Annotated in this window: 63 protein-coding genes (2 of these 63 running past the window's edge); 24 read left to right on the top strand and 39 right to left on the bottom strand. The window is 57.9% G+C overall.

Annotated features, from left to right (window positions below; translation table 11 throughout):
• The 3 genes from NXC24_RS05290 to NXC24_RS05280 form a co-directional block, all read right to left on the bottom strand.
• A protein-coding gene (locus NXC24_RS05290) for an EAL domain-containing protein (RefSeq protein ID WP_104822352.1) crosses the window boundary here: on the bottom strand, window positions 1-1,387 show its 5' portion. Its footprint begins 419 nt before the window's first position; 1,387 of the gene's 1,806 nt are visible here — the first part of the coding sequence; its start codon is at window positions 1,385-1,387; the stop codon falls past the left edge of the window.
• Window positions 1,388-1,596: 209 nt separating this feature from the next.
• The gene (locus NXC24_RS05285) at window positions 1,597-1,848 is read right to left on the bottom strand and encodes an amino acid ABC transporter (RefSeq protein ID WP_104822351.1); all 252 of its coding nucleotides are present in this window, start codon (window positions 1,846-1,848) and stop codon (window positions 1,597-1,599) included.
• A gap of 231 nt (window positions 1,849-2,079) precedes the next feature.
• Window positions 2,080-2,628: an HdeD family acid-resistance protein gene (locus tag NXC24_RS05280; protein WP_104822350.1), complete on the bottom strand. Its 549-nt coding sequence runs from the start codon at window positions 2,626-2,628 to the stop codon at window positions 2,080-2,082.
• A gap of 144 nt (window positions 2,629-2,772) precedes the next feature.
• On the opposite strand from NXC24_RS05280, the gene betI reads away from it, so the two are divergent.
• The 4 genes from betI (at window position 2,773) to NXC24_RS05260 (ending at window position 8,225) form a co-directional block, all read left to right on the top strand.
• Window positions 2,773-3,384, top strand: coding sequence for a transcriptional regulator BetI (gene betI, locus NXC24_RS05275; RefSeq protein WP_104822349.1), 612 nt, complete (start codon window positions 2,773-2,775; stop codon window positions 3,382-3,384).
• Window position 3,385: 1 nt separating this feature from the next.
• Window positions 3,386-4,855 (top strand): betaine-aldehyde dehydrogenase, encoded by a 1,470-nt coding sequence (gene betB / locus NXC24_RS05270; RefSeq protein WP_104822348.1) that lies wholly within the window; start codon window positions 3,386-3,388, stop codon window positions 4,853-4,855.
• 163 nt (window positions 4,856-5,018) lie between these two features.
• The gene (gene betA, locus NXC24_RS05265) at window positions 5,019-6,668 is read left to right on the top strand and encodes a choline dehydrogenase (protein WP_104822347.1); all 1,650 of its coding nucleotides are present in this window, start codon (window positions 5,019-5,021) and stop codon (window positions 6,666-6,668) included.
• A gap of 195 nt (window positions 6,669-6,863) precedes the next feature.
• The gene (locus tag NXC24_RS05260) at window positions 6,864-8,225 is read left to right on the top strand and encodes a chloride channel protein (RefSeq protein ID WP_104822346.1); all 1,362 of its coding nucleotides are present in this window, start codon (window positions 6,864-6,866) and stop codon (window positions 8,223-8,225) included.
• 10 nt (window positions 8,226-8,235) lie between these two features.
• On the opposite strand, the gene NXC24_RS05255 is transcribed toward NXC24_RS05260, so the two are convergent.
• Window positions 8,236-8,682, bottom strand: a complete 447-nt coding sequence (locus NXC24_RS05255; RefSeq protein WP_104822345.1) for an Rrf2 family transcriptional regulator — start codon at window positions 8,680-8,682, stop codon at window positions 8,236-8,238.
• A gap of 489 nt (window positions 8,683-9,171) precedes the next feature.
• On the opposite strand from NXC24_RS05255, the gene NXC24_RS05250 reads away from it, so the two are divergent.
• The 5 genes from NXC24_RS05250 to NXC24_RS05225 all read left to right on the top strand — a co-directional run bounded on the left by NXC24_RS05250 (window position 9,172) and on the right by NXC24_RS05225 (window position 14,595).
• Entirely contained in the window at window positions 9,172-9,909 is a 738-nt protein-coding gene (locus tag NXC24_RS05250) for a phosphoadenylyl-sulfate reductase (RefSeq protein ID WP_104822344.1), read from the top strand.
• A gap of 130 nt (window positions 9,910-10,039) precedes the next feature.
• Complete coding sequence (gene cysD / locus NXC24_RS05245; RefSeq protein ID WP_104822343.1) at window positions 10,040-10,993, top strand: sulfate adenylyltransferase subunit CysD; 954 nt, start codon at window positions 10,040-10,042, stop codon at window positions 10,991-10,993.
• 1 nt (window position 10,994) lies between these two features.
• The gene (cysN, locus tag NXC24_RS05240) at window positions 10,995-12,479 is read left to right on the top strand and encodes a sulfate adenylyltransferase subunit CysN (protein ID WP_104822342.1); all 1,485 of its coding nucleotides are present in this window, start codon (window positions 10,995-10,997) and stop codon (window positions 12,477-12,479) included.
• A gap of 267 nt (window positions 12,480-12,746) precedes the next feature.
• The gene (locus tag NXC24_RS05230; protein WP_104825016.1) at window positions 12,747-13,094 is read left to right on the top strand and encodes a hypothetical protein; all 348 of its coding nucleotides are present in this window, start codon (window positions 12,747-12,749) and stop codon (window positions 13,092-13,094) included.
• A gap of 439 nt (window positions 13,095-13,533) precedes the next feature.
• On the top strand, window positions 13,534-14,595 hold the full coding sequence (locus NXC24_RS05225) for a porin (protein ID WP_104822340.1): 1,062 nt from the start codon (window positions 13,534-13,536) through the stop codon (window positions 14,593-14,595).
• 193 nt (window positions 14,596-14,788) lie between these two features.
• Here the strand turns inward: NXC24_RS05225 and NXC24_RS05220 are convergent, their stop codons facing one another.
• A complete protein-coding gene (locus NXC24_RS05220) occupies window positions 14,789-14,995 on the bottom strand; it encodes a hypothetical protein (protein WP_158704425.1) in 207 nt (68 codons plus the stop codon).
• A gap of 159 nt (window positions 14,996-15,154) precedes the next feature.
• Between NXC24_RS05220 and NXC24_RS05215 the strand changes: the two genes are divergently transcribed.
• Window positions 15,155-16,219 carry a 3-deoxy-7-phosphoheptulonate synthase gene (locus tag NXC24_RS05215; protein WP_104822338.1) on the top strand — a complete coding sequence of 355 codons (1,065 nt, stop codon included), beginning with the start codon at window positions 15,155-15,157 and terminating at the stop codon, window positions 16,217-16,219.
• A 107-nt stretch (window positions 16,220-16,326) separates the two neighbouring features.
• Here the strand turns inward: NXC24_RS05215 and NXC24_RS05210 are convergent, their stop codons facing one another.
• Window positions 16,327-17,118, bottom strand: coding sequence for a class I SAM-dependent methyltransferase (locus tag NXC24_RS05210; protein WP_104825015.1), 792 nt, complete (start codon window positions 17,116-17,118; stop codon window positions 16,327-16,329).
• A gap of 191 nt (window positions 17,119-17,309) precedes the next feature.
• On the opposite strand from NXC24_RS05210, the gene NXC24_RS05205 reads away from it, so the two are divergent.
• A complete protein-coding gene (locus NXC24_RS05205; protein ID WP_104822337.1) occupies window positions 17,310-18,200 on the top strand; it encodes a LysR family transcriptional regulator in 891 nt (296 codons plus the stop codon).
• Here NXC24_RS05205 and NXC24_RS05200 read toward each other — a convergent pair.
• From NXC24_RS05200 to NXC24_RS35025, 6 genes are all read right to left on the bottom strand, one after another.
• Window positions 18,197-18,595 (bottom strand): DUF6314 family protein, encoded by a 399-nt coding sequence (locus NXC24_RS05200; RefSeq protein ID WP_104822336.1) that lies wholly within the window; start codon window positions 18,593-18,595, stop codon window positions 18,197-18,199. The genes NXC24_RS05205 and NXC24_RS05200 overlap by 4 nt on opposite strands.
• Window positions 18,596-18,626: 31 nt before the next feature.
• Window positions 18,627-19,160 (bottom strand): peptide-methionine (S)-S-oxide reductase MsrA, encoded by a 534-nt coding sequence (msrA, locus tag NXC24_RS05195; RefSeq protein WP_104822335.1) that lies wholly within the window; start codon window positions 19,158-19,160, stop codon window positions 18,627-18,629.
• Window positions 19,157-19,606 (bottom strand): peptide-methionine (R)-S-oxide reductase MsrB, encoded by a 450-nt coding sequence (msrB, locus tag NXC24_RS05190; protein ID WP_104822334.1) that lies wholly within the window; start codon window positions 19,604-19,606, stop codon window positions 19,157-19,159. Before msrB ends, msrA begins: the two co-directional genes overlap by 4 nt.
• A 188-nt stretch (window positions 19,607-19,794) precedes the next feature.
• Window positions 19,795-20,292: a GAF domain-containing protein gene (locus NXC24_RS05185; protein ID WP_104822333.1), complete on the bottom strand. Its 498-nt coding sequence runs from the start codon at window positions 20,290-20,292 to the stop codon at window positions 19,795-19,797.
• A 44-nt stretch (window positions 20,293-20,336) separates the two neighbouring features.
• Window positions 20,337-21,005 (bottom strand): pentapeptide repeat-containing protein, encoded by a 669-nt coding sequence (locus NXC24_RS05180; protein WP_245463967.1) that lies wholly within the window; start codon window positions 21,003-21,005, stop codon window positions 20,337-20,339.
• 1,053 nt (window positions 21,006-22,058) lie between these two features.
• Window positions 22,059-22,856 carry a hypothetical protein gene (locus tag NXC24_RS35025; RefSeq protein WP_158704424.1) on the bottom strand — a complete coding sequence of 266 codons (798 nt, stop codon included), beginning with the start codon at window positions 22,854-22,856 and terminating at the stop codon, window positions 22,059-22,061.
• On the opposite strand from NXC24_RS35025, the gene NXC24_RS05170 reads away from it, so the two are divergent.
• Complete coding sequence (locus tag NXC24_RS05170) at window positions 22,815-24,068, top strand: hypothetical protein (RefSeq protein WP_158704423.1); 1,254 nt, start codon at window positions 22,815-22,817, stop codon at window positions 24,066-24,068. The genes NXC24_RS35025 and NXC24_RS05170 overlap by 42 nt on opposite strands.
• Window positions 24,068-24,745, top strand: a complete 678-nt coding sequence (locus NXC24_RS35425; RefSeq protein ID WP_199773526.1) for a hypothetical protein — start codon at window positions 24,068-24,070, stop codon at window positions 24,743-24,745. The genes NXC24_RS05170 and NXC24_RS35425 overlap by 1 nt, the downstream gene beginning before the upstream one ends.
• A 561-nt stretch (window positions 24,746-25,306) precedes the next feature.
• Here the strand turns inward: NXC24_RS35425 and NXC24_RS05155 are convergent.
• Together NXC24_RS05155 and NXC24_RS05150 are read right to left on the bottom strand one after the other, a co-directional pair.
• The gene (locus NXC24_RS05155; protein ID WP_104822328.1) at window positions 25,307-25,876 is read right to left on the bottom strand and encodes a hypothetical protein; all 570 of its coding nucleotides are present in this window, start codon (window positions 25,874-25,876) and stop codon (window positions 25,307-25,309) included.
• 107 nt (window positions 25,877-25,983) lie between these two features.
• On the bottom strand, window positions 25,984-26,508 hold the full coding sequence (locus NXC24_RS05150; protein ID WP_104822327.1) for a phospholipase D family protein: 525 nt from the start codon (window positions 26,506-26,508) through the stop codon (window positions 25,984-25,986).
• A 108-nt stretch (window positions 26,509-26,616) separates the two neighbouring features.
• Between NXC24_RS05150 and NXC24_RS05145 the strand changes: the two genes are divergently transcribed.
• Together NXC24_RS05145 and NXC24_RS05140 are read left to right on the top strand one after the other, a co-directional pair.
• Complete coding sequence (locus tag NXC24_RS05145; protein ID WP_104822326.1) at window positions 26,617-27,342, top strand: hypothetical protein; 726 nt, start codon at window positions 26,617-26,619, stop codon at window positions 27,340-27,342.
• Window positions 27,343-27,352: 10 nt separating this feature from the next.
• A complete protein-coding gene (locus NXC24_RS05140) occupies window positions 27,353-28,084 on the top strand; it encodes an SOS response-associated peptidase (protein WP_104822325.1) in 732 nt (243 codons plus the stop codon).
• A gap of 95 nt (window positions 28,085-28,179) precedes the next feature.
• On the opposite strand, the gene NXC24_RS05135 is transcribed toward NXC24_RS05140, so the two are convergent.
• Window positions 28,180-28,539, bottom strand: coding sequence for a hypothetical protein (locus NXC24_RS05135; RefSeq protein WP_104822324.1), 360 nt, complete (start codon window positions 28,537-28,539; stop codon window positions 28,180-28,182).
• 304 nt (window positions 28,540-28,843) lie between these two features.
• Here NXC24_RS05135 and NXC24_RS05130 point away from each other — a divergent pair, with 304 nt between their 5' ends.
• From NXC24_RS05130 to NXC24_RS05115, 4 genes are all read left to right on the top strand, one after another.
• Window positions 28,844-29,182, top strand: a complete 339-nt coding sequence (locus NXC24_RS05130; RefSeq protein ID WP_158704422.1) for a hypothetical protein — start codon at window positions 28,844-28,846, stop codon at window positions 29,180-29,182.
• Window positions 29,183-29,543: 361 nt separating this feature from the next.
• A complete protein-coding gene (locus NXC24_RS05125; protein WP_158704421.1) occupies window positions 29,544-29,897 on the top strand; it encodes a hypothetical protein in 354 nt (117 codons plus the stop codon).
• Entirely contained in the window at window positions 29,878-30,381 is a 504-nt protein-coding gene (locus tag NXC24_RS05120) for a helix-turn-helix domain-containing protein (protein ID WP_104822321.1), read from the top strand. Before NXC24_RS05125 ends, NXC24_RS05120 begins: the two co-directional genes overlap by 20 nt.
• A gap of 1 nt (window position 30,382) precedes the next feature.
• Window positions 30,383-30,790: a hypothetical protein gene (locus tag NXC24_RS05115; protein WP_104822320.1), complete on the top strand. Its 408-nt coding sequence runs from the start codon at window positions 30,383-30,385 to the stop codon at window positions 30,788-30,790.
• Window positions 30,791-30,885: 95 nt separating this feature from the next.
• Here NXC24_RS05115 and NXC24_RS05110 read toward each other — a convergent pair whose 3' ends face one another.
• The 4 genes from NXC24_RS05110 to NXC24_RS05095 form a co-directional block, all read right to left on the bottom strand.
• Window positions 30,886-31,281 (bottom strand): hypothetical protein, encoded by a 396-nt coding sequence (locus NXC24_RS05110; RefSeq protein ID WP_245463934.1) that lies wholly within the window; start codon window positions 31,279-31,281, stop codon window positions 30,886-30,888.
• Window positions 31,282-31,418: 137 nt separating this feature from the next.
• Window positions 31,419-31,670, bottom strand: a complete 252-nt coding sequence (locus NXC24_RS05105; protein ID WP_104822319.1) for a hypothetical protein — start codon at window positions 31,668-31,670, stop codon at window positions 31,419-31,421.
• A 12-nt stretch (window positions 31,671-31,682) separates the two neighbouring features.
• A complete protein-coding gene (locus tag NXC24_RS05100; protein WP_199773525.1) occupies window positions 31,683-32,018 on the bottom strand; it encodes a cell wall anchor protein in 336 nt (111 codons plus the stop codon).
• 30 nt (window positions 32,019-32,048) lie between these two features.
• Entirely contained in the window at window positions 32,049-32,540 is a 492-nt protein-coding gene (locus NXC24_RS05095) for a TIGR02594 family protein (RefSeq protein ID WP_104822318.1), read from the bottom strand.
• 157 nt (window positions 32,541-32,697) lie between these two features.
• On the opposite strand from NXC24_RS05095, the gene NXC24_RS05090 reads away from it, so the two are divergent.
• Window positions 32,698-33,192: a hypothetical protein gene (locus NXC24_RS05090; protein WP_104822317.1), complete on the top strand. Its 495-nt coding sequence runs from the start codon at window positions 32,698-32,700 to the stop codon at window positions 33,190-33,192.
• A 9-nt stretch (window positions 33,193-33,201) separates the two neighbouring features.
• Window positions 33,202-33,702 carry a hypothetical protein gene (locus NXC24_RS05085; protein WP_104822316.1) on the top strand — a complete coding sequence of 167 codons (501 nt, stop codon included), beginning with the start codon at window positions 33,202-33,204 and terminating at the stop codon, window positions 33,700-33,702.
• A gap of 319 nt (window positions 33,703-34,021) precedes the next feature.
• On the opposite strand, the gene NXC24_RS05080 is transcribed toward NXC24_RS05085, so the two are convergent.
• Genes NXC24_RS05080 through NXC24_RS05065 form a run of 4 tightly spaced genes read right to left on the bottom strand, consistent with a single transcriptional unit; the run spans window position 34,022 to window position 37,582 of the window.
• A complete protein-coding gene (locus tag NXC24_RS05080) occupies window positions 34,022-34,204 on the bottom strand; it encodes a hypothetical protein (RefSeq protein ID WP_104822315.1) in 183 nt (60 codons plus the stop codon).
• Window positions 34,204-36,297, bottom strand: coding sequence for a hypothetical protein (locus NXC24_RS05075; protein ID WP_104822314.1), 2,094 nt, complete (start codon window positions 36,295-36,297; stop codon window positions 34,204-34,206). Before NXC24_RS05075 ends, NXC24_RS05080 begins: the two co-directional genes overlap by 1 nt.
• The gene (locus NXC24_RS05070) at window positions 36,294-36,641 is read right to left on the bottom strand and encodes a hypothetical protein (protein WP_104822313.1); all 348 of its coding nucleotides are present in this window, start codon (window positions 36,639-36,641) and stop codon (window positions 36,294-36,296) included. The genes NXC24_RS05075 and NXC24_RS05070 overlap by 4 nt, the downstream gene beginning before the upstream one ends.
• 2 nt (window positions 36,642-36,643) lie before the next feature.
• On the bottom strand, window positions 36,644-37,582 hold the full coding sequence (locus tag NXC24_RS05065; protein ID WP_104822312.1) for a hypothetical protein: 939 nt from the start codon (window positions 37,580-37,582) through the stop codon (window positions 36,644-36,646).
• Between the two features lie 37 nt (window positions 37,583-37,619).
• Between NXC24_RS05065 and NXC24_RS05060 the strand changes: the two genes are divergently transcribed.
• On the top strand, window positions 37,620-37,862 hold the full coding sequence (locus NXC24_RS05060; protein WP_104822311.1) for a hypothetical protein: 243 nt from the start codon (window positions 37,620-37,622) through the stop codon (window positions 37,860-37,862).
• Here the strand turns inward: NXC24_RS05060 and NXC24_RS05055 are convergent.
• The 13 genes from NXC24_RS05055 to NXC24_RS05000 form a co-directional block, all read right to left on the bottom strand.
• On the bottom strand, window positions 37,859-40,021 hold the full coding sequence (locus NXC24_RS05055) for a hypothetical protein (protein WP_104822310.1): 2,163 nt from the start codon (window positions 40,019-40,021) through the stop codon (window positions 37,859-37,861). The genes NXC24_RS05060 and NXC24_RS05055 overlap by 4 nt on opposite strands.
• Window positions 40,018-42,165, bottom strand: a complete 2,148-nt coding sequence (locus tag NXC24_RS05050) for a phage tail tip lysozyme (protein ID WP_104822309.1) — start codon at window positions 42,163-42,165, stop codon at window positions 40,018-40,020. Before NXC24_RS05050 ends, NXC24_RS05055 begins: the two co-directional genes overlap by 4 nt.
• On the bottom strand, window positions 42,165-42,854 hold the full coding sequence (locus NXC24_RS05045) for a hypothetical protein (protein ID WP_104822308.1): 690 nt from the start codon (window positions 42,852-42,854) through the stop codon (window positions 42,165-42,167). Before NXC24_RS05045 ends, NXC24_RS05050 begins: the two co-directional genes overlap by 1 nt.
• A gap of 2 nt (window positions 42,855-42,856) precedes the next feature.
• A complete protein-coding gene (locus tag NXC24_RS35020; RefSeq protein ID WP_158704420.1) occupies window positions 42,857-43,018 on the bottom strand; it encodes a hypothetical protein in 162 nt (53 codons plus the stop codon).
• On the bottom strand, window positions 43,018-44,442 hold the full coding sequence (locus NXC24_RS05040; protein WP_104822307.1) for a packaged DNA stabilization protein: 1,425 nt from the start codon (window positions 44,440-44,442) through the stop codon (window positions 43,018-43,020). The genes NXC24_RS35020 and NXC24_RS05040 overlap by 1 nt, the downstream gene beginning before the upstream one ends.
• A complete protein-coding gene (locus tag NXC24_RS05035) occupies window positions 44,442-44,783 on the bottom strand; it encodes a hypothetical protein (RefSeq protein WP_104822306.1) in 342 nt (113 codons plus the stop codon). Before NXC24_RS05035 ends, NXC24_RS05040 begins: the two co-directional genes overlap by 1 nt.
• 21 nt (window positions 44,784-44,804) lie before the next feature.
• On the bottom strand, window positions 44,805-45,164 hold the full coding sequence (locus tag NXC24_RS05030; protein ID WP_104822305.1) for a hypothetical protein: 360 nt from the start codon (window positions 45,162-45,164) through the stop codon (window positions 44,805-44,807).
• An 11-nt stretch (window positions 45,165-45,175) separates the two neighbouring features.
• Window positions 45,176-45,595 (bottom strand): hypothetical protein, encoded by a 420-nt coding sequence (locus NXC24_RS05025; protein WP_104822304.1) that lies wholly within the window; start codon window positions 45,593-45,595, stop codon window positions 45,176-45,178.
• Window positions 45,596-45,658: 63 nt separating this feature from the next.
• On the bottom strand, window positions 45,659-46,858 hold the full coding sequence (locus NXC24_RS05020; protein ID WP_104822303.1) for a DUF4043 family protein: 1,200 nt from the start codon (window positions 46,856-46,858) through the stop codon (window positions 45,659-45,661).
• 33 nt (window positions 46,859-46,891) lie between these two features.
• On the bottom strand, window positions 46,892-47,782 hold the full coding sequence (locus tag NXC24_RS05015) for a hypothetical protein (RefSeq protein WP_104822302.1): 891 nt from the start codon (window positions 47,780-47,782) through the stop codon (window positions 46,892-46,894).
• A 135-nt stretch (window positions 47,783-47,917) separates the two neighbouring features.
• The gene (locus NXC24_RS05010) at window positions 47,918-49,864 is read right to left on the bottom strand and encodes a hypothetical protein (RefSeq protein ID WP_104822301.1); all 1,947 of its coding nucleotides are present in this window, start codon (window positions 49,862-49,864) and stop codon (window positions 47,918-47,920) included.
• Window positions 49,864-51,417: a phage terminase large subunit gene (gene terL / locus NXC24_RS05005; protein WP_104822300.1), complete on the bottom strand. Its 1,554-nt coding sequence runs from the start codon at window positions 51,415-51,417 to the stop codon at window positions 49,864-49,866. Before terL ends, NXC24_RS05010 begins: the two co-directional genes overlap by 1 nt.
• Complete coding sequence (locus NXC24_RS05000; RefSeq protein ID WP_104822299.1) at window positions 51,377-51,700, bottom strand: hypothetical protein; 324 nt, start codon at window positions 51,698-51,700, stop codon at window positions 51,377-51,379. The genes terL and NXC24_RS05000 overlap by 41 nt, the downstream gene beginning before the upstream one ends.
• 113 nt (window positions 51,701-51,813) lie before the next feature.
• Between NXC24_RS05000 and NXC24_RS04995 the strand changes: the two genes are divergently transcribed.
• The gene (locus NXC24_RS04995) at window positions 51,814-52,524 is read left to right on the top strand and encodes a hypothetical protein (RefSeq protein ID WP_158704419.1); all 711 of its coding nucleotides are present in this window, start codon (window positions 51,814-51,816) and stop codon (window positions 52,522-52,524) included.
• Window positions 52,525-52,695: 171 nt separating this feature from the next.
• Window positions 52,696-53,529, top strand: a complete 834-nt coding sequence (locus tag NXC24_RS04990; RefSeq protein ID WP_104822297.1) for a serine protease — start codon at window positions 52,696-52,698, stop codon at window positions 53,527-53,529.
• 21 nt (window positions 53,530-53,550) lie between these two features.
• Here the strand turns inward: NXC24_RS04990 and NXC24_RS04985 are convergent, their stop codons facing one another.
• The 3 genes from NXC24_RS04985 to NXC24_RS04975 form a co-directional block, all read right to left on the bottom strand.
• Entirely contained in the window at window positions 53,551-54,069 is a 519-nt protein-coding gene (locus NXC24_RS04985) for a hypothetical protein (RefSeq protein WP_104822296.1), read from the bottom strand.
• A gap of 111 nt (window positions 54,070-54,180) precedes the next feature.
• A complete protein-coding gene (locus tag NXC24_RS04980) occupies window positions 54,181-54,774 on the bottom strand; it encodes a hypothetical protein (protein ID WP_245463933.1) in 594 nt (197 codons plus the stop codon).
• Window positions 54,771-54,999, bottom strand: the 3' portion of a protein-coding gene (locus NXC24_RS04975; protein WP_104822295.1) for a hypothetical protein. Its footprint extends 197 nt past the window's final position; 229 of the gene's 426 nt are visible here — the last part of the coding sequence; its start codon lies beyond the right edge, outside the window — the gene reads right to left on this strand; the stop codon is at window positions 54,771-54,773. The genes NXC24_RS04980 and NXC24_RS04975 overlap by 4 nt, the downstream gene beginning before the upstream one ends.

Raw genomic sequence — 54,999 nt, 5'->3', positions numbered from 1 at the left:
CGTAGGCATCGTTGAACGGCTTGAAATTGTCGAAATCGCAATAGCAGAAGTGCCTGATCTCGTCGCCGTCGCGACCGGCATTCTGCATGAAATTATGAATGGCGCGATTGCCCGGCAGGCCGGTCAGCGGATTCTGATCCTGGGCAATTTTGAGCTGCTTCTCATTGATGACCTTGATCAGCGACGCGGCCGAGACAATGCCGGCATAATGCGTACCCTCGGTGACGATCAGGCAGTTGCTGCTTTCCATATTGGCAAAGATCGTCATCAGGGTATCGGCGTCGGAATCCAGACCGACGATCGGTGCCATCTCGACGAAATGCGAGATCGAACGTTCATAGACTTTGTTCTTCAGCAGGTCGCGGCCGAAGGGCTGATAGATATATTCCTTGAGCCGGTATTCGTGAATGATGCCGCGCGGCTCGCCGTTGGCATTGACGACCGGAAAATAGGCTCGCCGTGGATTTCGGCGGAAGAGTTCGAAAACGCTGTCGATGCTGTCATTCTCGCGGATGGTCGGCAACACTTCGATCTGTTTGCGGATGAGAATTTCGTCCAGCGATTGGCTGTTGCGGACCATTTTGCCGAGATCCTGTAGATGCGGGAAGCTGGGTTTCAGCTCGTTGATCAGCGTCGTCGGCCGGGCAATGAACCAGCCCTGGACGAGATCGACACCGAATTCGCGGCAAACCAGGAACTCCGCTTCGGTCTCGATGCCTTCGGCGATGACGCGCGTGCCAAGGACATGTGCGATATGGACGAGGTTTCTGAGAATGTGACGCTTGCGGGCGTTGCGATCGATATTGGCGACGAAGTGCCGATCGATCTTGAGATAGTCGACGGGATAGTCCGATAACAGCTTCATCTCGCCGTGACCGACCCCGAAATCGTCGATCGCAAGCTTGAAGCCGGCGTCGCGCATTTTGGCGACCAGATCGCAAAATTCCGGCACGCTGGTATTGTCGAAGCGCTCGGAGAATTCGAAGCAGACAGAGGACGGCGCGATGCCGGCCTTCTTCATGTGCTGCAGCAAACCGTCGACCAGCATTTCGCCCTGCGGGATCAGCCGGACATCGAGATTGAGGAAGAGGGTTGCGGTTCTGGCATTGGCAAGGGTCGCAAATTTCGCCAGTGCCCGGCTCGTCACCATCTGTTCCAGGCCCAGGAGCTGGCCGGTGCGCTCGGCCTCGTCAAGGATTTCGATCGGGCTGTCGAAGCCGATGCGCTCCTGCCCGCGCATCAAGGATTCATAGCCGAAAACCGCGCCTGTGCCTGTCTCGACGATCGGCTGGAAAGCATTTTCGATAACGAGCTTGGCGAGCGTAACAATCTGGTCACTAGCATACCGGCGCAATGCACCCGGCTCGATGGCGGCAGTCAGGGACATGCCCCTCTCCACTTAAGAATTTTAGATCTAAGTTTTGCGTAAAACTTTGGATTTCGTCGGATTTTCGGCTCAAGATGCGTCACAACGGTCAACGAAACCTTTCCCCCATATGAAAGTTTCGTGAATGGTAAAAGGGTGTTAACCCATGGCCAAGCCGCCTCGATCCAGGGGCGGCCGGTCATCTCCTGGCGGATGTTGTGGTTCTCCGCTCAGTTATGCCGGCGTCGTTCCGCCTCGTAATCAGCGAACATGTCGGCAACGCAGCGGCTGCTCTTCGCGACGCTATCGGGATCATTGGCTGCGTGGGGCACATCGCAGATCTCGCCACGCTTGCGCGCCGCATCCCACATGCGCAGAGCCTCGCGCACGACCTCGCTACTCGAAGCATACGTTCCGGTGTCAACAGCCGCGCGGATGCCGGCAGCCTGAAGCGGAGAGATGGAAACCGTTACCATCGGCATGATATTTCTCCCTTTTTAGTTCTTTAGAAAAACTCTTTGCTGGAGATATATTCCAATGCATATTGTCGGAGCTTCGAAGGCACATCTCAATAGATATGCATGCTCAGATAACTGCGCCTGCCGTAACGTCAGCTAAGCGCCACTCCGCTCCTCCACGGAAGCCTTCAAAGAGTAACGCCGCTCACACTTCTTGTCAAAAGTAGTAGTTCGTTACCCTCTCGTCACCCGCCGCTACTGCCTAAGAGCGAAGCCGAAGGCCATCAACGTCCAACCTTGAAATATAAGGTCGACCGCGAGGAACAGGCCGAGAACCCAGAGGCTGTTGAGCGGCCAGCCAACAGCGATGGCAATGCCGGCGAGTGCCGTCACCACCCCGCCGATGACAATCCATATCCAACCCGGTTCCGGCTTCACCTTGCGGCCGACCCAAACGCGAAAGGTGCCGGCTATGAGCAACGCGACGGCAAGAAACAGCGTCAGCGCTTCGGAGGCGAGCAAGGGATTGGCGAAGGCAAGAAGACCAGCGAGCGTATAGAGCAGGCCGCTGAGCACCCAGAACAGAATATGCTCCCATCCTCGGACCTGAAAGGCGTGCGCCAGGTGAATGACGCCTCCGATCAGCATCAGCATGCCGACGTAATAGACCGATACGACAGTCGCGATGAAAAGATTGCCAAATGCGATCCCGCCGCAAATGAGCAGAAACACACCCAGCGCAACGAACCATCCCCATTTGCCGCGCACAGCGGATGGCGGAACTTCCTCCAGAACATTGACCATGACTGCACCTCCTCGTTCCCGGGGGTATGATACAGGATGTATCTCGGAAAGCAGCAGATTCTGTTGTCGGTCAAATCGGCTCTAATTTTTTGTTGATTGATCAGTCAATCAAAAATATAATCACCGCCAGCTCAGGGGTGATATATGCCGAAAGTCGGGATGGAACCGGTGCGCCGCAAGGCGCTTGTGGATGCGGCGATGCGCGTGATCGGCGATCACGGCTCGCTGACCGTCACCATGTCCGAAATCGCCAAGCAGGCAGGAGTATCTCCCGCCCTCGCCCATCACTATTTCGGCAGCAAAGAACAGCTTTTGATCGAGACCGTCAGGAGTCACTTACAGCGCCTGCGCGACAGCGTGGTGACAGCGCTGAGCTCGGCAAAGACGCCCCGAGACAAACTGTCCGCCATCATCCGCGTCAGTTTCCAGGCCGATCAATTCGCGCCGGAGACGATTGCCGCCTGGCTCGCCTTCTATGCCGAGGCTCAGCGTTCCGAGGAGACGCGCCGCTTCCTCGTCATCTACGCAAGGCGGCTGCGCTCCAACCTGCTTGCCAACCTCAAGGCGCTGTGTTCGGGCGAAGACGCAGAACGCATCGCCGAGGGCGCTGCTGCGATGATCGATGGTCTCTATATCCGTCAAAGTCTGAGATCGGCGCCGATCAGCATCGAAGCGTCGATTGCGCTTACCGAAGATTACATCAACGCTCTGCTTGCGCCGCTTTCCCAAAAGGCCGCCCTTCAAAAGGACCGATAAAATGACCCTCAAAGCCCAGCCGAAAGCCTCGCATTTCATCGATGGGGAATATGTCGAGGACACCGACGGCACCGCCATTGAAAGCATCTATCCCGCGACCGGTGAAGTTATTGCCCGGCTACATGCGGCAACTCCCGCCATCGTCGAAAAAGCGATCGCCAGCGCCAAACGCGCGCAGCCGGAATGGGCGGCGATGAGCCCGACGGCGCGTGGTCGCATCCTGAAACGCGCCGCCGAGATCATGCGCGAGCGCAACCGCGAGCTTTCCGAACTGGAAACGCTCGACACCGGCAAGCCGATCCAGGAGACGATCGTCGCGGACCCGACCTCGGGCGCCGACAGTTTCGAATTCTTCGGCGGCGTGGCCGCTGCCGGCCTCAACGGTTCCTACATCCCGCTCGGCGGCGATTTCGCCTATACCAAGCGTGTGCCGCTCGGCGTCTGCGTCGGCATCGGCGCCTGGAACTATCCGCAGCAGATCGCCTGCTGGAAGGGCGCGCCGGCGCTGGTCGCCGGCAACGCCATGGTGTTCAAGCCCTCCGAAAACACGCCGCTCGGCGCGCTGAAGATTGCCGAGATCCTGATTGAGGCCGGCCTGCCGAAGGGGCTCTATAACGTTATCCAGGGCGACCGCGAAACCGGGCCTCTACTGATCAACCATCCCGACGTTGCCAAGGTGTCGCTGACAGGCTCCGTGCCGACCGGCCGCAAGGTCGCCGCATCGGCTGCGGGAAGCCTGAAGCACGTCACCATGGAGCTCGGTGGCAAGTCGCCTCTGATCGTCTTTGACGACGCCGATCTCGACAGCGCCATCGGCGGGGCCATGCTCGGCAATTTCTATTCGACCGGCCAGGTCTGCTCGAACGGCACGCGCGTCTTCGTCAGCCGGAAGATCAAGTCCGAATTCCTGAAGCGCCTGAAGGCCCGCACCGAGGCCATGGTGATCGGCGACCCCATGGACGAGGCAACGCAAATCGGCCCGATGGTGTCCTGGGCGCAGCGCGAGAAGGTGCTGTCCTATATCGAGAAGGGCAAGGCGGAAGGCGCGACGCTGGTCGCCGGCGGCGGCATTCCCAACAATGTCGCCGGCGAAGGCTATTACGTACAGCCGACCGTTTTCGCAGATGTCACCGACGACATGACGATCGCCCGCGAAGAGATTTTCGGCCCGGTGATGTGCGTGCTGGATTTCGATGACGAGGCAGAGGTGATCGCTCGCGCCAACGCCACCGAATTCGGCCTTTCCGGCGGCGTCTTTACCGCCGATCTCACTCGCGCGCACCGCATCGTCGACCAGCTCGAAGCCGGCACGCTATGGATCAACACCTACAACCTTGCCCCGGTGGAAATCCCCTTCGGCGGCTCCAAGCAATCCGGCTTCGGCCGCGAAAACTCGCTGGCGGCGCTGGAGCATTATTCCGAGCTGAAGACGGTCTATGTCGGCATGGGGCCGGTGCAGGCGCCTTATTAACGCAACATCGCGGCTCAACCCCGCCCTTCGAGGCCGCCTGCGGCGGCACCTTAGGGTGAGGTCGAGAACAACCAATCGCAAACGCAGACGATGATCCGCCTCGTCCTGAGGTGCTCGCCAAAGGCGAGCCTCGAAGGATCGGGGCGGCCACACGGAGACAAAAATGCAGGCAGATTTCGTCATCATCGGCTCAGGTTCCGCCGGCTCCGCCATGGCCTATCGGCTGTCGGAAGACGGTAAGCATTCGGTCATCGTATTGGAATTTGGCGGCAGCGATGTTGGACCCTTCATCCAGATGCCGGCGGCGCTTGCCTGGCCGATGAGCATGAGCCGCTACAATTGGGGTTATCTCTCCGAGCCGGAGCCGCAGCTCAACAACCGGCGCATCACGGCGCCGCGCGGCAAGGTCATTGGTGGCTCGTCCTCGATCAACGGCATGGTCTATGTCCGCGGTCACGCGGAGGATTTCAACCGCTGGGAGGAGCTTGGCGCTAATGGCTGGGCCTATGCCGATGTGCTCCCCTATTTCAAGCGGATGGAACATTCGCATGGCGGCGAAGAGGGCTGGCGCGGGACCGACGGCCCCTTGCATGTGCGGCGCGGCGATGCCCGCAATCCGCTGTTCCATGCCTTCATCGAAGCCGGCAAGCAGGCGGGCTTCGAGGCGACCGAAGATTATAACGGCGGCAAGCAGGAAGGCTTCGGCCTGATGGAACAGACCACCTGGGCCGGCCGGCGCTGGTCGGCGGCGACCGCCTATCTGAAGCCGGCGCTGAAGCGGCCGAATGTCCAACTGATCCGTTGCCTCGCCCGCAGGGTGGTGATCGAAAACGGCCGTGCGACAGGCGTCGAAATCGAACGCAGTGGCAAGATCGAGATCGTCAAGGCGAACCGCGAGGTCATCGTCTCGGCCTCCTCCTTCAACTCACCGAAGCTGCTGATGCTCTCCGGCATCGGCCCTGCGGCGCATCTACAGGAGATGGGCATCGAGGTGAAAGTGAACCGGCCGGGCGTCGGCGCCAATCTGCAGGACCACATGGAATTCTATTTCCAGCAGACCAGCCTGAAGCCGGTTTCGCTCTATTCCTGGCTGCCCTGGTACATGCAGGGCATCGCCGGCGCGCAGTGGATGTTCTTCAAATCCGGCCTCGGCACTTCCAACCAGTTCGAAGCCTGTGCCTTCGTGCGATCTGCGCCGGGGGTCAAGCAGCCCGATATCCAATATCACTTCCTGCCGGTCGCCATCAGCTATGACGGCAAGGCGGCGGCGAAGAGCCACGGATTCCAGGCGCATGTCGGCTATAACCTGTCGAAATCGCGGGGTGCCGTGACGTTGCGCTCCTCTGACCCCAAGGCCGATCCCGTCATCCGCTTCAACTATATGAGCCATCCGGAGGATTGGGAAAAATTCCGCCATTGCGTGCGCCTCACACGCGAAATCTTCGGGCAAGAGGCCTTCAACGAATATCGCGGCCCGGAAATCCAGCCAGGCCCAGACGTCCAGACCGATGACCAGATCGACGCCTTTTTGCGCCACCATCTGGAGAGCGCCTATCACCCTTGCGGCACCTGCAAGATGGGCTCGAAGGACGACCCCATGGCCGTGGTCGACCCGGACACCCGCGTCATCGGCGTCGATGGCCTGCGCGTCGCCGACAGCTCGATCTTTCCGCACATCACCTACGGCAATCTCAACGGTCCTTCGATCATGACCGGCGAAAAAGCTGCCGACCATATTCTCGGCAAGCCAAGGCTGGCGCGATCGAATCAGGAGCCGTGGATCAACCCGCGATGGGCGGTGAGCGATCGGTAACCGTCGATGGGCTTCAGTGATAATCCTCTTCCCGCTGATGCCGGACGGCAAGGACGGTCACCGTCGTGTCAGTCAATGCGGGTCTGAGGTGAACGACCGTAACACAGTTTGACTATCGCGATCTTTATCCTGCGGTTAAACGTTCGGACCTAAAGTGCAGCGTCACGATTTGATAGTCCGTCCGGCTCGAAATCCATGCCCCCTATCTACCGCAAATCCAAACTCCTCCGCCGTTCTCGTGTTTTCTGGGGTTCGATCCATCTCTGGCGGCCGCGGCTGGTGTTTTGGACTGGGGCTCTGGCGATCGGAGTAATCAGCGTCGGTTTCGCCAAGCTGGCCGACCTGGCGCAGCGCGCCTTTGCCGGAGTGATAAGTTCCGGAGAATGGACCTCTCTGTTGCCGCTCGTCATGACGCCGCTCGGCTTCGTGCTCTCAGCCTGGCTTGCGGCGACACTGTTTCCGAATTCTCAAGGCAGCGGCATTCCGCAGGCGATCGCGGCGCGGCATCTGCATCATGACGAAGACCGCACGAAGCTGCTGTCGCTTCGGCTTGCCTTTGGAAAGATCGTGCTGACCATTCTCGGGCTGTTCTGCGGCGCCTCGATCGGCCGCGAGGGACCGACGGTGCAGGTGGGCGCCTCCTTCATGCTGGCGGTTGCCCGCTTCGGCGGCATGGCGCAGGCCAAAGGCTTGATCTTGGCGGGTTCGGCCGCCGGCATTGCCGCCGCCTTCAACACACCGCTCGCCGGCATCGTCTTCGCCATCGAAGAGATGAGCAGGACCTATGAATCGCGTGCCAATGGTCTGGTACTCACTGCAGTTATCCTCTCCGGCCTTGCCGCCCTCGGTCTCTCCGGCAGCTATAATTATTTCGGCACAGCCAATGCCGCTCCGGCCGCACTTGCGGATTGGGCGCTCGTCCTGATCTGCGGCATCGGCGGCGGCGCGCTTGGGGCAGCTTTCAGCGGTTTTGCGCTATATGCCGGCATACGCGTTCGCCGGTGGGCACAACCGCAGCCTCTCAAGCGCATGCTGATGCTTGCCGGTTGCTGTGGCCTGGTGGTTGCCGCGATCGGCGTCACGTCCGGCGGCAGCACGTTCGGCACCGGCTATGACCAAGCGCGCGGCGCTGTGGAAGGACATGCCCTGCCCCTGCTGTTCTTCGTCGAAAAACTGCTGGCAAGTTTCCTGTCGATGATATCAGGCATTCCAGGCGGCATTTTCGCGCCGTCGCTCGCCGTCGGCGCCGGTTTCGGCAGTACGATCGGCACTCTCATTGGCAGCAGCATCGCATTGGCGGCGATCCTTGGCATGGCGGGCTATTTCGCAGGCGTGGTGCAGGCGCCAATGACGGCCTTCGTCATCATCCTGGAAATGACAGGCGACCATCAGGCCGTCATTCCGATCATGGCGGTGTCGATGATCGGTTATGTCACCTCGCGCCTCCTATCGCGCGAACCGCTCTATCATGGGCTCTCGCGCGTTTTCATCGCCGCGGCGATCCGGGCGCGTCGGACAATCGAGAAAGAAGCTGGCGAAGAGCACGCCGCCGGCTGAAAAGCCCCACTCAGGCCAGCAGCCGCGTGACCTCGGCGTTTTCCGGCAACGCCACCGCATCGGCGATAGTTGTCGAGAACAGGACCTTGCGGGTGGCGTCAGCGACCCTGGCGAAAACATGGCGGATTTCGCAGGTCTGTTCGCCATCGCAATCGTCGCAGCGACGATAGGCGGTGATGGAAAGACAGGGTAGCGGCGCGATCGGCCCGTCGATGATGCGCAGGATCTCGCCGAAGGTGATTTCATTCGCCGGCTTGCGCAGGAGATAACCACCCTGCTTGCCGCGGCGGCTGATGACGATGCCCTGATGTTTCAGGTCGAGAAGGATCTGTTCCAGAAATTTCTTCGGGATTTTCTGCTGCGCGGCAATATCGGAAATCATCATCGGCTCGCCCGCCTCGGTCTGAGCCAGAGCAGACAGCGCCCGCAACGCATATTTTGCTTTTTGAGTGATCATTTCGAACCGTCTACACACACATACGATGCGCTCACCCGATACATCCGGCCACATCGTTTCGGAACTTTCAACACTTTCACCAAGCTTCCATACGCATCAATATGTAGACCGCGAATAGCTTGGCATCGCTGGCAACCCAGCCTTGTTTTCATTCTGTCATTTTATGTCAGCAGTTTAGGACAAAATTCGGCCTTCCGCATCTTTTTGACCATCACTTCCGATTTCCGTTTGACAAGCCGCGTGTAACCCTACTATTTCTATAGACATTAAAGCAAGCACTTAGATATGACTAGTCTTATCGGTGCTGCCACGCCGGCCTTCCGCAGAGGGCAAAACGTCTTGGTTAACAGCCGAGGCGGTCGGTTTTCCGCATGGACGTGGCTTCATGGAGATATTTGCTCTCTATTCCCTTGCTTTCGAAATCCATTTTTCTGTCCGCTCCGCTGACAAGCTGCGATACTCCGGGGCAATATCAGGACAGGACTCCCTATGACTGCCATCACTCTTATCGAAGAAGCCGGAACGCTGAACAGCCGGTTGGCGTCGCTTGATCTCGCCGGCCGTCTGTCTCTGGTCGCCGGCCTCGGCGGCCGTGCCGTCTTTACGACCTCCCTCGGAATCGAAGATCAGGTCATCACGGCGGAGATCGGCAATCACCGCCTGCCGATCGAAGTTGCAACGCTGCAGACCGGCCGCCTTTTTCCCGAAACGCTGGCGTTGATCGACGAAACCGAAAGCCAATACGACATCCGCATCAGCCGCTACGAGCCGGAGCAGGCCGATATCGATGCCTATGCGGAAAAGTATGGCCTCAACGGTTTCTATGAGAGCGTCGAAGCCCGGCATGCCTGTTGTGGCGTGCGCAAGCTCAAGCCGCTTGCGCGAGCACTTTCCGGCGCCACGATCTGGGTCACCGGCCTGCGCCGCGGCCAGTCGGCCAATCGCGCCGATACGGCTTTTGCCGAATACGATCCCGAGCGCAATCTCATCAAGGTCAACCCGCTTGCCGATTGGGACATCGATGCGATCCGCGCCTATGTCGCCGACAACAGCGTGCCGGTGAACCCGTTGCACCAACGCGGCTATCCCTCTATTGGCTGTGAACCCTGCACTCGCGCCATCAAGCCGGGCGAGCCCGAGCGGGCCGGTCGCTGGTGGTGGGAAAACGATGAGAAACGCGAATGCGGCCTGCATGTTCAGGAGGAAGCCGCAGTCGCTGCACAGTGACGTATCCCGCCGGTTCCCGGCATCGGTATGAGGCGCAGCTCAACCTGCCGCCAGCCTACCGGGAACCAAACATATCCTATTCTTCCGGCCAGCCTCCCGGTCGGGACTATCTGAAGTTCTGGAGTTAGAAATGCCCGATAGCCGTCCGGATACGGAACTGTCCAATCCGCAGAGCACCAAGCCGCCGCTCGATCCGCATTTGAAGGCGCTGGAAAACGAGTCGATTCATATCTTCCGCGAAGTGGCGGCCGAATTCGAGCGTCCAGTGATGCTGTATTCGATCGGCAAGGATTCCTCCGTGCTGCTGCATCTGGCCCGCAAGGCCTTCTATCCCGGCCGCGTGCCCTTCCCGCTGCTGCATGTGAACACCGGCTGGAAATTCGCCGAGATGATCACCTTCCGCGACGAGATCGTGAAGAAATACGATCTCGATCTGATCGAGCACATCAATCCGCGCGGCAAGGCCGAAAACATCACACCCTTTACCCACGGCTCGGCACGTTATACCGACATCATGAAGACCGAAGCGCTGCGCCAGGCGCTCGATGCCGGTCAGTACGACGCCGCTTTCGGCGGTGCGCGCCGCGACGAAGAGGCTTCGCGCGCCAAGGAACGCATCTATTCCTTCCGCACGCCGGACCATCGCTGGGATCCGCGCAACCAGCGCCCGGAACTCTGGAACATCTATAACGGCCAGATCCGCAAGGGTGAGAGCGTCCGCGTCTTCCCGCTGTCGAACTGGACCGAGGTCGACATCTGGCGCTACATCCAGGCCGAAGACATTCCGATCGTGCCGCTCTATTTCGCCGAGAAGCGCCCTATCGTCGAGCGCGACGGCATGATGATCATGGCCGCCGATCCGCGGCTTGAACTGCTGCCGGGCGAGGTCAAGCGCGAGGAAGTCATCCGTTTCCGTACGCTCGGCTGCTTCCCGCTGACGGGCGCGATCCGCTCCACTGCCACCACACTCGAAGATGTTATTGCCGAGCTGGAAATCGCCACGGTTTCCGAACGACAGGGCCGCGCCATCGACCGCGACCAATCCGGCTCCATGGAAAAGAAGAAGCGTGAAGGATATTTCTGAGATGACTGCAGCCGCAACCGCAAACGTCGTCACCCTGCCTGCCGCCGAGCCTGCCAAGGCAGTGCGCGATACGCGTCCGCTTCGCCTGATCACATGCGGCAGCGTCGATGACGGCAAATCCACGCTGATCGGTCGTCTGCTCTGGGACACCAAGGCCGTGAAGGAAGACCAGGCCGCCACGCTGCAGCGCGATTCCACCGGCAAGCAGAACGATCTCGGCCTGCCCGACTTCGCACTTCTGCTCGATGGCCTTCAGGCCGAGCGCGAACAGGGCATCACCATCGATGTCGCCTATCGCTATTTCTCGACCGACAAGCGCTCCTTCATCGTCGCCGACACGCCCGGCCACGAGCAATACACCCGCAACATGGCGACCGGCGCCTCCACCGCCGACCTCGCCGTGCTACTGGTCGATGCGCGCATGGGCATCCTCGAACAGACGCGCCGCCATGCGACCATCGCTTCGCTGCTCGGCATCAAGCAGTTCGTGCTCGCCATCAACAAGATCGACCTGACGAACTACGACCGTGCCGGTTTCGAGAAGATTTCGCATGATTTCCGCGAATTCGCTCTGTCGCTCGGCGTCAAGCAGATCACCGCCATTCCGATGTCGGCGCTGAAGGGTGAAAATGTCGTTTATTCCGGCCAGGCCGCGATGCCCTGGTACACCGGTCCGACGCTGGTCGAGACACTGGAACTCGCCACCGTGCGTTCGGCTCAGGCGGTCGGTTTCCGCCTTTCCGTCCAGCGCGTATCGCGCCCGGGCGAAAGCTTCCGCGGCTATCAGGGCACCGTTGCCGGCGGCTCGGTGAAGCCGGGCGACAGCGTCATGATCCTACCGTCGGGCATGGTCGCCAATGTCTCCAAGATCGTTACCTTCGATCTCGTCCGCAACGCCGCCGTCGCAGGAGACGCGATTACGCTGGTGCTCGACCGCCAGGTGGACGTGTCGCGCGGTGACATGATCGTCGCCATCGACAGCCAGCCGCAATCCGGCCTTGCCTTCGACGCTCAGATCGTCGCGCTGCAGCCGGAGGGCATCGAGCCGGGCAAGCGCTATTGGCTGAAGAGCGGCAGCCGCCGCCAGCGCGTGCAGGTGCAACCCATCGCTCAGCTCGAGCTGAAGACCGGCGCCTGGGCACCGGCACAGTCGCTGTGGATGAATGCCATCGGAAAGGTCCGCCTTTCCTTCGACGAGGCTGCGGTCTTCGACCCCTACGAACAGAACCGCTCGACCGGATCTTTCATCCTGATCGATCCGGACAGCAACAACACGGTCGCCGGCGGTATGATCACCGGTAAGCGCACCGATATCGGCGGCATCCACAAGGATGGCCAACGCGTCCTCCTGTCGCTGCCGGCCGATCTTGCCGACCAGATCATGGCGAGCGAACTCTTCGCCAGTCGCCGCGACGAAACCGAAGTTCGCCGCGTCACCGCCGCGCAAGCTGCGGAGATCTGGGCAAACGCCGCCAGCGATATTTGATCGAAATTAAATTCGTGATGGAAAAGGGGCCGAGTGGCCCCTTTTTTGTGAGAAATGTCGAAAGTTTCTCCATGTGTTGGCGCATTCTCCGCTTAAGAAAGTATGAACGGCAAACGCTTCCGTCTTTCGTCGCGCACAACAATATATTTCTCGAACACACAAAATGTGTGCACCCCAAGATGGCGATCAGAACCCCTGGGAAACGCCAGAGACTGGAGTTTCGCTCCACCATTGTTGTACAATAGGCCCATGATATCTGGTCGGTTTTTGAAAATTATCGCTTGGGGCTACATCGCGGCACTGGTTGCCGTGACCTTTGCGCATCTCAATTGGCAGGCCGAATTTGGCAACCCCTTCAACATGTATCGTGCCGGCGCACTCTGCGTCGCGGGCATGCTGGCGCGACTTGCCTATCCGCAGTCCCCCTCCTTCACCTGCCTGCTGATGATCGGCAGCGTCTCGGTGCTCTGCTTCTCGCATTTCCTGGCAAACGGAAGTTATGGCTCTTCGATGGATATCATCGTCGCCATGACCGGAGCTCTCTGGGGCATCGCGATCGGCGCCATGCTGAGCAGGCTGATATCGCCGACTTCGAAGCGCACCGCGCTCTATTAATTACGTCCTTAATTACCCCGGCGCATTTCGACTTTCATCGCGCGTACAATCCAACTCCCGATGTCGCGGAAGGCGTGGCTTGAGCGCGGCTTTGATCTTCTGCGCGGAATTGCTGGGCGCGCACCCTTCCCCTGCACCTTGTCCGGCGTCGTTTCCCATTCTTTCTACTTCGAAATGATTATTACGCAGGCAATATTATGCCAGCCTTACTATTTGTATTTGCAGATGTTGCTTTCATGCAACTTAAAATGAAAAATCACGAAAACGTCATTCTGAGAAAAATATATCATATTACTTTACAGGAATTCGGTCTTAATAGCGGACAGAAGCGGGTGGGGCCCGTTTCTCCCGAGTCGGGGTTTTTAACAGGGATAGGGTGAGGCACGTCGATTTCTCGGCGCGATGGCCTGTGCCCAATCTATATTGGATTGGAGTTTTTATGAATATCAAGAGCCTTCTTCTCGGCTCCGCTGCTGCGCTTGCAGCAGTTTCCGGCGCTCACGCGGCTGACGCTGTTGTTGCTGCTGAACCGGAGCCGCTCGAATACGTCCGCATCTGCGACGCATACGGCGCTGGCTACTTCTTCATTCCGGGCACCGAAACCTGCCTCAAGATCGGCGGCATGGTCCGCACCGAAGGCAAGTGGTACAACGCCTACAACCCGGCTGACCGTTTTGGTACGCTGTGGCACACCCGCGCTCAGCTGAGCGTCGATACCGCGACCGACACCGAGTTTGGTCCGTTGAAGACCAACACCATCTACCGTTGGGATTGGCAGGAAGGCGGCTCCACGAGCACGAAGCTTCTGTTCGCTAACATCAGCCTCGCTGGCTTCACCATCGGTAAGCTCGACTCGCAGTACAACCTGTACATGGGTTACGCTGGCAACGTCATCAACGACGACGTCGTCTATGACGGCCCGTACGAACTCAACCAGTTGACCTACAACTACGACGCCGGCAACGGCTTCACGGCGGTCATCTCGCTCGAAGATTCCAACTCCGGCGCTGGCGCAACCGGCGTCAACGGCGAAGACAGCTCGGATCACTACGCTCCGGACGTCGTTGCCGGTGCTGGCTACAAGGCTGGCAACTTCGGCTTCAAGGTCGTCGGTGGTTATGACTCCATCGTCGAAGAAGGCGCCATCAAGGCTCGCGCCGATGCCGACTTCGGCGTCTTCAAGGCGTTCATCATGGGCGGCTGGAACACCGACGGCGACAAGCTGAACAAGTACGCCAGCGCGAACGGCGCAGGCCCGGCCAAGGGCATCGGCTGGGGCGACTGGGCTGTTTGGGGCGGCGTCACCGTTCCGTTCAACGACAAGCTGCAGGCTAACGCTCAGGTTGCCTACACCGACTCGAAGATCTTCGCAGCAACCGCCAACCTTCGTTGGAACCCGGTTAAGAACCTCCTGGTTCAGCCGGAAGTTTCCTACACCAACTGGGACTCCATCAACCAGGACCAGTGGGCTGGCGTTCTGCGCTTCCAGCGTAGCTTCTAAGACCTCATTTCTGAGATCTGATCTGACTTGACCCCTGATCGGATGGGGACCGGGCCGACTTCCAGCGAAGCCGGGCCGGTCCTTCCGAGACGGGTTCCGCTCACATTCCTTAATCGCTACCAACCGGATGCATGACATCCGGAGGTAGAATTTTGTGTTCTATATATTATATATAATGTTATTCTTACACTAGCTAAGCTAACCCTTCAATGCCAAGACCGATGGCATTGTTTTGGGAAACTGCCAGCAGAAGGCCGAAGAGCGGCAGCCGGTTCGAAAGCCATGTCGCCAGAGCGAAGAAGCCGCCGCACACGCCAAAGGTTGTGATGATGCGCTTCGAACCTATCAACATCATCGACAAGCCGCTTTTTTTGTCGTAGAGAGGCCGCATGTCATTCACCTGCGCAAATGCCTCGCGATTTTATTCGTACCGCTGCTCTCAGCGGAGGCGGGCCCGTGCGTAGGTAAAATCGACGCAACGACATAGACCCGAACAGCCGCTAGTCCTACCTGGCGGCTTTTTTGTCGGCACGGTATGACCCAAAAAGGAACCGATACCGTGTTGAATTCCACTGATGATTTGCGAATTGTCGAGATCACTGCCCTCACCCCACCCTCCCGTATTTTAGAGGAGATTCCCAGGGATGAGGCCGTCACCACGACGGTGACGGAAGCGCGCAGCGCCGTTCACCGCATCCTGCACAATGACGATGATCGGTTGATCGTCGTGATCGGCCCCTGCTCCATCCACGATCCTGTCGCTGCACGGGACTATGCCACACGCCTGAAGGAACAGCGCGATCGGTTCGCCGACGATCTCGAAATCATCATGCGGGTCTATTTCGAGAAGCCTCGCACGACGGTCGGCTGGAAGGGCCTCATCAACGACCCTCATCTCGACGGAAGCTACCGCATCGAAGAGGGATTGCGCATTGCGAGAAGCCTTTTGATCGATGTCAACGAAATCGGGCTGCCCGCCGGCTGCGAGTTCCTTGATACGATCACGCCGCAATACATCGCCGACTTGGTGAGCTGGGGCGCGATCGGCGCGAGGACGACCGAGAGCCAGGTGCATCGCCAGCTCGCGTCAGGTCTTTCGTGCCCAGTCGGCTTCAAGAACGGCACGAATGGCGACGTAAGGATAGCGCTCGATGCGATCGTGGCGGCCTCGCAGCCGCATCATTTCCCGGCTGTGACCAAGGAAGGCCTTGCGGCGATTGCCTCGACGCGCGGCAACGAGGATTGCCACATCATTCTGCGCGGCGGCAAGCAGCCCAATTTTGACGCGGCCAGTGTGCAGGCAGTATCGGCTCAGGCACTCCAGGCTGGACTTGATGCGCAGATCATCATCGATGCCAGCCATGCCAATAGCAGCAAGAACCCCGAGAATCAGCCGCTGGTCGTCAGCTCGGTCGCGGAGCAGATCTCTGCCGGCAACCGGCACATCAAGGGCATGATGATGGAGAGCAACATCGTCGGCGGCCGCCAGGATCTCGTTCCCGGCAAAGCGCTGGTCTATGGCCAAAGCATCACCGACGGCTGCATTGATTGGCCGACCTCCGTCCGCACATTGGAGGAACTGGCCCGAGCCGCACAAACAAGGCGGCGGATGCCTCGCCAATAGCATTTTCTGATCGGGGATCGTTCGCCAGCCTTGGGAACGGTCCCATCCACCGTTAAGCGTGTCCTCGCCGAATGGCGAGGACAAAAGATTTCCCCTTTTAATCCAGTTCAGGATCGCCCGCCACCGACGATCAGCTTCAGCGACCCCTCGAATTCCGGCTGGGTGCGCAGATGCCTATATTTGGCATCCCATGTACCGTCCTTAAGATCGCGTCCGAGTTCGGCGACGAAGCGCTCGCCGATCGAAGCGTCGACGAAGCTCCAGGCCGAGTTGGCGAGCCGGGCGCCCGGCTCCAGCAGGCGTTCCGGACGTCCGTAATAGGCCTCCCCGAAACCATCAGTGCAATGGAGCGGGATCGGCACGGGAATGACCTCAGCGTTGCCGCCCAATCCTTCGCTGATGGTTGCCATTTGCGGATAGCGGCGCGCCTCTACCGCGATCACTTCGGGTGCGTAATCGACGAGCCAGAAGCGATCGAGCTCGTCGGGATCGGCGGTCAGGATCAGAACGGGACCGCGTGTCACCCGCCGCATCTCGCCAAGTCCGGCCACCAGATCGGACCACTGATGCACGGTGAATGTCGCCATGCAGGCATCGAAACTGTCGTCTGCAAAGGGAAGCTTCTCGGCGGTAGCATCGATGGCGGCGGGCAGATGCGCGGGCCGCTGCGCCCGCATGGACGCAGACGGCTCAACGGCTGTCACCGCGCGATCAACGGGCTCATAAGAGCCGGCGCCGGCACCGAGATTGAGGACGCTGCGGGCATCGCCCAATGCGGCGCGGATAAACGCCGCAATATGTGGATCCGGCTGGCGGTATCTTGCGTAATTCGTGCCGATGACGCCGTAATTTGCGTCACCGGCGCTGCCGTCCTGATGTCGGTTGGCCATGGTCTTCATCCTCGCTTTCTGGCTGTATTCAGCAGCTTCGTTGTTGGTTCGGCACGGCCTTGCGGTTGCCGAAAATGCTCTTGCTTTTCCGAACTTCATTATTCCCTCAACGGGAAATTTAGATTGTAAGCAGGACAAAACATTATGGTGCGCGAGAAGAAAAACGATATGATCGAACAAAAGTTGTTCGGAAATCTCACATGCCCCGCCGCATACCCTCCCTCAACGCATTACGCGCCTTCGAAGCCGCCGGCCGGCATGGGCGGATGACGCTCGCGGCCGATGAGCTGAACGTGACGCATAGCGCCGTCAGCCGTCAGATCCAGCATCTCGAGGATGTGTTGGGCGTGCCACTGTTCGAAGGGCCGAAGAACAAGCTGCGATTGACCGAGGCGGGTTCGACTTTGTTGTCTGGCTTGGTCTCCGCCTTCGATCAGATCGACATGTCGGTGCGGTCGGTTGCGGATATGGAAGACGGATCGCTCGACGTCTCCTGCCCCGGCACCTTCACCATGCGTTGGCTGATCCCGCGGCTTTACCGGTTTCAGGCGGAGTATCCCAATATCGAGGTTCGCCTGACGGCATCGTCCCGCCCCGTCGATTTTATGCGAGACGGATTCGACGTTGCGATCCGGGTCGGTGCCGCACCCTGGCCGCAGGGCGCGGAGGTGATCGCGCTTTTTCCCGAGCAGACAGGCCCGGTTATCTCCCCTTCCCTCGAAAGAACCGTCGCGGAGAATTTTGCCGGCGTTCCGCAGCTTCACACCAGAACCCGCCTTCGCGCCTGGGGCGACTGGCTGTCGCGCTCGGGCGCGCCGGTCGAGGTCGGAACGCGGGTGGAATATGAACATTTCTATTTCATGCTGGAGGCTGCAAGCGCCGGCCTTGGCGTCGGCGTCGCGCCTTGGCCCTATGTGACCGATGACATCCGCTTCGGCCGCCTCGCCGCCCCATTGGGTTTTATCGACAGCGGCCATCATTACGTGGCGCTGCGGCGCGCCCGGCGGAATCGAAAATCGGTCCTGTTCTGCGAATGGCTGCAGAAGGAAGCGCAGGCATTTTTAGCCTCGCATCCCGCACTGCCGAGCTAGGCGCGCCGATAATGAGCGAGGCTCAGATAGTGTTTTCGGGGGCCTTGCACGTGCCACATTTCTGCCCATGCATCCGGCCCGCGAAAGAAAAGGCGACCGCGATATAGATCCGCGCCGCAATGATGAACGACGCGCTGCGAGGCGCTATTTCCGATGCGGATGAATTCGGTGAGGTCGGGGAAGCAGACGGCGACATGTCCAGCCTCGCCACGCAGGCGATAGGTACGGCTGCTCCTGAGCGTCGCATAGTCCATCGTCGTGTCGCCATGTTCTTCGAACTGGTGAGGCGTGACGAACGCCTGACCTTCGAAGAGGATAAGGGAGGCGTTGAGGCGGTCGATGACCTTCCGCCTCACGTCCCATGTGCCGAGATAGTGTCCCAGCCCTTCATCCATGACCGCCTCCGGCGGCCAACGTGTCCGTCATTCAGGACGCCGCGCGCTGGGTAGTGTCAGTGCCGGATTGCCTGATCGGCAATTTCCAGCCGGGGCGGACGAAATGGCAGGTGTAGCCGTTCGGAATACGCTCCAGATAGTCCTGGTGCTCCGGCTCGGCCTCCCAGAAATCGCTTGCCGGCGTGACCTCGGTGACGACCTTGCCCGGCCAGAGACCAGAAGCGTCGACATCGGCGATCGTATCCAAGGCGACCCGCTTCTGCTCGTCGCTGGTATAGAAAATAGCCGAGCGATAGCTCATGCCGACATCGTTGCCCTGGCGGTTGCGCGTGGACGGATCATGGATCTGGAAGAAGAATTCCAGCAGGTCGCGGTAACTGATCTTCTCGGGGTCGAAGACGATCTCGATCGCTTCCGCATGGGTGCCGTGGTTGCGATAGGTCGCATTGCGGACGTCGCCGCCGGTATAGCCGACACGCGTCGAGATGACGCCGTTATAGCGGCGGATGAGGTCCTGCATGCCCCAGAAACAACCGCCGGCGAGAACTGCACGTTCCGTAGTCATCGGATATCCTCCACTTGGTCGAGATAGGCACCATAACCCTCGGCCTCCATCCTGTCGCGATGCACGAAACGAAGGGAGGCGGAATTGATGCAATAGCGCAGGCCGCCGCGATCCTCCGGTCCATCCGGGAAGACATGGCCCAAATGGCTATCGCCATGGATGGAGCGCACTTCGGTGCGCAGCATACCGTGCGAAAGGTCGGTCAGCTCATTGATGTTGGCAGTTTCGATCGGCTTGGTGAAGCTCGGCCAGCCGCAGCCGGAATCGAACTTGTCGGAAGAGGCAAACAGCGGCTCGCCCGATACGATGTCGACATAGATGCCGGGCTGCTTGTTGTTGAGATATTCGCCCGTGCCCGGACGCTCGGTACCGCTTTGCTGCGTCACGCGGTACTGCTCGGGAGACAGCTTCGCTATAGCCTCGGAAGTCTTGCGGTAGTTCTGCATTCCTGTTCTCCTTGCCCTCAGACGCATATTTCGAACTCTACCAGGCACTACGAGAGAACCCTGGATATCGTTACAGACATCGAACTCGATGAGCGTCGCGGGAGTGGTTGCGACGCAGATATAGGTATGGGGCAAGCGATTTGCCATATCGCACACGGCGGCGTGATGTGCCGCCCATCTGGCGGCGATCAGTGATCCCAGTCGCAGGCAGCGGCATAGATCGTCGCCAGCGCCTCGATGCCGGCCTGATCGTCGGTATCGAAGCGGCCGGCGAGCGGGCTATCCAGATCGATGACACCGAAAACATAGCCATCGCGCAACAGCGGCACCACCAGCTCCGAACGGGAGGCGGCATCGCAGGCGATATGGCCTGGGAAAGCATGCACGTCCTCGACAAGAATCGACCGCTCCTCCTCGACCGCCGTCCCGCACACGCCGCGGCCGACCGCGATGCGGACGCAGGCCGGCTTGCCCTGGAACGGCCCGAGCACGAGCTCGTCATCCGACTGCAGGAAATAGAAGCCGGCCCAGTTGAGGTCCGGCAGCATCTGGTAAATCAGCGCTGACGTATTGGCGGCGTTGGCGATCGGATCGGTCTCGCCTTCGAGCAGCGCCTGCAACTGAATGGCAAGTTCACGATAGAATTCGGGTTTGCTGTCGTGTTGGATCGTCTTTTCCGCAAACATCGGATTGCTGCCTTTCGGTTATGTCGTTGCCGGCCGGATCGTACTCAGTCCTTGTCGTCAGGCGGACAGGGCCAGCTTTCCGGCGTTGTTAGCCCTGCGGGCAACTTGGTCGCCTTATCGCCGCAGGCAAGATTGATTTGCTGCTGTTCCAGGCCGGTGGCGGTCGAGAGATCGAGCCCTTCGATACGGGTCAGAAACATGAAGGCGCCGCTAAAGGCGACCGGGCCTTTGATCGTCGCGCCGCTCAGAGCAGCGCGGGAAAGATTGGCCAGAGAAAAATTCGTCCCCGTCAGCACCGCCTTGTCGAAATCGGCACGGCCAAGCTCGGCCTTCTGAAAATCCGCGTTGGTAAGCTGCGCGCCGCCGAATTCGGCCCGCTGCAGCTCGGCACTGGCAAATCTGGCGCCGTTGGCCATGATGTTGCTGAAATCGGATCGGTATGCTTCGATCCTCGAGAAATTCGCCGCATCGGCCCGCGCATTCTTCAACCAAGTGCGCACCAGCGTCGCCTTCTCCAGATTTGCCAATGTGAGATTGGCATTGCTGAGATCGGTGCCGTCGAAATGAGCGCCGACGAGGTTGGCTTTTTGAAGATCACTACCCTGCAGCATGATATTGTTTTTGCTGCATTCGCTCCAATCGAGACCAGGCGAAGCCACATCGCCGCAATCACCGGCCCGTGCCGAATTGTGGGTGCCGGATGCGAGCAGCATCGTCACGGCCAGCGCCAGCCCGGACAGAGCGGCAGCAACCGGCCTGTTCATCGCGGCAACCCAATTCAAAGCCGCGCCGCCGGCATTTCGTCCCCGCCAAGACTGCATCCCTAACCCTCGCTTCGCTTCACCACGCGGGCGCCCCTCCTCAGCATCGAGTCAGCCGTCCCGCTCCAATTCTGTATATAGTGTTTCCTGCAACGAAAAAGCGACCACGCCGCAAAAGCATATCACACGGCGAGCCCTACCGGCAGTTTGTTGCAGCGATAGAAGGCAGCGAGCGGAGGAAAAACAGAACCGGAAAATCCGAGACCAATGCCGCGCCCGAGCGCAAGGCACTGGCGGGGCCGACGGGAGCAAAGCACGCAGCAAAAGAAAAGTGGCCTAGCCAAGGGAAACGGCCAGGCCACCATGGGTGCAGATTGGAGGTCAATCTAATCTAGCAGGCTAATAGTAAGATAGACTTAGTTTTTGTCAATAAGGATGTTGTGGAGGCTTTAGCGGAGTTGATTGGCGCGGCGGAATCGAAAATTACTCCTGCGAATAGAAGCCCTTATCCGCTCGAGATCCATTGGCTTCGCCCATCAGCACAGTGATCTAGGGACACAACAGCGCCTCGCAGTGCTTGTGATCCAGCGATGCAGCCCGATGAGCGTCGGTTTAATACCAGCGTCCGCGACCGTACCAGCCGCCACCCAGCACAAGAAGTATCACGACTATTATGAGAAGTGTGGTGAGATCCATGTACATCTCCTCGGGAGTACCCTTACCATCTCGTTCGCGCCTACGGGCGTCGCTCATCTTGGGACTCTGGACTTTCAACGGAGAAAGAGCGGAGTTAGTTCCAGTCAATGGCCGCCATGGGGAAAATGCGTTGATCGGCACGACCTCAAAGTGGTCATCGCCCGTCGCAAGATTCCTTCGCCCTCCCCGTCCACCTCCGCAAATCCCAATTTGTGGATACAGACAAAAATTGGGCCGCCTGTCGGGGACGATGTGGCGGCCCAGCTGTGGCTACGGGTGCAGCCACGTAGGCGGAAAGTCGCCTAACAATTAGATATTATCAATTAAATTTTTTAATTTCAACCAAACTTTTGAATTAATTAAATTAGCTTTTCGTTGAGTCCGATCCCAAATACTCCGCCCATCCGCCGTCAGCACCGGTTGCAACACCATGCGCAGCAGCAACGGGCGAACATTGGGCAGCCTTGATAAACCGGAGGCGCGGAAGAAATCGGCACCGAAGCCCAAAACGAAAAAAGCCCGCGAATGCGGGCTTTTCAAGCTGGTCGGAGTGGAGTGATTCGAACACTCGACCCCCACGTCCCGAACGGAGAAAGCTTCGCGAAAACCCACCATTTCCGGGGCAGACAAATCTACGTGGTCCCTGTCTGTTCCGGTTCTGTCCATCCAATCGGTCCGCAAGCGGTCCGCGCGGACCATTTGTTCTCGCCTTCTTTCGGTCCGAAGCGGGGTGGCGTCAATATTGATTTTTCTCGGAAAAGGATAATTTACTGGTCGGCGGTTCGATACCGTTGAGGTCCAGCATGCAGTTTTCTGAATTGCCAGACGAAGCGAGGGAAGCCTTTCTGAATTTCGTTCGCGCGCTTGCTCGTCGGCAGGCCCGGATAGATGCTTTTGGCATTGGCCGGCAGCAAGAGCGGCAACCGCTATCTCCTCATCAGGGAAATAACCGACAAGACTAAGCCCTGCCCGAAGTTGTGTGTTGCCGGCAAGTTCGCTCCGATCCTTGACTCTGACGTTATGACTCAGCAGTTTCCCGTCGGCATGTTTGTTTCCGGGAAGCCCATGGACGACATAAAGCGATCCTACAGCCGCGAAGAATTCCATGAACTTGTGTGGTCCACTCCGATTGAAGAACTGGCGAGCCGCTTCGGGGTGACTACCAATCTTCTCATCCGGATCTGCCACAACTATCTCGTACCGGTGCCACCGAAGCGTTATCGAGAAAAGATCGAAGCCGGAGAGACACCGAAAAAGACGTCATTGCGAGCGGTCGAAAATGCCTCGCTGCATATCGTTACAATCGCGCCGCCTCAGGCCAAACCTAGCGTTTATGCTACGACCATTGTTGAGGCGGCGATCGCGGCTAGCGAAGGCAAGGGCCCTCCTGTTGCCAGAAAACCTATTCCGATTTCCAGTCCTCCACGTGAACGCTCCTCTTCCGTGCTGAAGAAGGCCGCAGCAGACCGGAATGAAGAGACCTCGGCGCCTTCCAATTTAGCTACCCCGTCCCCTGTGAAGATACGTCCGGAAGTAGCTGCTTTTATCGCGGAGCTGCGAAGTTTGCGCCCGGATCGCGACGGGTTTGTCTATCTGAAGTATGTCAAAGTTCCGCCAGCAGATCTTACCCGTGTCGCGTCCCTAATCAGCAGTATCGCAGCAGACCTTGCTCCACATGGATTCGTATTCAGCACTGAGGGCCGCATCGGCTTCGCCAAAGAAGGTACTAAGGTCGACTTCGCAATCAATGCCCCGAGAAAGAGGGTGAAAAACACCTCAAAAAATAGCTGGTATACGTTTGATTACCTGCACGTCGGGCGCTTTACCCTAGAGATCTATGGCTGCGCGGCCGGGATTGGCAAAAACTGGGCGGATAGCGATACACGGAAGATCGAGCAATCGTTGCCCAAGATAGTCGAAAGCTTTCGTATCAATTTCGTAGCGGAGAAAGAAAGGGATGAAAAGCGGCGGCGGGAGGAAGAGCTTCGCGCGCATACGGCACGTCGCCGCCAACTTGCGTCGCTTCGCGAGAAACGCGAAGGTGAGAGGCTGGAATTCCTCCGCTGGATCGCTGATGCCCGACGAGAAGTCGATGATTTGCAAGAGACGATTGCGAAGGTACCGAAAACCGGCGATCTGCCACCCGATTACCAACGAATGATTTCCTGGGCAGAAACTCGGCTCGCTGCATTAGAGGCGGAAACATCTGCCGAGCGGATACAGGCCACACTGGTGGAGAGGAAGCTCTATCCGGAACCAGACGATCTATTCGATCCTGAGGGTGATCCACCGCCGAAAACAAACTATTGGGATGATTGATGGTCGATGAGAGTTCAAATCGGCTGCCGTATTGGCCCGCAGCACTCAACAAGAAGATGGCGGCCGCTTACTGTGGATTGTCTTATGAACTATTCACGAGTCTCTGTCTGGTCGCGCCCATCGCATTCACCGGCTCGACGCGAGGCGAGCGATATCTACGACAACGTCTTGATGAATGGCTTTTGTCGTTGGACCCTAACGGCGAAATAGAGGCAGATTCCAACTCGGGGAAAACTCGCCCTCCAAAGGAAAGCCTGGCAACCAGATTGGAGAGAGGTAGGCAAGCTCCTGATCCGGAAGATGGCCCCGGCGGCTATCCCATCGTTGACGATCCATCGCATCCTCTCAAGCAATGGTACGACAAGCTCGGTTTTGACCCTCGGACTATGGGCCAAGAGGACATGAATAGATTGATGGCGCTTGCCGAGGAGAAATGGAAGGCTTCAATCCCCGGCAAACCAATTGGAAAACGCGAAAAATTGGGCCTTGAGAAACTGAGTCAATACGGCGTGAACGGGCGAGTTTCTTGGCGTCAGATCAACGGATGCGGCGACGATACCGTTAGCCGTCTGGAGGCCCGCGGTTTCGTCGGCAGAGATCGTGTCGACAATATCGACTACTTTTGGATTACCGAACAAGGTTTGGAAGCACATAAAGCGCTGCTTCGGCCTGAGTAACCTCTAGGCGAATTCTCGCTGTGTCACGCCATCTGTCACGCGACACACCCCTACCGCCACGATAGGTAGCTCCACAAATTCGTTTGAGGAGCGATATGATGTCGACTTCGATTTTGACTGTCATGACGGTGTGCTCAGGCGCAATCGCGGTGACGCTTATGGTACTGCAGGTTCTGCATTGACGGCTGAACGGGGGAATTGATGAAGGCTTGGGCGGCTATCGCGGGCACGATGTTGATATTAGTGCCGGCGACGTGCTGGGCGACCAATACCCCTTGCAGCGGCCACAAAGGCGGCATTGATCATTGCCAGGGATCGACCTTCATCTGCAACGACGGATCTGTCAGCGCCAGCAAGAAATCATGTGAGGTTTATATGGGCGGCGCCGCCCTCCTCGGATCGACGCCGGCCGATATGGAGCCAACGGCTTCACCAGATTGCTCATGCCGAGGCGGATCATATTGCGTCGGGCCACGCGGCGGCCACTTCTGCCTTACCGACGACGGCCGCAAGAGTTACCTTCGAAGGTAACGTGCACAGAGGCGCAACCGTTCGGCACGACTACTGTTCAATCCGAAAACTGCTGGCGTAGAGGCCCAACCTGGTGCCCCGGCCTTCCACGATGATCCGCATACCAGGTTTGAGGGGCTGCCTAAGATCATCGGGAACACTGCAAAGCTTGTCGTAGAAGAAGGGTAGGTCTCGCAGTTTTATCGGCAATCGGCAGCCCCTGTGACCGTTGCCATGCGCCTCGGCAACCACGAAAGGAAGTTCGACGTCGTGCCCTGCGAATATCGCCGCCACCATCGGACCGCCAAGGACGGCCGGGGCGCTTCCCAAAAAGTAGCCCATTAGTGGCGCAATCAAAATCGCGCCTATCTTTCTTAGCTGCCCTACATTCGTGATTTGCAAACCCTTCAGAACAAGGCAGGGAAATAGAACCGCCGCGACGAGACCAGCAGAAACTCGGAAGGAGGCCGTGGTCCCGACCCAAGCCGTTGATGGCACGAAACCATATCCACCCACTGTTGCTAAGATGGATATGACGCCAAGGAAGAACCAGACCAATAGCAGAATGAAAGTGGGCTTGGCGGCCCAACGTATTGCCTTTGCTTTTATTGCCTCGTTCATCAGTTCACTTAGTCCAGACTCTGCGCCGGACGAAACGTGGCATACCGTTGGTTGTGTTATCAAGGTGCCCTTCGAGATATTTGAACCGAGACAAGGAATATAACCGTTCATCGAAGTGGACCATTGAACGTCCTAGCCACCTTCAGCCGGCTATCCCAGTTCGCCAGGAAATCTCTGGCCACCTCTCGGCTTTCCATGAACGTCACGTTCTCAGCATTTCGTCGTTGCGCTGCAGCCGTGTAATTATACGAGCCGCCTATCACGAGATGCCCGTCGATCACGATAACCTTGTTATGGGCGATTGCCGGCTCGTAATCGATCCAGACCGGAATGCCGGCGGCCTCCAGCAACGTAGCTCCTGAATATTTCCGCTCATTGGTCTTGTCGAGGATCGCCAGGACTTCAACGCCCCTCCCCGCGGCGCTCTGCAGCGCGTGGATGATCGGCAGAGACGTGAAGCCATATGCCTGGACGCGGATGGAGGATTTCGCTCGGTCGATTTCGCCGACGATCAGGCTCTCACATTGCTCGGCTGGCGTGAAGCAGATGAAGACCTTTGCTGCGGCAGGCTGACCGGCATAGAGCGGGCTAGCGCATAGAAGCGCGACAATCGTGGCGACGGCGATTCTCATCTCTTCTCCATAGGAATTTCGAGCCAATCGAGATCACCATTGACTCAAATCAGCGCCGGAACATAATAAGAACCGGCATGCGGCGGCAACAAAAAAACGAGGAATAAAGTGCCCCGCGATCTCTATGCAATGCCACCTTTCGAAAGCCTGAGCTTCGTCGCTTCTATCTGCCTGACACGCCTCAGTCGTGGTACCAGGCGCGATCTTGCCGGTTATGACATCGGCAAACGCCGCAACCTTGCCCCCGTCCCCCACATCGCGCTCGACATGGCCAAAGAGCTGTTGCGCGTAGTGCAGATCTGCAATGGGGATCAACCAGTGCCGGCGGCCGAGATCGCAGCGAAAATCGAGGCGATCTTGCGCGGTATCCCGGATGAAGAAGCCTTTCACCTGGCAAGCATTTCGACGGAAGAGCGAGAAGCCGTGAAGGATCAGATCTCGGAACAAATCCGCGATGCCATCCTTGCCGCCTATACGGTGATGGCGATTGAGCGCGCACCGGAGCCGGCGAAAGCGATCGAGACCAACGGCTGGAAAGGCCACGAGAGCATCACGGCAGACGAAAAGCCGCGCTACAAATGGCGGCACACATGGGCGGGGAAAAAGGGAGACGATTTCGTCGGCTACAAGGACGGCACATGCGTCGGGCGCATATTCCGGCTCGATTATACCCAGCAATGCGAAAAATGGTTCTGGCTGGTCGAGCATGTGCCGCTTGAGCGGTTGGAACGCCAGTGTCCCTCTGGCGGATGGGAATGGGGCGCCAGGGAGGCGGCGTGTCGCGTCGAAAAATGTTATGACGCCATCATGCGACTGAACGGCAAAGGTGTTTAGGGAGAGGCCTATGTGCGGACGCGTATACATCCGATCGTCATTGCGGGAGTTGCTGGACAATTTCGCCTTTGCGGGTCCCGGTGATGTCGAAGGACTGGCGAACCGCTTTCCCCGCTACAACGGCGCACCGCAGCAGGATTACCCGATCATTGTCCGCGAGATTGTGCGAGAGCCGGACGTCATGGGTCCGATCTTTGCATCGGCGCGCTGGGGCTTCATTCCAGCTTGGGCAAAGGACGCGGGCCGGCCGATGATCAATGCCAGGGCCGAAGGGATTTCCACCAGCGGCATGTTCAAGCATTCCTACAAGTCGAAACGCTGCTTGGTGCCGATCAATGGCTTTTTCGAATGGAAGGACATCTACGGGACCGGCAAGAACAAGAAACCTTATGCGATCGCGATGAAATCGGGTGAGCCCTTCGCCCTCGCCGGCATCTGGTCCAGTCGCCGCAATCCGGATACCGGTCTCGACGAGAAGACGTTTGCGATCATCACCTGCGCGCCGAACGAAATGATGGCGCAGATCCATGACCGCATGCCCGTCGTGTTGCATCCGGAAGACTATGAGCGCTGGTTGTCAGCGGAGCCCGATCCCTATGACCTGATGAGGCCGTTCCCGAGCGAGCTGATGACTATGTGGCCGATCGGCAAGGATGTTGGTTCGCCGAAGAACGATAGACCGGATATCATCGAGCCTGTCGACGAGCCGACTGACGACGATCCGGAGCCGACACTGCTGTGAGCGAGGATCTGCAAATCGATACCAGGCCGGCCGCGCCGGTGCTGTCGACCATTGGTGCGGGAAAACCCGGATGAGAATGGACGGATGATAGCGGTTCAGTTCTGGCAGGGAAACGTGTCCTCAAGTGCAAGGAGAAGGTAGCCTTCAAAGCCCCAAGGCCCCAAACGTTGGGTCCAGGCCTTCCTCTTGACGTAGCTCTCAAATATTGCCGCATACCGCTCGCCGTCAATTTTCGTATTGGCAGGAGGACAGTACAGCCGCTTTCCATTTGCTTTCGTCGCCATTTCGTCATTTGCCCAGGAGAGTGCCTCTCCCGCAATGAAAAGCATCTCTTGAAGGTTGGTGTCCGTTCTCGCTTTTGCGGCAAACACGGAGACTGCGGAATTGTCCGTCGCCAAAGCGGGATGGCTTTGAACAGCCAACGCAATGACTGCTAGCGCGAACATTCTCCTCATCGAATCTCCCTTATTGCTATGAAAAGGCCCCCATCCGGTTAGGGACAGGGGCAGAGGTCCATGAAGTGCTCGTTTCAATTGCGGTCGTGGGCACGGCCGACTGTGGAATTAGAACATGAGAATGTCGTGAGCGATATACGCCCTTTGGCCTCGCAATGCCGCCCGTCCGGATAGTACCTTCATCCCGAACTGATGCCTGCAAATGCCTGATCCTTTATGAGGATTGACTAATTATCGCGCTCTGGCAATGTACTCGGATAGGATGAGGAGCCGAGCTTTTTTGCCTTCAGCGCAGGGGGCGTTTATGGCTGACGAAAAAATAGGTGCTTCCGCAGCAGTAAATACTGATTTGTCTGAACGAATTCAGGCTCCTCTTTTATATGCGTCAACGTTTCACGCGTATTGGAGCAGCACCGAATTTAACGTTATCCTGTCGGTCAATTCGCTGGCCCGTTCTCAGCCTACAAATGAAAATCCAAGCGGTTTTCGCGCCGGGATCCAACCTGCAGCGATCCTTGCGATGAGCCCTCAGTCCGCAAAGGATTTGTCACTCCTACTTCAGGACGGTGTGAGGAAATACGAAGACATGTATGGCCCGCTAGAAACGGACTTCGCGCGAATGTCTCGAAATCGCTTCAAGTAAAACATTGTCGAACAGCGGAGACGACGGGTTAACCGCAGGGCTTCTTTGCGGCATGATATTCGCGGCGTTGCTACTTGCAGTGCCGTTTTTTGTTTTGGGAGAGACGGTTGAATTCAATTCATTGCACTTGACTCTCGCGTGCATCCGGATGAATTCGTATTTTCAGAATGAACAGGACATACTGCCGCAGCTAAATTAATCCCTTGTTTACTCGAATGTGTTGACTTATATGGCAACATTAGATCAACTGGTCAAAATGGGAGTTCTCGTACCCGTTCGCGTTCGGTTGCAGAGACACGAGTATGAAGATCGCAGAATATTCGCATTTCCGGGATTTGACGCTTGGCTTCGCGGCCCAGTTATGACAGCGACCCAATTCTATGCTGACGATATTTCGCCGCGCCAACAGGCGTTTGCCATCATTAAGGATTTCATTGCCGGCAAACCGTTCCCCGGACCGCGAATGTTCAAAAGAATGCGCCCTGGGAGCGATGACGTATGGGAAATGCGAACCGCGGATCTACGATTCTTCGGGTGGTTTGCAGCCAAGGATTGCTTTGTGGCGGTCGCGGGCGATTTCTTTGAAACGCTAAAGGAAGACAAATCGCGTTACGAGGCGCATCGCCTGGATGTTCTCGCCAAGCGTATCGCTATTGATCTTGATGAACCAAAGTATCTTAAGGGAGCGAAGGAAAATGACGTCGTATCTGGATGACGACCAAGAGGGGTTATTTGCCCTTGATCCCAAAAGTGAAGCCGTTGCTGTATTCGTGAATGCGGTCGGGACCGAATTGCAAGGGGCCTTCGCGCAGCGTAAACATGACTGTAAGCTCACTCAGCAAGATTTGGCGAAATCCTTGGGCGTAGACCGGTCCAGAATCCATCGCTGCCTCTCGGGTTCAAATAACCTTACGCTGGAATCTGTGGCGGAACTGGCTTGGGCGATGGGCGGTCGACCGGAATTCAAAATCGTGCTTAATGACCTGCCTGAATCAGGATGCAATCATCTTGTAATGTTAACGACAACAAGCCCGGAAACCGCCGATTGGTCATACCGCCATACGCCGGGCGCTGGATCGATCATAGAGCCGGTAACTTGGTCGCCGCCTGGCGTTAATCATGTCCGTGTGACAAAGGCTGCGCAGGCTCGCGAAGAAAAGCTTTCCAACATCCAATCTCTGACTTGCGAAGCTTTTTGAAATGAAGATCCATAGCCTTACGGTATGTGATTTTGTGCGCCGTGAAGACAATGGCAAGTTTATTATTATCGGCGCGTATACCAATGAAATAATATTTAGCTCGCTGCCATCGCCGTTCTTCTTGTCACTTTGGTTCCTGTTGGAACATGAAAAGGTGGGGGTAGACAAAATTGCGCTGCGTGGAGTTCTAGGTGGCCAAGCGGAACCTGTATTTTTCATCGAAGGCGAAGTCGATGTTATTGACACGTCTAACTGGAGTCCTATGGCGCTCGGCACTGGTATCACAATCCTTGAGCCTGGAACGCTGACTATTGATGCTAAGCTCGGCGATGAAGACTGGGAGACGGTTCGTGAACTTCGAATTACGATGGGACCAATATTTTCAACAGGAGGCAGTGGTCCGTCGTAGTACAGCGAACGATCGTTTTAGGTTCCAGAAACCCGCCGAAGCGGGTTTCTTTTTGCGACGACGTCACGGCCACATCTTCGCAATATAACTGCTCTTCACCGCGGATTGCTGCTCTGCCGATCCTGTCGTTGCAGAATTTCGCGAACGACCTTCACGTCGCCGTTCAGCTCGTTGACCGACGACGTGAGATCCTTGATCGAGGCGAGCACCGACCCGACCGACTGCTCGCTTGCCGACATGCGAAAGCCGAGCGTCTTGATATCGCCCTCCGCGGTCGACTGTCGCGTTTCGATCGCCTGCAGACGCTGATCGACACGGGCCGAAGTCGCTTCGGTGAGGACGATGAAGTCCTTGCGCCAGCCCTGCAGGTCCTCGATATCGCGGCTTTTGTTCGCCGTGACCCAGACACCCATGCCGACCGAAGAGGCGATCGACAGAATTCCGACAAGGGTATTGATGTTCGCCCCCATCCTCTTCGCGCGCTCCGGCATTTGCATCTCTTCATCTCCGGTTTCGTCAGCCACTGTCTTTCACGTCTTTCAATGCGGTATGGAGAGGAGGCCGGCACCGATGGCGAGCGCGAGGGTGCCGGCAGTGAGGAAGAACAACGTCAGCAGAACGGCGCTGCTCATTTGTCCACTGGCGGCTGAGGTTTGATGAGGCCGCCGAAGCCATCGCGGACGATGTTGATCAGGATCTTCGACGAACCAAGCACCGCGACAATCGCAGCGGCGTATTTGGGGCTGATCCACGACTGAGAGCATTCGAGAAGCCCCGTTGCCAACTGGGTGCAGCCCGTGGCGATCAGGAATGCCGTGACGGCCGCGAGAACGGCGATCAGGATATTGAGAAGGTTATGGACGGCGTTCGTATTGAACATGGGTGTTTTCCTTTACTGCGCGGCCTTGGCCTGCTGGAGAGCGCTGGAGACGACGGCGTATGCCTGTGCGACCTTCACGACGGCATCAACGACGGTGGTGTGGGAAGGATCGGCGCAGATGGTCTCCACGCCGGCATAGGCTGCAGCTTCCTTGGAAACCGTGCCGGCCTTCAATTTGCCGGTGGCAGCGACCGCGGAGAACGCGACATGGGCAATTTCGATCGCCGAACAGACCTTCGGAAGGTTCTGCTCAATAGCGTTATCGACCTGGCTGGTGGTCTGGCATGCGGAGAGAGAAGCGACGGACAGCATGAGGCTGCCCGCCATCGCGAGATGGAGGATGCGCATGGAGATGGTCCTTTTAGTTGGAGGGGAGGATCAGGCTTCGTTGTTGGAAACGACGCCGTTGGAATTCACGACAGGTAATGCTCCAGTCGGCAGAGGTTCACCGGCTGGCCAACGATAGGAAGTGACCCGAGCAGTCGCGAAAGGCTTGATGTTCACAGCGTCCGACTGATTGCCGCCGAGAACCATGATATTGCCCTGTTGGTCTTTGCCGACGACCAAACCAACGTGGCCTCCCCCTACCCGCTTGAAGGTCACCACGCAGCCAACCGCGGGAGCTTTGAGGGAAACACCCCAATTTTGATAGGACAGCGCAAGGCCCGATCGGGTGGACTTGATGCCGACGCTCTCGAAAACGAAGCCTACGAATCCTGCACACCAGGGCGTGGCATCGTCTCGAAATGGCAGGCCGAGTTTTTCCCACATCTGAACGATTTCGGGATTATTGCCTGATCCAACGACTTCATGGAGGCCGATGTATTTGCGCGCGAAAGCGAGCCACCGGGGCTCGGTTGCTTGGGTCATGATACTGCTCCGATAAAAAAAGGGCCGGCAAAGCGACCGCTATATTTGGCTTAACTAATATTATGTAGCTCGAAAGATTTCTTCGAGAGCCGGCCTTCCCGACGTATAGTTCAACTCACACGGGATATCGGTGGGGGGCAATTCAATGAAAAGGAACATGGTCTTTGCGCTGGCGGCCGCAGCTTTTTTTCTTATGAGTCAGCAACCGTCTTTTTCTCAAGCTGGCGTTTGTAACCGGCAGGGAGACGAAATCGCTACTAAAGTACGAAGTGACGCGGATAAGTGGATTGCCGCGATCGACCCATCTTTGCCGAAGGACGAACAGGACGCTTTCCGTTTGCTATTTTCCAGAAATAGGGACCGGACGCTTGCAGCCGTGAACAAAATGACACGAGAGTGCACTGCTAAATACAAACCCATGCAAGACATGATGGATGGAATTGTTACTTACTACACAGGCGGTCTTTCAAAAATACTCGCGCCGAGAATGACGCATGTAGACGTATCAGAACTACTTAATGGTTACCCTTTAGGTGGCCCAAATGCCTTAATTCCTAAATTTCGCGAAGATATTCTTCGAGGAGACAACGGAACCGTAGCGAACATAATTCGCGATCCGTGGAAATGCTTGAGCTTCCAGCGCAAATGCTAAGGTGTCATCATGAAGCGATTTTTGCTAGCAGTCGTGGCATGTATTTCTATTTCAAACACGGCACTCGCACAGTACGCCGCAGTTTGCAATCGGCAAGCGAACACGATTGGCCAAGGGATCGCAAACGATGTCGCTCGTCGGATAAACGAAGTGTATAGATATGATATACCAGAAGACGAGCGACAAGCTCTGATCCTGCTTCATATCCGCGCTCGTGATCGGGCGTTCGCGGCTGTTGAACAGCTACGAATGCAATGCACAGCGCGATATATCCCCATGCAGAACATGGCCAATTTGGTGGTGAGAACGTATTCCTTGGGCTTGTCGGAGTTCTTACCGCGTCAGATGACTTATGTGGACGTCTCGGAAATTGTGAACGGCCGCCCTTTGGGTGGCCCCAATGCGGCGATTCCAAAAGCGCGCGAAGACGCCCTGCGAAACCTTCATATTGGCGGGGATGCAGCAAAAATCGTCCGCGATCCAAAGCAAATTTTGCCGTGGAATTGGTGACGCGTGCGCTGGCTAGTGCCATCTAAAGCCTTGCCGCCGCGGTAAAGAAATCGTCGATCTGCTGAGCCGTGAAGCCCATGGCTGCAAAGCCTTTCTCCCTCATCGGCGAATAGCGCCGAGTGCCTACCGTGCCAGTAGGCTGACAAGAACGGCCGCCGTGAGCGTCAAGCCGCCGAATATCATGATGAGCAATTTCATCATGTGGCGCATCATTCGTTTGCTTCTAGGGCGCAATTGGTGACCACAGGTTTCGAAAATGCTCAAAGTATATGGCAACTATCCGTTAGAAAAATAGCTGCCAAAATTCTGCTGTCGAAGACTATAATTGGGTCTTCTGCACTTCATCCGCTGCGGCCTTCATGTCGGTCAGCGTCTCAAGTTCGTTGATACGGGACTTTAGGGCCTCAATAGTCTTGTCTTTTGCCGCTATGGCAGATTCGGCCTCAGCAAGGCCGAACATCATCTGACCGATTTTAATTTGAAGTGCAGTTTGAGCATCCATTACGCATAAACCTTCGTGGTTGATGTGATGATAAACGTTTGCTTGCCGCCTGCCGCCAGCGAAAACCCCGCGTTAGTCGAGAGGGCGTTTATTGCGGCGCCGGATGGGGGATACACAAGCAAAGCGTTTGCCCCGGAGTTAATGACGGAAATCAGGGCTCCGATCTTATTTGGCAAGATGACGCCGGCGCCGGACGCTGTGGTCGTGACTTCGTTTACTGTTGAAGTTAGTGCTAACGCGGTACCTTGGGTGGTACCTGTCGCCGTCAGACCGGTAGAAACCTTATTACATAGGATACTTCCGGCGACCAAAGCACCGGTGCCTTTGCCGGATAGAGATAGATCGATGTTGGTGTCGTTACCGGCAGCCGCGAGAGTAACTGGACTATTAGTCACAGAGGCAACAATATTAAGAAAGTTAACTGTAGAACCGTTGCCTTGAACTTTCATTAGAGTGCGGGCGAAGTCTTGCGAAATATTAAGGCCGCCGCTACCCTTCATATCGAGGCCCAAACCACGATTAGCATCTGAGCCTTGTGCGCGGACTGCAGGATCGAACCCTGAATTAGCGCCGCTTATTTTCACGTAATTCGCAAGGTGATTTCCAAGTAAGACGCTTCCTGTGCCTTTGCCGGTTATGAAAGCGTCAATGTTCGCATCCGATACACCATCCGCCTGTAGTCCGATTGAATTACCGGAGGTCTTTGGGTCGATACGAAGAAACTGACCGCGTACGGGCGTCGCACTGAGATAAACTCGTAGGCTTTCGTAGCCTTGCACGCCGCCCAGGCTAGCGTACCCGTTATGCCCTGCCGTGGCGTCTTCCGGATAAATGCCAATTTGATCCCGCGCAAAATACCCCGCATAATTCCCGCTCCCAATAAATATTGGTCGGTTCTTGCCATTGCCAGCCAGCCCAGACCTCAAGGCGTAGTAGCGCCCCAGATTGTTGTCACCGGCGATGGCATAAAGATTGACGTTTTCCTCGTCGCTCCCAGCCACGGACTGTACGCGGAGCGTCGATAGCTGATCGTTGATGTTGCCGCGATATGAAAATGAGACATTCGAGGCATCGCCGGGGGCAGATGCGAGGGTGAGCGTCTTTATGTCGACGAAGGACGACACTGTACACACGACGCCATTGATCTTGAACTCGAAATCGCTGAAGAATAAGGGCACGAATGGATCGCCGGAAACCCATGTGACCATCGTCCCACTGACGTTGCAGATGCCCGAGCCGGTGGTATAGCACCACTGGAAGAACTCAGTGTCAGCGGACGAGAAGGTTACCGCAGAGCCGTCACTCTCTGTCAGGGTGATCGTGTTCGCATCAATAAACGCCGAGACCCTAAACTTCTTTCGCAGGAAGTAGAGGTTGGTTCCCACCCACGATGCATCGAACGCGGAGCCGTCGATACGCGAGATATTGCCGGTGCTAACGACTGCGCTAGCACGCCCCCGGGCAGCAGAATTGTAGATGATGAGTTCGGTTGGGTTGTTGTTCTTGGCCGACTGGATTGAGTTCCAGTTTCCGTGCCCGTCACTTGATATCCAAGACCCCGTGCCACGACTTGCATCACCGCCGCCGATCTGGATTCCGCCTTTGCCATTGCCGTCGAAGTTAGCTTGCTGGCCGACGCCCAGGTAGTTCCCGGCTCGCGTCACGGAACTGATGCCTGGCTGCAGCGCGCCGATTGCAGACGCGAAGGCCGGCCCGTCGACAGAATTTGAGATGCCGCGAACGAAAGCCGATGCCGTGAAGGTGGATGCCTCACCCTCGGTCGTAAAATATACGACCTGATCGGTGCCGGGATTGGCAGCGTCGATCGCCGCCAGCGGTGGACCGATTACCGCATCTTGCACGTTATTGATGATGTTGGTGAAGGACATCGACTGATAATTGTCGATATCAGCGTCCCACACGAGAACGAAAGTCTTGTCCGGATTGGTGACATCCGGGACTTGGACGAGATCGCTATAGTCGGACTTGATGGCCAGGTCGACGCCGCTGCGAACGGCTTTGATGCCATCGGCAGCCGTCACCATGGCCGGATAGCGAGGGACAACGCGCAGGCGCAATGAAGTGGTGCTCATGTTCTGACAATCCCGTCGATGACCGGCACGAAGCCGACAAGCTCCTGCTCTGTGATGTCTTCGCGTGTAATGGTGAGGCCGATCTCATAGGTTCCTGGCGTCAAGCGGCGCATCTCGTCGGCCGTGAAATGCCATTGGACGATGCCGGTTGCGGTCAGTTCGATATGGCCGTCATCCGTGGAAGCCGATAGGATGCGGCATTGTGTCGAGCGTGAACGAAGTTCCAGCGACACGGAAAGGCCCGTGAGATCGGTCAGGACTTCGCTCGTGTCATCGTCGATTAGCTCGATCGTGCCGAACCAATCCGCGCGGTTCGATACCGGAGCAAAGTTCGCTTCGTACATCGTCAGAGCCTTATGTAAATCGTGAGAGCGCGAGAGGGCTGAATGTTGTTGTGGGCCTGCCCGCCGCCCGTGGGGGCCATAGTTATGCCGGTCGCCGATGTCGTCGTGTTGAGATCACCCGGATTTGAGCCGCCTTGGGCGAATGCACCGACATTGCCGGAACCCAATCCAAAGCCGCGGGCTGTATTCCCCCAATTGTGAGAGTGGCCAGGGTCCGAGAGCCCGTGAGCGTGGCTTGGCATTTCACCGATAGAAAGCGTGTGTGCCGCTTCACCGCCGGCCCACCCGAGGACAGCCCCCGGGATAATGTTGGCCGCAGTGTTGCCCATGACATCCGTGCCGACGATCGCTCTGCCGCGCCAGTCGGGGAGCGTCATCTGCTTATTGGCATTCCAATCGACCAAGGCATTCGCGCCGCGGCCGCCGACAACGACGAGAGACGAATCCGCATTCCAGAGCCATTCGAAGAGCGCTTGAGCATCCGAGTTCGCGCGCTCCGATGCGCCGGAGATGGCGGACCCGATCGTACGGGCGTTGGCGCGCACGAAACCTGTTCGCGTCCCGGCTCCATATCCCATGATCATGTCACCGGTGATCAACACCGCATTCGGATCAACCGGATTGTCACCCCCACCCCCGCCGCCGGTCGCCGGCCCGATGATCGGCAAACCGTCCACATCATAGATGATGACACCCTGCGCCGTCGTCAGGCGCTCACGATAGAAGCCGTCAGCCTCGTCGAAGAATACCGGCGGGAAATAGCCGTTTCCGTCCGTCTGGACTGGATTTGGATGCGCGTTGATCTCCCCAAGGGAATACGACTTGTATACGGTGATCGGCGTCGACGTCCCGCCCTTGTAGAAATATGCCCTGGCGCCGATGAATGGTTTCCCGTTCGCGTCATGGGTCTGCGTGTTGGACTGGTTCCAGAAACCGGCCATCTTTCATTGTCCTTCGATTTGAGGCATTGTCGGCCGCATGCAAACCATCGATCACGATCCGCACGAGCCGAAGATTGACCGGACACCCGGTCCATGGCGCTGGGTGTTCCCTGTCATTTTGGCTGTGATCGGCGTCAATTTGTTCACGGGTCAACTGAGCTGGCCGTCATTCCTTGGCGGAGTGGGTGCGGGCGGTGTTTTGGCAGCTTGGGCAATCGAAATTACCGGCAATAAAGTTCCCGAGTCCTGGAAGTCTAAACCTCGGCGTGACGGCAACTAATTCGACGCCGCAATTCTTCCTGGCGCCGTCGAAGAGAGGTTGTTCAGGATCGCCGTCGCCATTCCACGTTTTGCCGTATCGGACGTCACCTTGCTTGCCGCGACGGTCAGCAGGTTTTGGGCCGCCTGCGGATCGGTTTCCATCAGTCCCCGACCAATGCGCTCGATGACACGCGGCGGCATACCCTTCCCTTCGTTCAGAACCCGCGTCACGGCTTGAATGGCGGCCGTTTTCAGATCGCCGCGGAACAGGTTCGCCAACACGGCCGGATCGAAATTGGCGATATCCGACATGTCCGCGATGTTGTCGGCGGTTCGAGAGCCACCAACAGCCTGATTGAGGGTTTCGAACATCCTCTGCTCGCGACCGACACGATTACCAAGTTGCTGGGCCATGCCCGGAGCCGCGAACGCTTGGAACTCACTCTCGTACTTCGGCGTCATCAGCATGCGCGCCTTATTCGTCGTCGGCGATGCTGCAGCCGCTTCCACGCGCGTGATCAGAGGATCGGCGTAACCTGCTCGGAATGCCTGCTGTCGATCGGGCGCCATCGCATCGAAGCCGGCAATATTGTCGGCAGCACGAGTTCGACCCGAAGCCGCAGCAGTCCCGGCGTCGACAGCATCAATCACGCCGCTGCGTTCGGCATAATTGTTTGCCGCCTGGCGATAGGAAGGCGACGCCTCGGCGAGGGCGTTGTTGATCTGCCGCTGCACCTGCCCCAACGCATTGGCCCGCCAGTTCGCCCCCTGGTTCGTGGCCCGCTGGATCATGTCATCGACGTCCATCTTCGCTCGGAAGAGGGTATTGAAGTCAGTCACTTGCGAATTGCCATCGGAAAGCATGTTCCGGACCCGAACAAGCGCACCCTCGATCGTGTCATAGCCGATGTTGTCGCGTGGGTTCACGACCTGATTGACGCCGGGTGCAAGCGTCTGATCGATCGTATCGAGCACAGGCGTGACATTGACTGCGCCTGCGTCACGGCGGGCGGCGCCATAGAGCTGATCAGCCTCTGAGTCTCGAGCGCCTGTCAACGATGCGGCACGCTGGGCAGCCGTATCGGGTGCTGCGAAGCCTTCAGCAAGCGCATTTGATAAACGCTCTCCCTGCCCAGCCTGCCGGGTCAGCAACTGATTGACGACCTCCTGCCGTGCATCGTTGGGCGTACGAGCGACGGCGGAAAGCATTCGCTGGCCTGCATTGCCCAATGCATCAGCCACAGCATATCCCTGCTGTCCGTCGTCAACCGCGGACTGCATGATGTTGGCAATCTGATCAGGTGTGCGGCCAGCCCGTTCCATCGCGGTCCCCAATGCACGAATAGCCGCCGGCTGCGGATTGAGGCGCGCTGTAATAGGAGCTGCGAGCGATCGCAAAAAGGAGCCGGCACCAGCCGCGACATATGGGACTGCAGCGCCTGTGCCTAGCCCGACGAGCGCACCAATACCGCCACTCTGTAGCCGATTCAGGAATCCACCTTCACCGCTTCCGAACCCTTGAGCGCCACCAAGAGCCGCGCCTTCCCCAGCCCCAACCGCCGCTACGCGCCCAAGGCTCGCGCCTCGCTCGATGGCATTCGCAGTAGCAGACAGACCGCTTTTCGCCAGCCCCACTCCACCGGCTACGCCACCGGTCAACTGACCAGCAAGACGATAGCCGCCGCGGCTCTGCTCGTCCGATGCATTGATGGCACGTTCAGCGGCCAAGGCCTTGTCGTAGTCGGCGTTCTTCGTGTCGGAGGCGAATGGAGCGTTGAGAACACGAGCGATGGCACCGAGCGGATTATATTCACCGGCATAAAGACCACTATTGTAATAGTCGTCGCTCGGCCGCTGAACCGACAGAGGGCCGCTCTTTGCCTGCGCTGCCATTTCGTCGGCGAGGCCGAACGAAAGCGTGTCGGCAAGGCCTCGCCCGAAAGCGTCGACGCGGCCGGCAAGGCTGTCGCGGGTATCGGCAGGCGCACCGGTGATGAGCCGCCCGACGCCGGTATCGGTTTTCCCCGGCACGACACCGCTATTATCCGGCTGTGCTGCAGGCTGACCGACAAGCGTCTTTTCGATCTCGTCGACAGTCGCTTGCTGCTGATCCGGCGACAGCCGTTCAAAGCTATCGTCGACAGTGACGCGGTGGCCGCCGATGTTCAAAACGGTCATTTTTCAATGCTCCACTTCACACCGGAGGAAGTCGTGTTACCCGACGCCGGGGCGACGGATGGCGATTGATAGTCCTCGCCATACATCTGCTTATAGGCACCGGAGAGACGAGCCTTTGCGCCGGCAACATAGTCGCGGATGCGCCCGAGCTGCGCTTTGAGATCTTCCTCGCTCTGTGCCTGGCTTAGAGATGCAAGATTGTTCTGCAACAGCTCATTTTCCTTGTCCGAGATGGCGCCGAGCGCACCCCCGGTTTTGGAGGCGTCACGCATCGCCTGCAGGACGCTGAAGCCGATCTGGGATTTCAGCGTGTTCAAGCGGGCCTGTACGCTTGCGCCCTTGCCGCCGGGAACGTTCGGCAGCAGCCCAGACCAACCCGTTACGCGGCCGAGGTCCGGATCCTTGGAAAGCTCGTTTGCTGCGGCGTCGAGTCGATCGAGGCTAGAAAGCGTGCTTCCGAGCGACGAACCCGCGGCGATCCGGTTGGCCTGCTGTTCGCCCGTATCAGTGCCGACTTTCTTCTGAAACGCCTCGCCCTGAACATCTTTCGCTTGCGTGTCGACAATCTGGCCAGTTTTGTTGTTGCGGGTGATGACGGACGTACCGAGGTCCGTGCTGGTGACACCAGGCGTCGGCACGAATCCGGCCGGCAGTCTCGTTTGCTGGAAGGTGCCATCCTTGGCAAGCTGACCAATGACGGTATTGCCGTTGGCGTCCGTACCGTAGATCGGCGCCAGGCCGTATTCCGTTGCACCAACCATCCCCTCGGGAGGCGCAATCCATTGGCCGCTTTCGGCGTCATAGAAGGCACCCTTCCCGTTGCTGAGCAGTTCCTTTTTCGCGCTACCGAACTTGCCGAGGCTCTGAACTTCCCCGGTCGATGCGTTCGCCCTGGCAAGCGTGCCGTCATCGAGCTTCACGAAAGACCACGGCTGAGCCATCTTACCGGTAAGCACCTGCTGCCAGAGCTGCAATCCGACTTGGCGCGTATAGGGATTGCGCACCATGGCAGCGATCTGGTCGTTTGTGACGTTCTGGCGCGTTGCCGGCTGCGCGGCGGCGATCATGTTCGCTCCGGCGTTTGCGGTCGGCGCGGTTGCGGGCTGAGTTGCTTGCGGAGGAGGATTGACCGGTGCTGACGCTGCGGTCTGGGCAGGCTGCCGATATGCAGTCGTCACCATGGGGTCGACATAACCCGGGTTCGCCGTGACCAGTCCAAGCAACGCGTTCATCTGATCGGGAGTGACCGTGCTAGGGTCGAAATTCGTCGCAGTGGGGACCGCCTGTGGTGCCGGATTGGTGGCTCGCATCTGTGCGGCCGCACCCGGGCCAAGAATGCCGATCGACGGGTCAAGGCTCGCAACCTGCGTCGGCGCGGCCGGAGCGGCCGTCTGCGGCTGAGCATTGGCAAACTGCGTGCTGTAGTAGTTTTGCGTCAGCGCGGCACGTCGCGCGGCCTCGCCGCCGGCCTGATCGTAACCGCGGAACTTCCACGCATTCGCCATGATGTTCGCGGCCTCCTGCGGGCTCTTGGCAGCGTTCAGGCGCTGAACAAGCGTCGGATCTTCCTGAAGGAAGAACTTCGCCTGCGTGGCCGGGGAAATGTTCGACGGGTCTTCGCCCTGCGACTGTGCGAAATTGCGCAGGTTGGCAAGCCGCTCATTGCGCCACGACAGGATGCCGCCTGCGGTTCCCGCTTGGCCGCTCTGCGAGGGATCGGGCCATGCAGCGTTGACGTTCGCAGGCGACCAGCCGCTTTCCGCGCGCCCGGTGGCGGCAACCGCGGCCAAGCCATAGGGGTTCGTCAGACCGCCGCTGCGCACCGTGTCGATGAACTGATTCTGGATATCGTTCGGCGTGCCGGCCGAGACATTTCCCTGCACAGGCGCGGGGTTCGTGGCTGCAATCTGCTGCTGAGCCGCCGGGGCCGGAACGCTCTTGGCACCGAACAACCGACCGAGAAATCCCGGCTGCTGTTGGGGCGCGGCCGTGCCGGTAATCGCCGGAATGACGTTCTGTTCAAAGGCCTTGTTCTGCGCAGCAGTGTCGAGCGCATTGCCGGCCGAATCCTGCAGCGTCTTGAGCCAAGAGGTGTCAGCCGTTGGGAGGGCTGCGATCGGGACGCGGAGATTTGCGATCGCCATTAGAATAGACCTCCAGTGACCGCCTTTGTGCCGAGGCTCAAACCAGTTCCAAGCAATCCGCTCAAGAAGCTGCCCTGCTGCTGGGCTCTCTGTTCCTTGACCTGTGCCAGGTCATTGTTGAGGCCCATCTGCCCCTGAGCAACCGAACTCTCGAGCCCGAGGCGATCGTTGGCCGTGCTCTGATAAAGATTGGCGACGTTTCCAAGCGCTCCGGAGGCACCATTGGCAGCGCTCAGGCCTTGGCCCGACAAACCATTCAGCCGGTCAAGCCAGCTTCCATATTCCTGATCGGCAAGACCGGTCCCATATTTTGACAACGCCGTCAGTGTGTTGCCTGAGTTGAGCATCCCGGCCGCCGATGCGCCGCGCAAAGCCGCCTGCGTGCCCTGGTCGAGCGTGAATTGATAGCCGGGGCTCGTTTGAAATGCGGAAGTGGCCGCCGCGTTACCGTCAGCACCATTCAGCCCGAGCGCATCGGAATACATGCTGGTCGCGCTTTTCCCAGCCGTGAGATACGGATCGTAGTTGCTGACGGCCTGGTCGAGCGCGTTGGCCGACTTCGTCTCACCGGTATTGATGATGCTGTTGCCGGTGTTTTGCAGGTTGTTGAGCAAAACGCCGTTCTGCCCAATCGCCTTCATCGTCGCCTTGCCGATGTTGGCGCCTGTTAGGCTGTCGAGAAAACCCATAATCAGCCTCCTAAGGCAGTAATGCGCTGTTCGGCTTCGCGCAGATGTTCATCGAGGCGCTTCAGATACTGGTACCAGTTCTGATTGACGCGGCCGGTTTGAGGGTCAACGAAACGCTCCGTTGGGACCGGGAGCTGCGGAAGAGGTGCGAGCGCGGTAGCCATCAGTTCGAAACCGGTGTTGCTTGCTGTGAGCCGCCCATGATCGACACATAGACGGGGTCTGAAACGTCGATGCGCCAGACGCGACCGTATCGGCTCGACATGCCCGTACGATTGACCACGACGGGCGTTCGATGCGTTGCGAGCCGGCCGATCTGGCGCTGCAATGGCGTCCCGAACGAATTGCCGCCGTCATCGGACCATGAGATCAGGCAGACAGGATCTGTCTCGATCGGCTCGGAACCCGTCACTAGGCCCTGACCAACGATCATGTCGAAGTCGGCGCGGGGGATGGCGATGCGATCAGGGAAACTTGTGGTCGGTAGCGAAATCACGCTCAAGACAAGCGGATTGCTGCCTTCCTTGTAATAATCCGGGTCGAGCTTCCAAACATCAGCCGTAGTCCGATCGCCGATCATCCACCCGCTGAAGGCCTTGATGGAGCAGACGCCGCGCCAATGGTTATCAAGATAGCTCGCGCGCTCGTGCCAGAAGCCGGTTGCAAGCTCATAGGTCCACGAGAACGACGGGCCGGTCACTGTTGCCCACATATGGCCCGAGGTGACGGCAACTGTGACATCGAGTGTCGATTTGTCCGTGACCGCCTCAATCAGGCGATCGAGATCGGGCGTGGAAATCTTGGTAGGCTGATAACCGCCATCAAGCCGATAGACGCCATTGTCGTCGGCGACGAAGATCAGGCTTGAGAAACCCTCCTCATTGCCGGCAATAGCGAATGTGTCTGCCAAGCCCTTCGAAAACACAGCGGCGCGCGAGAACGGCGAACCCGTGGCATTGCCGGCATTCTGCCAGAACTCCATGCCAGACGGCCCAAAGAGAACGAGCTGTTCGCCGAAACCGATGGCGTTCAAAAGGCCGCCAGGATGGCTTTCCGCCTTCCCGAAGTCCAAGGCGCTGACGGTCGTATCGTTCAGGCCCGAGACGAAATATCGCCCGTCGCGGATCGCAAAGATGAAATACCCGTCAATGAACGTCACGCAGATGGGTTGCGGCAGATCACCGTCAGGATATGCCGTGGGTGGCGCATCGCGTGTTACGACGAAAGCACCTTCTTCGGTCACGCAAACGATATCGGGGACGGGAGCCTTATTATTTCGCGCGAATGTGACACGCTTCGTTCCGGGCAACTCGCCAATATCTGTCACCACGAAGGCACCCGAGACGAGATTGACACGCGTGAGGCGGTCGGCCTGCGCCACGAAGAGATCGCCATTGTAATAGTGAAAGCCGCGGCAACCGTTATGTGTCGTGGTGGCGATCTGCGAAAGTCCCGGTGCGCGGCGACGCGCAAAGCTGTTGCGCGCGCCTTGGTCAAGCGGTTCCGCATAGCAGTTGATCAGCCGGCCGGAGCCTTCGCCCGGGCGCGCGCCTGGCGCCGTGCTTGTTGGGAAAACTATGTCTACCATCAGAAATAATCCACCGGCAGAACGGAACCGGGAACATAGGTTGAGTTCTTGAGCTGCCGCAGGATGTTTTCGGCCGCGGCGTTGGAGGCCTCATTGCGTGGCTGCCCAAAGCTCGGCGCCGCCTCATTTGCAAGGATCGTCGCCAACGGATTGATGAACACGTCGTCAAACTCGTCGGGATCATTCGCGCCGTAAATCTGCCGCTGGCTCAGTTCGGCAAGCTTGCCGTCAATGATGCCCTCGATGTCCTCGACGTTCTCGGGCGCTGGGTTCTGCCCTACCCCGCCATCCGCCTGCAGCAGCTTGAGCGTGGCAAGAATCAGGTCTTGTCTCGTCTTCATCTCGCCACGCTCCGTTTTAGATTATGCGGCCACGTATTCGGCTTTGTCTTCGGCAGACAGGGCGTTGAATGCGTCGGCTTCTTCCTTAGTAAGGGGTGCCTTGACAACGTCAGCACCCTTCATGATGGCAAAGGTGCCATCTTCCTGCTCAGAGGCGAGCAGAACCGCCGGCTTGGGCGCCGTCAGCGTCTTCAGCAGCTCTTTCGGGATATCCTTCTCGGACACCTCGAAATGCTTGTTGGTGCGAAGCTTGCCCAGGAGGAAGGTCTCGCTGTCGCTGTCGATCTTCTCGACCTTGCCGTCAAAGAAGGTATGGCCGCCCATCTCAACGACTTTGTCGTCACCCTTTGGCGCCCGGTAGGTTACGGAAATCTTCGCCATGTTCCGTCACCTCACTTCATGAAGCCGGTGAGGTAGCACGTCGCCGTGCCATCGGCAGCGGTCGCGGAACCTGTCTGGAACTTCAGTGCGATACTCGTTTCGACCGTGAACTCGTAATAGAGGCCAGCCGCCGCAAGCGTCGTGGTGGAACCGCCGGCCTGACCGATGGTGGACGCTGCGACGAAGCGGGAATCGTTGCCGGCGTCACCGAGGGACACAGACACCGTCGGCGTGCCGTTGGTGTCGATGTCCGTCAGCGCGAGATAGACGCCGGTTACGACAAAGCCTTTCGGCACCTTCATAAGCTGCACGGTGTTGCCTGTGGCTTCATCGGCAGCGACGATAGCGATAACGCCACCAAGCGTCTTCACGGTGCGCGCAAAGCCCTGATTGCCAACCTGAGGCTGGCGGTATGCGATACGATCAGCCATTAGCCGATCTCCTTTATCGTTGGATGGAAGGGAGAGGAGCCGAACTATGCCGGCTCCAATGGCTTAGGCGTTCGCAACGCCGGAAACGAAACCGGTGACCATGCCCCAATCGACCAGCGTCCCGACCGTGGCGCCGGAACCGGCATCGAGCGGAGCCTTGGCGATCTTGCCGGTACCGTACTGCGCTTCGATGCCCATGCCGGTCACGAAATCGTAGTCTCCGTCTTCAAGCTGGGTCGGCCGCGGCATCTGGCCCATGGCATAGGCCAGTGCGCCCTGACCGCAGAGGAACACCGGCTCGACGTCGATCGAGGAAGCACCGACGCCCTTCAGAAGGAGGCGCTGAGTGATTTCCGGGATCTCCTTGTAGATGACGCCGTCGTAGACAAGGCCGCCGCCGGTGAAGATCGGATTGCTCTTCGTCGGATTGCTTTCGCGTTCGCGGGCGTCGCGGTTCGCCTGGTACATGACCGGGTCAGCCTTGAGGTCTCGGAACGCACGGGAGCCAAGGAAGCAGACGTACCATTCCTGATCGGTGTCTTCGATCATCCACGGGTTGATCTTTGGCCGGCCGTTATAGACGCCCGGGTTATTCGGATCGACGCCGGTCTGCTTAGCCTGATCCTTCATGAGCGAGCCCACAGCAGCCGTCATCTTGTCGTTGGTGGAGTCGACGTTGGCGACAGCGGTTGCGAAGGTGGTCGAGTAGTTGGCAATGGCCGAACCGAAGACGACGCGGTCATAGTTCGCGGTCACCCACGCATTCTTGTTGGCCGCAGTCGCCAGAGACCACTTGATACCGTTCACACGGTTGCCCGGAGAGCTGAAGCGGTTGGCCTGGATCGTGGAGCTCGGGATGGAGAGCAGAGCGTCGACAAGGTCATCACGAACAATGCGTTTCGACCAGCCGCGAAGAAGGCTGCGAGCCGTCGAACGAACGCTGAAGGACGATTCCTTGTTCTGCGCGCGATTGTTGGCCACGGCATTACGTGCCCAATCAGCCCAGAGCGGCATGCCGTAGCTGTCGATCTGCTCTTCGTTGCCGCGCAACGTGCCACCGCCGACGCCATCGCCGGAGAGCTGGGTGACGAGAGGAACGCGGATTTCCTTGCCGTCTGCTTCCAGATCGGCCATGCGGACGATAATGGAAGTGCTGTCGTTGCCCATGTAGGGATCGAACCGGGAGGACCGCAGGAAGTCATAGGCGACATCGGTGCGGAACTTGACGAGTTCGTTATTCGGGTGGTTCTGTGTGAGTGCCATTAGGCTCGCTCCAAGGATAGATCCCGGTCGCAGTTATCGCTTTCGGGAAGTGGTCGATGCGAACAGCGCCTGGTCGCTCGTATCCTCGCCACCACCGGATGGCGAATTCCCACCGGATGGAAGAGAGCTGAGCGAGGGCGGCAGTTCAGTGCGGGGCGCTGACCGACTGGTATTGGACGTTGCGGCTGCACGAGCACGCTCCATGGCCTGAGCCAGGAACGTGGGATCGTTCATGCGCTTTTCGAGTTCGGCATTGAGCCATGCTTCGGGATCGCCGCCCACGCGGGCAAGCGTCTCTTGCTGCTGATGCCATTTTACCAGATTTTCGAACGGGTTGCCGGAAGCCGTGATCTGCTGATGCAGAGCGGCGCCCTGCGGCGTATTGAACAAAGCTTCGGCGGCCTTCTTGGCTGCTTCGACCTTCTCAGCGCCGTGTGCCGTGATTGCACGCGATTCCCAGAGCTCTTCCCGCATCTGCTGGATTTCGCTTTGGAATGGCGACATCTGCGACTTGAGGAAGGCATCCGGATCATCCCAGAGGGTGACAGGCTGCTTTTCCTGCTGTTGCGGCTGCTGCACTTGGCGGGAGGCTGTGACCATGCCGCGAAGCTCGGCAATCTCACGGCGCAATGCCTCAGCTTCCTGCTGAGCGGCCTGGCGCTTTTCCCGCTCTTCCTGAACGGCTTTTACCGGGACGCCATTCGGCGCCGGCGGTTCGGTCGTTACAGGTTGCTGCGTGGTGGTGTCAGCGGTTGCGCCTTTGTCGGGCTGCTTGGCTGAAAACCGGCCATCGTCGCTCCGCGGCTGAGTTGCCTGCGTCGTCTGTGGCTGTTCAACAACTGGTGTCGGTGTATCCGCTGCCGCTGGCGAGGTTGCGCCAGAGATAACGGAGTCAAATACGTCCATATCCGATTGATCGGTCATTTCGAGATGTCTCCATGTCGTGGGAGGTTTCACGGATCGCCCATGAGCCCGGCGGCGGCTGATCGCCCATGAAGTCGGCGGCACTCTGCCAGTTGCGGACTGGCGGCCGAAATCGCCCTTTGAGGATGGCGACTCCTACGTGAGGTTCGATTGAGCCTGCTGCCGCGTCCGCGCTGCCTCGTTGGCGGCTTGGATCGGCTTCAGTTGAGCCTCGACATCTGATTTGCGCGCATCGGCCATGGTCCTGGCCGTCTGCGCATTGGTATTCCGTATCTCCGCAACGCTGCGCACCACATCAAGATCGCTTGGCGCGCCGGGTTGCTTCGGGTTGTTGGCTTCCGCAAGTGCCTTTTGCGCCTGCGCATGCTTCAACACGGCGTTCGCCTGCGTGACCTGCAATTGCGCCTGTGCTTCCGCTGCCTGCAATGGGTTTGGCTGTGCGGCCTGCTGTTTGGCATTGTCGATCATGCTCAAGACTCGCTGCTTGACCGAGCCTACCAGCGGCGAAAGCTCGATCAGCACTTCCGGCGGAACCGGTTGACCGCTGCGCGCCATGGCCGTCAGCGTGTCGTAGGCGTCGCCCTGCATGTTGATCTCGTCCGGGCCTTCATCGATGATAATGTCAACGTCGAGTGAGCCCAGAGCGTTGACCAGCGTCGGCATCCGCGTGACCGGATCGATCGAGAGCTTATTGATGGCGAAAAACTGCGCCATCTTCTGATCGTCGGTGACACGAATCCAGCGCTCAGATGTCCAATGCTCCTGAACGGCACACCAGATGGCGCGATAGACGCGGATCTTGAAGCCACGGAAGGCGAGCATATACGGACCGAGTTCGGCAATGCCGGCCTGTTGCTGGAGCTGAATGGCGCGGCCTGACATATCCTGCACGCCCTGCCCGATCAGCGCCGGGTTGAAGCCGTAATTCTCGATCTCGTTCTTGGCGTCCTCGAGGAATGCGAGATGGCCTTGCAGCTCCTGCCCGCGTGCGGCGTCATCAAATGTCGGCGGCGTGGTGCCGGGTGCAACCTCGATCACGCCGTCAGGTCGGACCGCTTCACGCCTTACCTGCTCAACGTCATCGACAGAGCCTCGCTCGACAATGACGCGACGGGAATTCAGCGTGTGCAGAGCCTTGGAACGACGCTGGTTAACTTCGTCCTGGCTGGAGCGCATATTGCGCACGAAGCCGTAGCGATCGCCGTCCTGATCGATATTGGCAGAGTACATGACGTACTTGCACATCGACCTGCCCTTCTCATCCTTGAGATAGGACTTGCCCTCGCGCAAAATCAGCGTGCCGGTATAGATGCACCAATACCATTCGCCGTTTTTCAGATACCAGTGGTCGACAATGCGAATGCGCCGCGTGCCGTCGCCGCCGGTCACCCACTTAATATCGCTATCCGGGTTGCTCGTCAGCTCCGCGCCCGTTTCGGTCGACGCCCGAATCTCATCGGCCTTATCCGGGAAAAGCTCGATTGCAGCGTCAATGTCCGACCATTTGCCGATGCCCATATATCGAGCGTCAGAGAAATCAGGCTTCAGCGACCGGGGGTCATAGAAGAACGAAGACGGGTCGACCGGCTCAAGCCCAATGTCGATATCGCCGGTATCCCCTTGGGTGAGGATGATCTCAACTCCACCAAGACCATCAACCGCGCCGAATGATCCGCAGATCGGAGATTTCGTGCTCCAATTCTGCTCATCACAGACATAGCGCAGGACTGCCGTTGCGATCTCGGCGCCGTCCTCATTGTTCGGCGTGCGCGGGAAGGCGCGAGGATCTTGCTTCTGGCGCTCCAGCAGGCCGATCAGCGCATTGATCTTGCGGCCGATGCGATTGTAGGTGACGACCGGCTGCTTGCGCTTGTTGAGGGCCTTGATTTGCTCTTTGGTGTACTGGACACCGTGATAATAGCGGCGCGAGTTCTGCTGCTCGCGGATCTCGAGATCCTTCACCGTCAGATAGTCGAGATACTGGCGCTTCAGAACGCCATGGTTCGCCATCTGCTCGGGCGCGACGGGATCGTCATAGCTGACCTGCGACGTCGTAGACGCTGCATAAGATGTTTGAACCATCAGTAAGTTACCCAATCGCCAGCATTGGCATTGTCGGAGCGCGGTTTGTAATCTTGGCGAGCTGCTGCGTCTGCATTCTTCGGCTTCGCAGGCGTCCACATCTTATCGAGGAGCTGACCGACGAGGCCGGCGGCGTCGACTTGGTCGTCATGCACGCCAGCCGGGAATGTCAGCAGCTCTCGAATGAACTCGGCACGGAACGGCGCATCGGTCGCGATGTACAATCCATCCATCGCCATACGACCGCGTATCGATTGTGCGCGCACTGCCTTGTCACCGCGCGTCGGGAACGATTCACGATAAACGAAGGCCTTGCGCTCACGCTGGCGTCGCATCAAATGCGGGCCAACGCCGGATTTGATCTGACCGGTTTCCTCCGCCCATCCGATCGGCTTCCATTTCAAGACAAGATCGCAGAAACTTTCGATCCACACCTCAGACGATGTTTGACCGCGCCACAGGTCGAGCAGGTAAATGCGGCCATCCGCATCAATCCCGATGACGATATGCACGGTCCAGTCGCCGCCGTTGCTGGTGACGGCATAATCCGACGCGCCGTAGACATTCAGGCTTGTGCGCGGCGGCAGCTTTTCAACTGGCCTGATCCACTCAGCCTTGAAGTAATCGCCTTCATCTGGCGCCGGTCGCTGCTGGTAGAGCGCTGACCATGTGCGCGGGTTGCGTTCGAACTGCGCCCAATGGCGACGGTCGAACCATTCCGGCCAGAGGTATTCGCCCGGCTGCCTGCCGAGGGGATCGTCTGCGCGCTCTGCTTTCGCCGGCAAACAGATGACTTCCCATTCCTGGCCATCGCGGCACATGATGACGCCGCTCTCGCCTGCATATCCTTCCGGCAAGATCGAGCCGGCAAGGTCTGCCTCATGCCAACGCGTTTGAATGAGGATGACTGAACCGCCTGGCAATAGGCGTGTTTTCAGATCGTCCTCATACGCATCAAGCGTCGATTTGCGAACCGCTTCCGAGTCCGCGTCCTGCCTGCCCTTGATCGGGTCATCGATGACGACCAGATTGGCGCGGTTGCCGGTGATGCCAGACAAAATGCCGCCCGACATGTATTCGCTGCCATTGGCGAGCGACCATTCGTCGGCGGCGCTTACCTCAGTCGAGAGCGTCGTGTTGAACAGATTGCTGAAAGCTCTCTGTCTTACGACCGATCGAGTCCGGCGTCCCATCTTGCGGGCAAGGTCAGAACCGTAGCTCGCTGCGATGACGCGATAACCGGGCCGGCTGCCCAATGCATAACTTGGTACGACGACAGAGCCGTATGTGCTCTTTGCAGATCCTGGCGGCATGAAGATCATGAGCCGCCCGTATGGCGTCGAGATGCAACGCTCTGCCGCATTCAGGATCAGTTCGTGATGATCAGCCAGCGATGTTTCGACCGGCAGGAAATTCTCTGTGTCTTCATCTTGTACAGCGGGTGCGCCAGGAACTTCGATATAGCGCGCGTAGCCTGTAAGCGTCTCTCTTGCCTTACGCCGCCGCAGAAGCTCACTTGCTGCCTGCTGTGGCGATATTTGCGAGTTCGTCATCGCTTAGATCGCTGGCCGTGATTTTGTGGTTGTGCTCAAGAGGGCCGCCATCCTTACCTGTGACCTGATGGCTCTGCATGGGACGGCCATAGGCGCGATCCAGAAGGGCGTTGGCGGCAGACACACGGGCTGATTCGCTTTCTCCACTCTTTGCAATCTTTGCCAGCGTATTCAGCGCATCAACGGCATGAACTTTCGCCATCTGCGCTATGTCCTTCTTCGCCTGGCTCACGCCACCAGACTTACGGCCGGCGCCCTCGCGTTTACCGCCGCGCTGGCCCATTTTGATTTCCTTTGATTTTATGAATGTTATTCAAAGAAATGCAGATGCAACTGGTGCCCGAGACAGACTCATGCCAGTTCTGATAGCGAAGCACTATTATGGCGGGGATATTGATGTCTGCATGGCTAGCCGTTTGCATCAGCGCATTTTCTTTCATTTTGGCGTTGACATCGCTGATCGTGACATACCGTCAGAAGCGCCAACAAGATCGCCTTTCGGCCAGAAAGACGCTTAGCGACAATATCGACTCTTTGATTGATATCTCTATTGAATCCTCCAAGCTGCCGTTTGGAAAAGATTCAACAAATGAAGCCATATCGCTAAGGCGCAGCTTGGCAACGAGGCGACGGTTTCTGGTCAAGCATGCGATGGTGCTGGCTAAGGAGATACCCGAACTTTGCAACGATGTTGACTACAACGTCATTGCATCGGCGTATGACCAGACGTACGCCTTTGAAGCAAGCGAAGCGGCATGGCTTAGATGCATTGAACTATCAAGCGATCCATCAGCTCGAGCAATGAACCGAAGGGGCATTGCCCGATTTTATTTTGGACAGGGTCGGTTCGAAGATGGCCGCCGCCAGTATCAACTGTCATTGGAAGATGTTGAGGGCGATTCCGATGCTTCCAGAAGACTAAGGGCAGATACACATGCAATGTGGTCAGCCACTGAACTCGATTTCGGTTTTATCGAAGAAGCCAAACGGCGCCGGCACCTTGCGGAATCCGAGAGCAACCGCATCGCGGGAAAAAAGAGCCGCGAGGACATGCTGAACTTCATTCACAGTATCGTCTTCGAAGACATCGCCGACAAGAACGCATGAAACTGTGACCTTCCCGCCGGTCTGAGCGGCTGCTTGAAATGCATTGATTGTCGTTCGAAGTTCGGCCACTCTCATGCCGCGCATTTCTGACGACGATGCGAAGGAATTCCGCAAAAATAGGACAAAGCAAAGCCACGATAGGGGCAATTCCCTATCAACATAGGTGCATTGATGAAGCTCGCACACATCCTCGTCGCTGTAGCTGTTGGCATCGCGACTATAACCAGTTGGGCCACAGGGACCTCAGCAGAGGCGGCTACCGCCCAAAGTGTCTCGAACTTGGCTGCCAAGGGACATTCAATAATAAGGTCTGTCTACAGAGTCGTTTGCCCCAGCGGCTTTGGCACCGGGTTCTTCCATAAGAGTGGCAAAATCCTCACCGCATATCATGTAGTTCAGAACTGTCCCAATCCCATGGCGCAAGGCTTTGATGGGCACGTGATTTCGTTGGTAGTTCAGGCCGCTGACGAGGGTCTCGACATAGCGTTACTAAGCCCAATGATGCCCGTCGACGCACCAGCACTTCCCATTGAGAATGATGACCATCTCGAAGTCGGCACCCAGGTCGCCACGTGGGGGTTCCCGGCGGGGTATCCGGGCGAGATACCATTGCTTAGCGTTGGATATCTCTCCGGACAGATTGTATTCCAAAATCAGCAAGGGTCGAATGTCGACCAGTGGGTTGTCAACGCAGCGTTCAACTCCGGCAACTCCGGAGGGCCCCTTATCGATATCGACACCGGCGCCGTCATAGGAATTGTCGACAGTAAGTTAGCTCCAATTTCCCCTCAGGCCGCAAGTGCCATCGCCGCACTGGAGGCAAACCCCAGCGGCCTTATCTATTCTGGCATGGGGCCAGATGGCAAACCTATTAACGCATCCGAGGCTCAGGTTGTCGCCATAGTGTTAGACGAGCTTAGAAAGCAAACGCAGCTTGTAATTGGCATGGCAATCCGCGCGCAAGATATTCGATCTTTCTTAATGGCGCAAAAGATCGATCCATAACAGCGCTTTGCGCGAATTTGACTATTTCGCTTCAAACTGCCTTTGGAAAGTCGTAAGAGCGTCGCGATTTTCATTGCTCATTTTCACGCCCTGATCGCTTTTCTTTAGCATCTCTTCGAAGAAGGTAGGTTCGGTATATCTCCCCCAATTAACGTTAGGAGGCAGCTTCGGCCCGCCATTCGGGGTACTTGGATTTTGTGACGACTGACCAGCCGCTTCTAGCTTGTTGAGTCGCTCATTCGCAATCTTTAATGCTTCGCTGGTCTGCCTGAGAGTTTCGTTGGCTTGGATATTGTCATCCGCCAGCTTCTTGACTTGGGACGTGAGGTCAGCAGTCTCGGTGCGACGAGTGTATTTTAGGCCGCTGTCCGACCATTCAAAATTCGATACCGATGGAAGAAGCAGAAGTGCAGCACCGGCGGCCAACACCATGGCATGCCCAGAGGAAACTTCCTTCTCGTTAAAGATCAGATAAAGCGTAATTCCGACGATGATTACGCCAGCCACTAAGGCGATATTGTCAGCCGTGAGAATGCCCATCGCTACCATCCCCCAAAGTTGTGGAATTAAACAATGCCTCAACGATAGGAAAAGTAAACTGGTGGAAGAGCTGGCTTTACATCCGCTGAACCGCGGCATTTTCATCAGGCATCATCCACTCGCGCAAATCGCCGGAGTTATCGATTTGCCCGTGTGTTTTGCCGTTTCGTGGGCCACTTGTAAATCGATGCCGGCTGGCCAGATTATTCCGCTCTGGCGAATACCGGCATCAATTATTTGCAAGGATTTAACAATCCAGCGCTGAACTGTTCGTTTAACCCAGGCCTTTTTCTTCGGATTTCGGCGATTGCGGTTGTTCAAATACCTCGTCCAATCCCAACCACGCGCTTTGACTGCGGCATAGGCAAGCAGAACCTGCCGCGCTTCGTCATCAAAAATGAAGCGGCGCACCCAATCGAACGCTTCCTCCATACGGCTGACGCGTTCCCTGCTGCATTTGGCGCGACGTTCAGTCTTTCGACGCTCAGCCTTTTCGTCCTCTCTCGTTCGGGCGCCGCCAGTTTCGGTCACATCCTCTCGCGCTCGGGCGAAATTCTCGGCCGACGTATGGATGTATTCCGGCATGCTACTCCCGAATGCCTTCGGCCCCACCCTGACCGGCAGAGCGATATCCGTCTCCATCGCCTCGATGAGGCGCTCCAAAATCATTCCCTGCACCGCGGTCATTGCCATGTTCTTGGTCATGCTGCTTCGTCCTTCCTGAGAATTGTCTGCGCAATGAGGAGAGTGAATGCTGTGGTGGTTTTTGCGATGCGGGCGTTTGGCCCAATAGCGAGTCGCTGAGCGCGCTTCTTGATGTCGGCAAGGTCTACGGCGGAAAATGCCTTGATCGCATCTGACGGCGCGCTGTGCGGCGAATGGGCGGCAAGAAAGCACCACGTCGACCAGATCGATGCATCATCGAAGCAT

This window comes from Rhizobium sp. NXC24 (assembly GCF_002944315.1).
Lineage (GTDB): Bacteria > Pseudomonadota > Alphaproteobacteria > Rhizobiales > Rhizobiaceae > Rhizobium.
This window is presented reverse-complemented; position numbering and strand designations above follow the sequence as displayed.

Coding starts and splice junctions, on each gene's coding strand:
- NXC24_RS05285 (WP_104822351.1), bottom strand. CDS start 1,848: ATGCCGATGGTAACGGTTTCCATCTCTCCGCTTCAGGCTGCCGGCATC.
- NXC24_RS05280 (WP_104822350.1), bottom strand. CDS start 2,628: ATGGTCAATGTTCTGGAGGAAGTTCCGCCATCCGCTGTGCGCGGCAAA.
- betI (WP_104822349.1), top strand. CDS start 2,773: ATGCCGAAAGTCGGGATGGAACCGGTGCGCCGCAAGGCGCTTGTGGAT.
- betB (WP_104822348.1), top strand. CDS start 3,386: ATGACCCTCAAAGCCCAGCCGAAAGCCTCGCATTTCATCGATGGGGAA.
- betA (WP_104822347.1), top strand. CDS start 5,019: ATGCAGGCAGATTTCGTCATCATCGGCTCAGGTTCCGCCGGCTCCGCC.
- NXC24_RS05260 (WP_104822346.1), top strand. CDS start 6,864: ATGCCCCCTATCTACCGCAAATCCAAACTCCTCCGCCGTTCTCGTGTT.
- NXC24_RS05255 (WP_104822345.1), bottom strand. CDS start 8,682: ATGATCACTCAAAAAGCAAAATATGCGTTGCGGGCGCTGTCTGCTCTG.
- NXC24_RS05250 (WP_104822344.1), top strand. CDS start 9,172: ATGACTGCCATCACTCTTATCGAAGAAGCCGGAACGCTGAACAGCCGG.
- cysD (WP_104822343.1), top strand. CDS start 10,040: ATGCCCGATAGCCGTCCGGATACGGAACTGTCCAATCCGCAGAGCACC.
- cysN (WP_104822342.1), top strand. CDS start 10,995: ATGACTGCAGCCGCAACCGCAAACGTCGTCACCCTGCCTGCCGCCGAG.
- NXC24_RS05225 (WP_104822340.1), top strand. CDS start 13,534: ATGAATATCAAGAGCCTTCTTCTCGGCTCCGCTGCTGCGCTTGCAGCA.
- NXC24_RS05210 (WP_104825015.1), bottom strand. CDS start 17,118: ATGAAGACCATGGCCAACCGACATCAGGACGGCAGCGCCGGTGACGCA.
- NXC24_RS05205 (WP_104822337.1), top strand. CDS start 17,310: ATGCCCCGCCGCATACCCTCCCTCAACGCATTACGCGCCTTCGAAGCC.
- NXC24_RS05200 (WP_104822336.1), bottom strand. CDS start 18,595: ATGGATGAAGGGCTGGGACACTATCTCGGCACATGGGACGTGAGGCGG.
- msrA (WP_104822335.1), bottom strand. CDS start 19,160: ATGACTACGGAACGTGCAGTTCTCGCCGGCGGTTGTTTCTGGGGCATG.
- msrB (WP_104822334.1), bottom strand. CDS start 19,606: ATGCAGAACTACCGCAAGACTTCCGAGGCTATAGCGAAGCTGTCTCCC.
- NXC24_RS05185 (WP_104822333.1), bottom strand. CDS start 20,292: ATGTTTGCGGAAAAGACGATCCAACACGACAGCAAACCCGAATTCTAT.
- NXC24_RS05180 (WP_245463967.1), bottom strand. CDS start 21,005: ATGCTGCTCGCATCCGGCACCCACAATTCGGCACGGGCCGGTGATTGC.
- NXC24_RS05170 (WP_158704423.1), top strand. CDS start 22,815: ATGGACGACATAAAGCGATCCTACAGCCGCGAAGAATTCCATGAACTT.
- NXC24_RS35025 (WP_158704424.1), bottom strand. CDS start 22,856: ATGGAATTCTTCGCGGCTGTAGGATCGCTTTATGTCGTCCATGGGCTT.
- NXC24_RS35425 (WP_199773526.1), top strand. CDS start 24,068: ATGGTCGATGAGAGTTCAAATCGGCTGCCGTATTGGCCCGCAGCACTC.
- NXC24_RS05155 (WP_104822328.1), bottom strand. CDS start 25,876: ATGAACGAGGCAATAAAAGCAAAGGCAATACGTTGGGCCGCCAAGCCC.
- NXC24_RS05150 (WP_104822327.1), bottom strand. CDS start 26,508: ATGAGAATCGCCGTCGCCACGATTGTCGCGCTTCTATGCGCTAGCCCG.
- NXC24_RS05140 (WP_104822325.1), top strand. CDS start 27,353: ATGTGCGGACGCGTATACATCCGATCGTCATTGCGGGAGTTGCTGGAC.
- NXC24_RS05135 (WP_104822324.1), bottom strand. CDS start 28,539: ATGAGGAGAATGTTCGCGCTAGCAGTCATTGCGTTGGCTGTTCAAAGC.
- NXC24_RS05130 (WP_158704422.1), top strand. CDS start 28,844: ATGGCTGACGAAAAAATAGGTGCTTCCGCAGCAGTAAATACTGATTTG.
- NXC24_RS05125 (WP_158704421.1), top strand. CDS start 29,544: ATGACAGCGACCCAATTCTATGCTGACGATATTTCGCCGCGCCAACAG.
- NXC24_RS05120 (WP_104822321.1), top strand. CDS start 29,878: ATGACGTCGTATCTGGATGACGACCAAGAGGGGTTATTTGCCCTTGAT.
- NXC24_RS05115 (WP_104822320.1), top strand. CDS start 30,383: ATGAAGATCCATAGCCTTACGGTATGTGATTTTGTGCGCCGTGAAGAC.
- NXC24_RS05110 (WP_245463934.1), bottom strand. CDS start 31,281: ATGCCGGAGCGCGCGAAGAGGATGGGGGCGAACATCAATACCCTTGTC.
- NXC24_RS05105 (WP_104822319.1), bottom strand. CDS start 31,670: ATGTTCAATACGAACGCCGTCCATAACCTTCTCAATATCCTGATCGCC.
- NXC24_RS05100 (WP_199773525.1), bottom strand. CDS start 32,018: ATGCGCATCCTCCATCTCGCGATGGCGGGCAGCCTCATGCTGTCCGTC.
- NXC24_RS05095 (WP_104822318.1), bottom strand. CDS start 32,540: ATGACCCAAGCAACCGAGCCCCGGTGGCTCGCTTTCGCGCGCAAATAC.
- NXC24_RS05090 (WP_104822317.1), top strand. CDS start 32,698: ATGGTCTTTGCGCTGGCGGCCGCAGCTTTTTTTCTTATGAGTCAGCAA.
- NXC24_RS05085 (WP_104822316.1), top strand. CDS start 33,202: ATGAAGCGATTTTTGCTAGCAGTCGTGGCATGTATTTCTATTTCAAAC.
- NXC24_RS05080 (WP_104822315.1), bottom strand. CDS start 34,204: ATGGATGCTCAAACTGCACTTCAAATTAAAATCGGTCAGATGATGTTC.
- NXC24_RS05075 (WP_104822314.1), bottom strand. CDS start 36,297: ATGAGCACCACTTCATTGCGCCTGCGCGTTGTCCCTCGCTATCCGGCC.
- NXC24_RS05070 (WP_104822313.1), bottom strand. CDS start 36,641: ATGTACGAAGCGAACTTTGCTCCGGTATCGAACCGCGCGGATTGGTTC.
- NXC24_RS05065 (WP_104822312.1), bottom strand. CDS start 37,582: ATGGCCGGTTTCTGGAACCAGTCCAACACGCAGACCCATGACGCGAAC.
- NXC24_RS05060 (WP_104822311.1), top strand. CDS start 37,620: ATGCAAACCATCGATCACGATCCGCACGAGCCGAAGATTGACCGGACA.
- NXC24_RS05055 (WP_104822310.1), bottom strand. CDS start 40,021: ATGACCGTTTTGAACATCGGCGGCCACCGCGTCACTGTCGACGATAGC.
- NXC24_RS05050 (WP_104822309.1), bottom strand. CDS start 42,165: ATGGCGATCGCAAATCTCCGCGTCCCGATCGCAGCCCTCCCAACGGCT.
- NXC24_RS05045 (WP_104822308.1), bottom strand. CDS start 42,854: ATGGGTTTTCTCGACAGCCTAACAGGCGCCAACATCGGCAAGGCGACG.
- NXC24_RS35020 (WP_158704420.1), bottom strand. CDS start 43,018: ATGGCTACCGCGCTCGCACCTCTTCCGCAGCTCCCGGTCCCAACGGAG.
- NXC24_RS05040 (WP_104822307.1), bottom strand. CDS start 44,442: ATGGTAGACATAGTTTTCCCAACAAGCACGGCGCCAGGCGCGCGCCCG.
- NXC24_RS05035 (WP_104822306.1), bottom strand. CDS start 44,783: ATGAAGACGAGACAAGACCTGATTCTTGCCACGCTCAAGCTGCTGCAG.
- NXC24_RS05030 (WP_104822305.1), bottom strand. CDS start 45,164: ATGGCGAAGATTTCCGTAACCTACCGGGCGCCAAAGGGTGACGACAAA.
- NXC24_RS05025 (WP_104822304.1), bottom strand. CDS start 45,595: ATGGCTGATCGTATCGCATACCGCCAGCCTCAGGTTGGCAATCAGGGC.
- NXC24_RS05020 (WP_104822303.1), bottom strand. CDS start 46,858: ATGGCACTCACACAGAACCACCCGAATAACGAACTCGTCAAGTTCCGC.
- NXC24_RS05015 (WP_104822302.1), bottom strand. CDS start 47,782: ATGACCGATCAATCGGATATGGACGTATTTGACTCCGTTATCTCTGGC.
- NXC24_RS05010 (WP_104822301.1), bottom strand. CDS start 49,864: ATGGTTCAAACATCTTATGCAGCGTCTACGACGTCGCAGGTCAGCTAT.
- terL (WP_104822300.1), bottom strand. CDS start 51,417: ATGACGAACTCGCAAATATCGCCACAGCAGGCAGCAAGTGAGCTTCTG.
- NXC24_RS05000 (WP_104822299.1), bottom strand. CDS start 51,700: ATGGGCCAGCGCGGCGGTAAACGCGAGGGCGCCGGCCGTAAGTCTGGT.
- NXC24_RS04995 (WP_158704419.1), top strand. CDS start 51,814: ATGTCTGCATGGCTAGCCGTTTGCATCAGCGCATTTTCTTTCATTTTG.
- NXC24_RS04990 (WP_104822297.1), top strand. CDS start 52,696: ATGAAGCTCGCACACATCCTCGTCGCTGTAGCTGTTGGCATCGCGACT.
- NXC24_RS04985 (WP_104822296.1), bottom strand. CDS start 54,069: ATGGGCATTCTCACGGCTGACAATATCGCCTTAGTGGCTGGCGTAATC.
- NXC24_RS04980 (WP_245463933.1), bottom strand. CDS start 54,774: ATGACCAAGAACATGGCAATGACCGCGGTGCAGGGAATGATTTTGGAG.